This window comes from Massilia sp. GCM10023247 (genome assembly GCF_042653325.1).
GTDB lineage: Bacteria > Pseudomonadota > Gammaproteobacteria > Burkholderiales > Burkholderiaceae_D > Telluria.
The window spans coordinates 113052-169252 of record NZ_JBHSIB010000017.1 but is presented as its reverse complement, the minus strand read 5'-3'; the positions used below and the strand labels follow the sequence as shown (position 1 = coordinate 169252).

The following is a 56201-nucleotide window of genomic DNA, read 5'->3' as shown; positions in this document are numbered from 1 at the left end:
TCAACGACTGCATCGAGATCAAGGCCAAGGACAAGATCGTGCTGCAGGCGGGGCAGTCGGCGATCACGCTGGAGGGGGGAGATATTACGTTTGCTTGTCCGGGGAAGTTTTCGGTGAAGGGGGGGATGCACATCTGGGATCAACGGGCGAACGCGTCTGCTCAGCTCGAAACGCTGCCATCGAGCCGGGTAACGGTACCGAGCGCGAACCCGGAGGAGGCCGCGGCTCCTCAATACGACGAGCAGATTGTCTACAAAGACAGTCATGGCGAGGCAATTGCGGACATTCCCTTTCTTGTGACGAATAAGGCAGACGAGGCCCAGCATCTGAAGAACCAAACCCCGGCAGATGGCGAGCTGGAACGCTTGAGGACCCCGGGAGAACAGCCCATTGAATACGCGTTGCGTTACGCACAGTTCAAGATCAAAAAATAGCTTGCACACTTTTGTAGGGTGAACGATGGCCAAGACCGACGAAAAAGGCGTGTCAATCGAGGTGCTGGGTTCCTGTACCACCAACACCAAAAAAGATTCTCAGCATGACGCGGAGGTGGAGTATCGGCACTTGTGGTCGTATGCGCAGCAGGCGGCACTGATCGCTTTGAGCGACAAGAACGAACAGGATGGCTGTTATCACCTGATCACCGATCCTGAGCGAAGGGCAAAGCGGATCGCAGGACATTATGCATATCTCTACTTCGAAAGTTCGAAGAAGTCGAAGAGGCGGCTGCAATTTTATTGGCCTGCACTTGCCGCTTTTGTCGTTAAGGACATTGTTGAAGCCTATCGGTTCACGCGCGAGGAGGTCCTCCATCGGGAGTGGAAGGACTTGGCCAGTCTCTTCAGAAATTCGAGTGTGGCTGACTTAGGTAGCTTAGTCATGACAAGGGACTCCCCATATATACATGCTCTGAGGACTTATAGTGCACTCGCAAAGGGTAACCTCTGGCTGTTCATGGATATATATCCCTGGTTCTGGTTCTACTTGGAATATGGCCTCAATCCGGACGGAAGCCTTAACCAAAAAAGATTGGCAGCCGGGCCACAGCAGCGAAACTGGGACGACTTTCAAAAAGCGACCAAAGAAGCAATAGAGGAGCTGCCTTTCGGGCCTAACTGGATGGGGCGCTTAAAAACTCGGTTGCAGAGCGATCCGGTATATAAGACAGCGAGTGCTTATTTCGACGTTCCGCCGCAATGGACCCCCGAGATGGGTTATGGGCAGCGTAGCCTGATGGAGTATCGAGCACATGTTTACTGCAGGGCACATGTGAAGGATTACGATAACGGCTACCGTGCACCTCAGAGCACGTACTGGGGGAAGTTCAAAGAAGCATATTACGTGATGGAAGCTGAACATTCTGAGCTATTTCGTTTAGCAAGCGACGCTGCGTCCCAAGCTGCACTCCTGAGCTTGCGCTCGTTCAAGGCCACTCCGCAAATTCATACGAGCTACCGCCACCTTACTGCCGAGTACCTTGCAACTGAGATTTCGAAGAAGACCGAACTTCAGAGATTCGAATTGGCCGCTATCGCTCACCAAGAACAAGTCAATGTTCTTCAGCCGCTCATCTACAACGATCCCTTGCTGAAGGAGACAATGGACGTCAATCATCGATTTAGCCGCATCACGAATGGATGGCTGTCCCCTAAGTTTAAAGTTATTTATAGCGCTTCTGCGACGAACGCTCGCCCAGAGTTAGAAACAGTGTTCGACGCACCACGCAACTTTAAAGACCGGCTGACGGGAAAGCGACAGAGCTTGCCCGATGTCGATGATCGTATGCAGTTCGTGGAAAAAATTGCGCAACAATTCAACTATTTAATGATTGATCGGCGAAAGTATATGGAGTCGGAGCTCAAGAAGATAATGTCATGGGTTTCGGCATGACTAGATTTACGTACGCAATAGGTATTGCCGTTGTGTTTGCAATTGCATGGGTTTTCACTCTAAAGGAACGCGATATGCAAGAGATAACGTTTGACATCGGGAAGAACATCCAGAAAACAGCGCAATCAAGCGTCTCTCATCAGTATTCTGCTCAAGAGGTAGATGGGCTGTTGCTCTATGATATTGACGGAATTCCTCCCGATGTACTCGTTCGGTATGCGCGAGCTGATTTTGACATTGTAGTCTCACCGATCTTTTCTTTAACACTGTATGCGGACCGAAGAAATAATAATGACCTGGCGGTTCAGACCGCTGCCTTGCAGGCATCTACAAGAAAAATTACATCACATGCAGCTGCGCAGGAGTTCGTGGCGAGTATCATCGACCAGTTTCAAAAAGGAAAATGGAGGCGCCATATTGATGATATGTGTCCGGCCGTGACTGGGCGATCATCTATATTGGATGAAAATGGGCGCGTCGCGCAGATTGGTGCTTGTCCTCTGGATCCGGAATACAGGTTATCTAACACGGAGTGGGAACACCTCATGAGCTCTGTACAAAATTACCAGTGGATCGGTGGCGACGTTATGGCGAAGCTGACCATCGGCTACAGTGATTTTGGGCGAGGTTTAAAGTATTCGATTGACCTCGAGTTTGATGACTATCAGCTGAAACGCCGAAGGGATAATGCCAGCCTTTTGCAGCGGCTGGAAGAAGGGGACGCCATGGGGTGGAATAGTAGCAAAGAAGAGCAGGAAAACGTTATCGCTCGAAAGAAAGAAATATTGACCCTCGAGAGAAACGCGATACAACGTGGCGATAAGGTTCTTTCTCGCAACTAATTCAATAGAAATCAGATATGAACTTAACCCAATGGCAGAAAGAACAGGTGGCTTTGCTTTACCACTTTTCGTCCTTGAGTTACCTCGAAGGCCTGAGGGATCGCCTCCGTGCGCTCCGGGTTTTTGCGGAAGGTCTCCTCGACGATAATAAAGTCAAAGGCCGGGATAAATTCCTTAAGAGTAAGCAGTGGGGAAGCCGCAATACGGGCGAGAACTGGGAGAATAATGCGTGGCCCTTCCTCAGCGATTTTCAGCGTTCCGTTGCGCAACATATCGTTGATCGAAGATCGAATACGTACCACCGAACCGGCGCATATCAGTGCAGCAGAGGTATAGCCGAATCCTCAGTGCAGTGGATGACTCCTCAGGAGCAAGACCAATTCGACAGGATGTTCGAAGAGTTGTCGGGATATGCACTGTACATCGATGAAACCATGGACCGGACGGTGCCCGCCGCCAAATGGGACGATTTCGGAATGGCGATGGCGTGGCAGAACCATGCGGATCAATTCCCGGTGCTCCCGAAGCTGAGGGCTGTGACCGATATCTCCGCGGCAAGCGGTCGGTTGCCACCGAAAACAGGGGTGTACGTCTCAATGGACGATCCTCATGCGACGCCGCAGTTTGCGTGGACCGGCTCCCCTGATGGACGTTTGTTAGACGCTACCAGCTTCAACGAAACCGGCAAAGCCGCGTTAGCGGCGGTGGGTAGGGAAAAATTGTGGGTTGATGGCGATGCCATGCTCCGTTTCGTGCTTCAAAACTTGTCAAATCCAGACCTGACGAGCGATCCGTTTTTTGATGAGTCCAAAACGCCAGAACTTGCGCCGAGCTTGGTAGCTCGGAATGCTTTTACGGGGCGCCCATCGCACTGGTGCTATGTCGAGCTGGTATCGCATGAGGTCGAACAGATCGAGACGAAAACGCCAGTCGCAAAATTAGAAGCATTCCGCTGCGCCTCAGGCGAATATTGCCAGCGCGAAGGTTTCTACTTTGCCCCAGCGGATATGCACTCACGTCGGTACTTCCGCGTCGGCGAACGCTTCCCCGAACTGACATCGGCATACGGGCAGACCATCTGGCAGTCGGACGGGAGCTAGAGGCGCAACGCCTGACAATCCAACTGGCAGAGCGTGCAATTGACGCCGGGAGATGGGGTAGAAGCGACCGCTGTATAACTGTACATCCTCCAAAAGGAGCATCTTGTGAGAAATTTAATTTTTGTACTTTTGTTTGCAGCAGCTAATGTTGCGAGCGCCAACTCCGAAAAGTTAGCGGGGCAGTTCACGCATGACTTCACGAACCCTGCAAATGAGCCGGTCTGGACTGTCACGAAGTCCGGCTCCCGATGGAAAGTATTTTCGCATGGCGCCAATAAAGTGCTGCGTGCCAAAGAAGCGAGCGAATCGGAACGTCGAGACTTTTACGAACAAATGTGGTGGCCTGCTGAGAAAGCGCTGGGTGCGAAATGTCTTCGCATTAGCGGAGACTGGCCAGGAATGATGTGCTATATACCGGTCAGCGAGCGTACCGGGATCGCGGGTTTGGCGAACAATAAGAGCGATTATTTTTATTTCGATTCGATGGGTGGCCTCAGGGAAATCCGGTTGAAGAGGCGGTGAGATGTTTCATGTGCAGTCTGATTAGCTGCTCGTGCTCTCTTCGTAGTGTAAAGACGAGAAAGGCAACTGTTGACAGGCCTGATGATTGCACAGCTAACGCCACGCCGGCGGTAATATTTCTAAACGCTAAGGTGCGTCGGCGCGCATCAATTTCCGGGCAGCGCTAGAATCGTTTGCTCTATCTCAAAGGAGGTCATCATGCTACAAGCAAATGAAATCCAGCAACGCTACACCCATCTGCAGCAAACCGTCGGCGAAGCCGAGCAGGCTTGCAAGGCCTCGCAGGATACGCCGCCGGAGATGCGCGAGTGCATCGAGCGTATTTCGCGCGAGGTGCAGCAGGCGCGCGATGTGATGCAGTCGAACGACGAGGCGCGCATCGTGCAGTGCGTGGACAGGATGGAAGACATGGGCGACGAGGCCAAGCGCATGAGCCGCTCGATGCCGCAGATGCCGGCGCACCTGGAGGCGGTCGTCACCCGCGTGCACGCCGAGCTGTCGGACTTCAAGCACAAGCTGCACTGACAAGCCGCCGGCCCTGCCGCAGGACGCGGCGGGCCAGTGCGGTTCACACAACGCGGGCCTTCAAGGCCCGCGTACCAAACGGCAGGGCCGTTTACACGACCCCGCGCGCGCGCAGCGCCGCAATCTCCTCGCCGCTTCGGCCCAGCACCTCGCGCAGCACCTCGTCGGTGTGCTGGCCGAGCAGGGGCGGCGCCATGCCGCTCGTCGCGGGCGTGGCCGACATCTTCATCGGGCTGCGCACCAGCTTGACCTTGCCGGCGCTCGGGTGCGGCAGCTCGATCGCCATCGCGCGCGCCTGCACCTGTTCGTTGGCGAAGACTTCGCCGACGTCGTTGATCGGGCCGCAGGGCACGCCGACCGCTTCCAGCGCGGCGATCCATTCGTCGCGCGGGCGCGTCGCCACCATCTCGGCCAGCAGCGGCACCAGCACCTCGCGGTTCTGCACGCGCAGCGGGTTGGTGGCGAAGCGCGGGTCGGATGCCAGCTCCGGCCGGCCGCCGGTTTCCACGAACTTCTGGTACTGGCCGTCGTTGCCGGTGGCGACGATGATGTGCCCATCCGAACAGGCGAAGGTCTGGTAGGGCACGATGTTGGCGTGGGCGTTGCCCCAGCGCTTGGGCGGCTTGCCGCTGTTGAGGTAATTGCTGCCGACGTTGGCCAGCATGGCAACCTGCGTGTCGAGCAGGGCCATGTCGATGTACTGGCCTTGTCCCGTCCTGTCGCGGTGGGTGAGGGCGGCCAGCACGGCGATCGTCGCGTACATCCCGGTCATCAGGTCGGTCAGCGCCACGCCCGCCTTCTGCGGGCCGCCGCCCGGCAGTTCGTCGCGCTCGCCGGTGACCGACATCAGGCCGCCCATGCCCTGGATCAGGAAGTCGTAGCCGGCGCGGTGGGCGTACGGACCATCCTGGCCGAAGCCGGTGATCGAGCAGTAGACCAGGTCCGGCTTGATCGCCTGGAGCGATTCGTAATCGAGACCGTAGCGTTTCAAATGGCCGACCTTGAAGTTTTCCAGCACCACGTCCGCGTGGCGCGCCAGGTCGCGCACCAGGGCCTGTCCCTCGGGGCTGGCGATGTCGACCGTCACCGAGCGCTTGCCGCGGTTGGCGGACAGGTAATAGGCCGCTTCGCTGGTGTCCTTGCCCTCTGCGTCCCTGGCGTAGGGCGGGCCCCAGGCGCGCGTGTCGTCGCCGCTGCCGGGGCGCTCGATCTTGATCACGTCGGCGCCGAGGTCGGCCAGGTTTTGCGAGCACCAAGGCCCGGCGAGGACGCGCGAGAGGTCGAGTACGCGGATATGCCCGAGCGCCTTGGAGGCGCCGGCGGTGGAACCGGATGGGGTCATGCTGATCTCTTTGCCAAGTTCGGACGAGGGCGATTATAGCTGGCGGCGTTCACGCGCCGTCCAGATTCAGGTACGGGGCGTGCCCGCCTCGCGCAGGCCGGCTTCCTCGAGCTGGGCGGCGAACAGGTCGCGCTCGTTGTCGACGATGCCGTCCACCGTGCGCTCGTCGAGCCCCATCGATTCGAGCACGAAGGCAGACAACTGCAGGCTCGCCTCGAGCGTCTCCGGCACGACGACCGTGGCGCCGGCGCGTTTCAGCGAGCGCGCATGCTTTTCGTCGCGCGAGCGCACGAACACCGGCACGTCGGGAAAATCGCGCCGGATCGCGTGCACGCTCTGCAGGGCGGAGTGCGGATTGTCCATCGTCAGCACGATCGCCGGGGCTTCCTCGGCATGCAGCAGGTGCAGCAGTTCCGGGCGCGAGGCGTTGCCGAAGAAAACGGGAATGCCCAGCGCGTGCATCTTCGACACCAGTGTCGCGTTGTTTTCGAAGGCGATGAAGGGGATGCCCTGGGCGCTGAGGAGCTTGGCCAGTTGCTGCCCGACGCGCCCGAAACCGGCGATGATGATGCGTCCGCGGGCGCCGCCCAGAATGTCGGGGTCGTGCTGCGCGGCGAGTTCGCGGGCGGCGCGCTCGCCGCCTTCGCCGATGGCCCGTCCCAGGCGCGCCAGCAGCGGCGTGATGAACATCGACAGGCCGACCACCAGCATGATGCGGGCGCCGAGGGCGTGGTCGAGCAGGCGCGCGCTGATGGCATAGCCGAGCACGACGAAGACGAATTCGCCGCCCTGGGCGAGCAACAGGCCGCCCTCGACCGCGCGGCCCCAGGCCATGCCGCCGACCCGGAACAGCAGCGTGACGACCCCGGCCTTGACCAGCACCAGGCCGAGCACCGCGCCCAGCAGCCAGAGCGGCGCCTCGACGATCTGGCGCACATCCATGTTCATGCCGACCGACATGAAGAACAGGCCCATGAGCAGGCCCTTGAAGGGCTCGACCATCAGTTCGACCTCGTGCTTGAACTCGGTCTCGGCCAGCAGCAGGCCCGCAATCAGCGCCCCGAGCGCCATCGACAGCCCGGCCGCGCCCGACAGGCCGGCGATGCCGAAGGTGCTGAGCAGGATCAGCGCCATGAACACGTCGGGCTGGCGATGGCGGGCAAACGCCTGGAACAGCGGCGGGATGATGCGCCGCCCGACCAGGTAGATGAGGGCGATCGCGCCGCCGGCCTTGGCCACCGACACCAGCGCCAGCGTGGCGGCGCCGTCGTCGCCACCGCCGCGCGACAGGGTGCCGATCAGGACCAGGATCGGGACCACGGCCAGGTCCTGCAACATCAGCACGGCGAACACCGACTGGCCCAGGCGGGTGCCGGTGCTGTTCTGGCCGCTCATCAGCTGCATGACGATCGCGGTCGAGGACAGCGACAGCACCAGGCCGAGGATCGCCGCCGTGACCGGCGGCTGGCCGAGCAGGTAGACGGTGCCGCCGATCAGCGCCGCGCTGGCCAGCACCTGCGCCGTGCCGGCGCCGAACACCCAGGCGCGCATCGCCCACAGGCGCGCGACCGAGAGCTCCAGGCCGATCATGAACATCAGGAACAGCACGCCGATTTCGGCCAGCATCGAGACGCCCTGGCCGGTCGGGAAGGTGAGCCAGGTCAGCTCGGGAAAGCGCGCGGCGAGCAGGCCCAGGCCGAAGGGGCCGAGCAGGGTGCCTGCGGCGAGGAAGCCGAGCACCTGGTTGATGCGCAGGCGCTGCAGCGTGGGAATCAGGATGCCGGCAAGGATCAGGAACAGGATGATTTCCCGAAGAAACGGGAAGGCGTGTTGCTCTTGCACGAGGGAATGCCTTTTGCGGTTGTGGGCGGCGTTGGCATTTTATAACGGCGCAGAGGAGGTGGCGATGTCGGCCGAAGCCGGTAGGGTGGGCGGCTCTACCCTGCCCATGTGAACAGGCGCGGCAGACGCGCCGCCCACGCGTTCAACCGGCCCTTGAACAGCCGCGCGGCTACACACCGGCTGCTTGAACGCGTGGGCGGCGCTCAAGCAGCGTGAACGCTCGCGTTCGGGTGGAGCAGGCCACCCGCCAGTCTTTCAGAAATGCCCGGCCAGTGCCTCCGGCGCGGTTTCCTCCTGCTGGCGATGGCCGCTGGCCAGCGGCTGGCGCGATTCGGCGGTCTTGACCAGTTCTTCGTACTCCGGGTCGTCCACGCCGCGCAGCTCGATGAAGCGATCCAGGGCGTTTTCCAGCCGCGGCAGCAGGACCGCGCGTTCGCTGTGCAGCACGCTGTAGGCCGGGCGCGCGGCCGCCATGCCCATCTCAAGGGTGGCGCGGCCCACCAGGGTGCGGGCATCGATGCCGGCACGCTCGGCCGCCATGCGCGCCAGGTCGAACCAGGTGACTTCGCCGCCGTTGTTCAGGTGCCAGATACCGCACTCGCGGTCGATCGCCAGGTCGAGGCAGGTGTGCACCAGGTCGGGCACGTAGGTCGGCGATACCGTCATGTCCGTGGCGGCCGCGAACTCGTCGCCGCGCTCGAGGGCGTCGAGCGCCAGCTTGACGAAATTGTGCTGGTCCCAGGGCCCGAAGAAGGCGCTGGTGCGTACCACCAGGGCGCCCGGATGCTTGTCGAGTACCGCGGTTTCGGACTCGGCCTTGCTACGGCCGTAGACGTTCAGCGGCGTGACCGGATCGCTCTCGACATACGGGCTGCCCTTGCTGCCGTCGAACACGAGGTCGCTCGAGAAGGTGGTCAGGTGCACGCCGTGGCGGGCGCAGGCCTCGGCCAGGATGGCCGGGCCGGCCGTGTTGTCGCGCAGGCAGCGCTCGATGTCGCCCTCGGCGTCGTCCACGCGCACATAGCCGCAGGTATTGATCACGGCCCATGGCTTGTACTGGGCCAGGGCGCGCTCGACCGAGGCGGCGTCGGCGATGTCCATGTCGCGCCGCGACAGCAGCTTGTAGTGCAGGTGGCGCTTCTGGCAGACGCGGGCGAAGGCGCGGCCCAGGGTGCCGGTGGCGCCGGTAATCAGGATCGGCGCCGCATGGGTGCCGACCAGCCGGTGGCCGTCGGCCGTGATCGAGGTGAGGGCGGCGGGCGTGGCGACCGGCGGCGAGCACAGGAAACGGCCCGGGCGGCGCCACCAGCCCTGGCCGCGCAGCACCGGATGCGACAGCGGCTGGCCGCTGGCCAGTTCGCGCATCATCGCGGCCAGCGCGGTCGGACGCGGCATCGGCGAGCGCACGTCGAACGGCCCCGGTTCGTAATAACCGCGGTTCTGCGTCACCAGGCTGTTCCAGTCGAAGGAACCCAGCAGCGACCAGACGGTGACGGCGCGGATGTCGACGCCGTTGCCGCGCGCCGTCTGCGCCGCTTCCCAGATCTCGAGCAGCCAGCGCAGCTGGTCTTCGCGGTTGGCGTCGATGTGGGCTTCGGTGATGGCCAGCGGCAGCCGGTAGCGGTCCCAGATTTCCGCCAGCAGCGGCCCGATCCCGGCGGTCGGGGTCGCCAGCACGCGCGAGGCTTCGATGTCGGCGCAGGGAATGCCGTCGGCCATGCCGCGGTGGTGCTCCGGGAAACGCTCGGGACGGTGGTCGAGCCAGCGCTCGCTCGTCACATAATAATTCACGCCGATCAGGTCCGGCGGGCAGGTGTTGTCGCGGAACCAGAGCAGGTCGGCTAGCTCGACGCCGGTGCCGACCAGGTAGTTCCAGAGCTTGTGTTCGGGACCGACCATGCCGCACAGCAGATCCCAGGCCAGCCAGCGGCGTTCGTTGTAGAACTCGGCGACGTGCGCCATTTCCGGGGTGCCGTAGGTCTTGCCGAGATCGTCGGTCTGGACCAGTTTCGCGGCCGGGTTGATTCTCCGGATTTCGCGCATCGACAGCACCACGGCGCGGCACTGGATCAAGAGGGCCTGGATAAAGCTTTTATCGTCGCGCGCATGCGGGTACCAGACGCCGTAGAGGCCGGCAAAACGCGCGGTGGTGCAAGGTTCGTTGACGGGGGTGTAGTACTCGAGCCACGGGTAGCGTGCGGCGACGGCGCCGGCGTATTCGGCCAGGCGCTCCGGGAAGGCGGGGTCGAGCAGGCTGGTGTCGCGCGGGCCGCTGCCGTGGTGGATCAGGCCGGCAATCGGGGTGACGCCTGCTTCGCGCAGGGCGGGCAGGCGCTCGTCGGGCCAGGTCCAATCGGCCTTGGCGATGCCTTCGGGGGCGGTGCGCTCCCACAGGATCGGGTAGCGGATGGCGCGGATGCCGGTGTCGGCGAAGCGCTGGATATCGCAGTTGCGCAGCGCGTGGCCGTTACGGTCGAGCTGGCTGAAGTATTCGTCCTGCACACGGTTGACGGTACATTCGAGGCCGCCCCACAGTTCGAGTGGGCGGGGTTGGCTGTTCGGGCTCGTGTTATTCATTATTTCACCACTTGTTAAAATTCTTGCAACAAAAACTTTTTAGACGGCCACCGAAAAGATTAAGTTCGGATAAATGACCGTGTTGGGTATCGCTTGGGCAAATCCTTGCCCTCCCGGTGGACGGGTGCCACCGTTGGCACGACCACGACCGCTCCCCCCGGCGCAGCGTGGCTTTGCGTAGCGGTTGACAGCCGGGCGTCAACCTGCAACCATGCCATCCATGAACTATTTCAACGCACACTTCCCGTTTTGCACCTGGTGGCGCCGCTGACAGCGCGCGGCCTTAACGAGAAGATGTGACTCAATGAACGCCGCCTCGATTCAGGTGGCGTTTTGTTTTTGCGCGGCGGGATCGGGGCAAACCAAGGAAAAACCCGATGACCCAAGACCCGAGCACGACAGCCGCAGCCCAAGCCGCACCCGCACCCGCACCTGTGATCCTCACCGGCGACCGTCCGACCGGCCCGCTGCACCTGGGCCACTTCGTGGGTAGCCTGCGCAACCGCGTTACCTACCAGGATCAATACCGCCAGTTCATCATGCTCGCTGACGCCCAGGCGCTCACCGACAACATGGATGACATCGAAAAGGTACACCGGAACGTTGTCGAAGTGGCGCTCGATTACCTCGCGGTCGGCATCGATCCGGCGCGCTCGACGATCTTCATCCAGTCCCAGGTCCCGGAGCTGGCGGAGTTGACATTCTATTATTTAAATCTCGTCACTGTCGCCCGTTTGGAGCGCAACCCGACCGTCAAGACGGAGATCGCGCTGCGTAACTTCGAGCGCGACATCCCGGCCGGCTTCCTGACCTACCCGGTCAGCCAGGCCTCCGACATCAGCGCCTTCAAGGCGACCCTGGTGCCGGTGGGCGAAGACCAGATCCCGATGATCGAGCAGTGCAACGAGATCGTGCGCCGCTTCAACCGCATCGCCAAGCGCGACGTCCTGGTCGAGTGCAAGGCCCTGGTGCCGGAAATCGGCCGCCTGCCCGGCATCGACGGCAAGGCCAAGATGAGCAAGTCGCTCGGCAATACCATCAACCTGGGCGACAGTGCCGACCAGATCCGCGCCGCCGTCAAGCAGGTCTATACCGACCCGCTGCACCTGAAAGTGTCGGACCCGGGCCACGTGGAAGGCAACGTTGCCTTCCTCTACCTGGACGCTTTCGACACCGACAAGGCGGCGCTGGAAGAGATGAAGGCCCATTACACGCGCGGCGGCCTGGGCGACAGCGTCGTCAAGAAGCGCCTCGACGCCGTGCTGCAGGAGATGCTCGAGCCGATCCGTACCCGCCGCGAAGAGTTTGCGAAGGACAAGGGGCAGGTGATCCAGATGCTCAAGGAAGGCACGATGAAGGCGCGCGAAGTGGCGGCCGGCACCGTCGACGAAGTGCGCCGCGCACTGGGCCTGTCCTACTTCTGATGTCGTTCCGGCGGCCTGCCGCAAAGGCGTGAGGGTGGGCGGCCATACCCGGGCAGCGGACGTTCGCGACCGGTGTGCCGCCCACCCTGCGCGCCACCGCATCGCGTCGCGATACGCACGGTATCGCCCCACGCTCCCTCCGCATCTCGCACTCGCTTCCCGCCTTGAGCGATGACAAGCTTCATCCATCTCATGTCGTAGATGATCGTGGTTTGTCTTGATCGGAGGAAATTATGAGCAAGGGATTGCGGCTGACCGAAAAGTGGTTGCATCGTGCACTGTGGCTGGTGGCGCTGGTATTTGCCGGTTTCCTGATTGGCCTGGGCGGGAAACTGGTCGAGAACCTGGCCGACGTGGAAGAGCCTCCCAGCGTCGAACAGTTCATTGAACCTGCCCAGCTCGCGGCTGTCCGCGCCGAGGAGGGCGAGGCGGAGAAGCTGCAGACACTGGCCCGCGAGCGGCACGACCAGGCCGTGGAGAAGCACGGGGTCGCGCAGTCGAACACGCGCTCCGCGCGTGCCACCTTCGACGATTGGCTGGCGACGCGCAGCGTGACGGCGCGGGCGGACCAGGATTACGAACTGATCAGCCGGACGAAATCGATCGAAGCGCTCGAAGCGGAGGAGCGGCGCGCCCTCGGCGCGGTGGAAGCGCAGCGTCAGGCCTTGCTCGATGCGACCCAGCAGGCCGAGCGCGCAACGCGGCGCCGGGCCGAGCTCGAGCTGCCGGCGTTGATGAAGCGCGATGCCGCTGCCGAAGCATTGACCCTGCGCGTGTTCGCCTACCGGCTGGCACTGACGCTGCCGCTGTTGATCGCCGCCGGCTGGCTGTTCAAGCACAAGCGCAAGACCCCGTCGTGGCCCTTCGCCTGGGGATTCATCTTCTTCGCGCTGTTCGTTTTCTTCTTCGAACTCGTTCCTTACCTGCCCAGCTATGGCGGCTACGTGCGCTACGTCGTGGGGATCATCGTGACGGTGGTGGCGGGACGCCATGCGATCACCGCCTTGCAGCGCTATCTCGCGCGCCAGAAGGAAACCGAAGCGCTGCCCGACGTCCAGCGCCGCCAGACACTGCGCTACGACATGGTCCTGACCCGCCTGGACAAGGGCGTCTGCCCGGGATGCGAACGGCAAGTCGACCTGAAGGACGCGACGACGGACTTCTGCCCGCACTGCGGCATCGGCCTGTTCGACCGCTGCGGCGGCTGCGCCACGAGAAAAAACGCCTTCGGGCGCTTCTGCTTTGCGTGCGGGACGGCGGCGAATACGAGCCTGGCCGACTGAACGGCCAGCTCGTTACGCTTCGCTTAGTCCTGCAGGTCGGCTGGTACCTTGCCGCCGTTTTCGGCCAGCTTCTTCATGACCTGCTTGTGCAGCCAGATGTTCATCGAGGCCGAATCGCTGGTGTCGCCCTTGTAGTTCAGTTCGGCCGCCAGTTCCTTGCGCGCCTGCAGGCTGCTGTCGATGTCGAGCAGCTTGAGCAGGTCGACGATCGAGGTGCGCCAGTTCAGGTTCTGCCCCGACGCTTGCAGCTTCTGGTTCAGGATGGCTTCGACATCGACCTGTTCCATCGCGGCTGGGGCAGGGGCTGCCGCGGGGGCGGCAGGCGCAGGCGCTGGTGCCGTTGGCCGTGGTGCCGCTTGCGCCTGGGCTTGCGCCTGGGCTTGCGCCTGTGCCTGGGCCTGGGCTTTCTTGGCCGAGTCCGAGTTCGGGAAGATTTTGTTGAAGATATTGCTCAGCATGCCCATGAGATGCTCCTTTGTTGTTGGTGGATGATGTTGCGAATTAGCGGCGCTGGATATTCGACGCCATGTGAGCGAGGGCAATGGCGAGTGCCGCGCCGCCGAGGCCCTTGACCACGTTCGGATGCTGGGCATAAAAATCGCCCATACGCTCGACCACGCCCGGGTTTTCCTGTTCCGCCTTCTCGGCGATCTGTTGAACCTGCTCAGGTGTCAGCTGCGAAGCCTGTTCCGGCGTGATCTGGGGCTGGGCATTGCCGCCATTGCCGCCGCCCAGCAGGTTGCCGAGCACGCCGCCGAGGCCACCCAGTCCGCCCATGCCGCCCATGCCGCCGAGGCCGCCCATGCCACCGCCGCCGCTGCTGCGTCCGGCCAGCGCACCGAGCAGCGCCGGGCCGGCGGCTGCGATCAACTGGTTGAGCATGCTTGCCTGCTGGTTCGGATTGCTCTGGCCGAACATCTGCCCGACCATCTGCGGGAAGGGCGGGGTCTGGTCCGAGCGCAAGGCTTGCGTGACGCCCTGCGCGAGCTGTTCGCGCGGCACTTCCTGCGCCGCGCGTTCAAAATCCTGGGTTGCGCGCGTGTTGTCGGCGCCGGATGCGCCGGCCATGTACTGCTGCAATAGATTGCCCAAATCAAAAGCCATGACGTTCTCCTGCTCGAATGACAAGGTGAAGGTCGAGGGTAGGGCGCACGATTCGGCGCTTCGGTACGGTATCGAACGCAGGAGAACGTAAACAGCGATATCCGTGCCGACTAGCAATTGCTCGCCCTCCGCGCTAAGCTGGCGGGATGATCTACCTGCCGCTTGTCCTGTTCGTCCTGGTCTATATTGCCGCCACCTTCGCCTGGCAGTTGCCCTTGCTCGTCGGCGGCGCCTACCTGATCATCAGCCTGAGCTGTTTCGTGGCCTATGCGATCGACAAGGCGGCCGCCCGCAACGGCGCCTGGCGCACGCCGGAGCGCACCTTGCTGCTGCTCGGCCTGGCCTGCGGCTGGCCCGGCGCCCTGCTGGCCCAGCAATGGCTGCGCCACAAGACGGCGAAGCGCCCGTTCCAGCAGATGTTCTGGTGCACGGTCGTGGCCAACATCGCCGGCTTCCTCTACCTGTCGTCGCGGCTGGCGGCGCGCTGAGATGAGCGGCCAGCCGGCGTCCTGGCCTTATGCGCGCGTGCTGGCCCACCGCGGCGGCGGCACGCTGGCGCCGGAGAACACGTTGGCCGGCCTGCGCGAAGGGATGCGGCGCGGGTTTGCCGCCATCGAATACGACATCATGCTGGCGCGCGACGGCGTGCCGGTGGTGATGCACGATCCTTATCTCGGCCGCACCGTGCTCGGGACCGGCAACGTATTCGACTACGATGCCGCGGAACTGGCGGCCATGGACGCCGGCAGCTGGTTCGCGCAGGAGTACGAGGGTGAGCCGGTGCCGCTGTTCGTCGAATTTGCCGGCTTCTGCAAGGCGCACGGCATCTGGATGAACATGGAGATCAAGCCGGCGCCGGGCTACGACATCGAAACCGGCGGCGCCGTCGCCCGCATCGCCGCCGCGCTCTACGCGGACGAGATCGCGGCCGGCGACCTGGCCGCGGCGCCGCTGCTGTCCTCGTTCAGCCACCTGGCGCTCGAGGCGGCGCGCGAGGTGGCGCCCCAGGTGCCGCGCGCCTGCCTGATGAGCGAGCTGCCGCCCGACTGGGAGCGCCGCGCGCAATCGGTCGAGGCCATCGCCATCCACACCAACCACAAGCACCTGACGCGCGAACTGGCCGCCAGCGTGCGCGCCGCCGGCTTCGGCCTGTTCTGCTACACGGTGAACGAGCCGCGCCGCGCGCGCGAACTGCTGTCCTGGGGCGTGGAGGCCTTCTGTACCGACCGGATCGACCTGTTCAAGCCGGATTTCGCGTGACGATGGCGCCGGCTCGCGCCGCAGGGACGTAGGGTGGGCGGCTCCGCCCTGGAATACGAATCGACGCGACGCTGACGCCGCCCACGCGTTCAACCGCATCCTGCTTGGCCGCGCCATTGTTCCGCCGTGCGTTGAACGCGTGGGCGGCGCAAGCGCAGCGTCTACCCCGATTTTCGGGTGGAGCCGCCCACCCTACGGTTGCACCATCGATGCGTATAAATAAGTTACAACTGACTGATATAATCGTTGCCTTATCTACGTACTGCGCTACCGTACTGCGCTCTTTCCGCTCCCGCCAACATGAAATCTTCCGAAATTCGCGAAAAGTTCCTCAAGTTTTTTGAGTCCAAGGGCCATACGATCGTACGGTCCAGCCCCCTCGTGCCGGGCAACGATCCGACCATGTTGTTGACCAACAGCGGAATGGTGCAGTTCAAGGACGTCTTCCTCGGCCTGGATACGCGCCCCTACAAGCGCGCGACCTCCGTGCAGCGCTGCGTGCGCGCCGGCGGCAAGCACAACGACCTGGAAAACGTCGGCTACACCGCACGTCACCACACCTTCTTCGAAATGCTGGGTAACTTCAGCTTCGGCGACTATTTCAAGCGCGATGCGATCAACTATTGCTGGGAGCTGCTGACCAAGGTCTACATGCTGCCCGCGGAAAAGCTGACCGTCACCGTCTATTTCGAGGACGACGAGGCCTATGACATCTGGGCCAACGAAATCGGCGTGCCGAAAGAGCGCATCATCCGTATCGGCGACAACAAGGGCGCGCGCTACGCGTCGGACAACTTCTGGCAGATGGCCGACACCGGCCCGTGCGGCCCGTGCACCGAGGTGTTCTACGACCACGGTGCCGACATCTTCGGCGGTCCTCCGGGCTCGCCCGACGAAGACGGCGACCGCTTCATCGAGATCTGGAACCTCGTGTTCATGCAGTTCAACCGCGACGAATCCGGCGTGCTGACCCCGCTGCCGAAGCCGTCGATCGACACCGGCATGGGCATGGAGCGCCTGGCCGCCGTGCTGCAGGGCGTGCACAGCAACTACGAGATCGACCTGTTCCAGGCACTGATCAAGGCTGCCGCGCGCGAGACCGGCGCGAGCGACCTGGAAAACAATTCGCTGAAGGTGATCGCGGACCACATTCGCGCCGCCTCCTTCATGATCGTCGACGGCATCATCCCGAGCAGCGAAGGCCACGGCTACGTCCTGCGCCGCATCATCCGCCGCGCGCTGCGCCACGGCCACAAGCTGGGCCAGACCCGTCCGTTCTTCTACAAGCTGGTCGAGGACCTGGACGCCGAAATGGGCAGCGCCTATCCGGAACTGACGGAAGCCAAGGACCGCGTCGCGCAAGTGCTGAAAGCCGAGGAAGAGCGTTTCGGCGAGACGCTGGAAAACGGCATGAAGATCCTGGAAGCGCAGCTGGCGAAAGACGCGAAGAACCTGGACGGCGCCACCGCCTTCACCCTGTACGACACCTACGGCTTCCCGCTCGACCTCACCGCGGACATCTGCCGCGAGCGTGGCGTGACCCTCGATGAAGCGGGCTTCACGGCCGCCATGGAGCAGCAGAAGAAGACGGCGCGCGCCGCCGGCAAGTTCAAGATGGCGGCCAAGGTGGAGTACGCCGGCGAGAAGACCAAGTTCGTCGGCTACGAATCGCTGGTGCACAACACCCACGTGCTGGCGCTGTACTCGGAGGGCGTCTCGGTGCAGGAACTGAAGGCGGGCCAGGAAGGCATCGTCGTGCTCGACACGACCCCGTTCTACGCCGAATCCGGCGGCCAGGTGGGCGACCACGGCCTGATCAGGGCAAGCGCTGGCGAGTTCGAAGTCGAAGACACGCTCAAGATCCAGGCCGAGGTGTTCGGCCACCACGGCGTGCTGCGTTCGGGTTCGCTGAAGGTCGGCGACACCGTCGACGCCCAGGTCGACCAGGCCAAGCGCGCGCGCACCATCCGCAACCACTCGGCCACGCACCTGATGCACAAGGCGCTGCGCGAAGTGCTGGGCGGCCACGTGCAGCAGAAGGGTTCGCTGGTCGATCCGGACAAGACCCGTTTCGACTTCAGCCATAACGCGCCGATGACCCAGGAGCAGATCGCCCAGGTCGAGATGATCGTCAACCGCGAGATCCTGGAAAACCATCCGACCCAGGCCCAGCACATGTCCTTCGACGACGCCGTCAAGCATGGCGCGATGGCCCTGTTCGGCGAAAAATACGCCGATGAAGTGCGCGTGCTCGACATCGGCTCCTCGAAAGAGCTGTGCGGCGGCGTGCACGTGACCCGCACCGGCGACATCGGCCTGTTCAAGATCGTCTCGGAAGGCGGCGTCGCCGCCGGCATCCGCCGCGTCGAGGCGGTGACGGGCGAGGGCGCGCTGGCCTGGGTCCAGCAGACCAACGCGAAGCTGCTGGCCGCGGCCGGCGCCCTGAAAACCGGCCCGGACGAACTGCCGTCGCGCATCGCCCAGGTGCAGGATCAGGTCAAGGTGCTGGAAAAGGAAGTGGCGGCGCTGAAATCGAAGCTGGCTTCCGGCCAGGGCGACGAGCTGCTCAACCAGGCGGTCGACGTGAACGGCATCAAGGTGCTGGCCGCGACGATGGACGGCGCCGACGTGGGGACCCTGCGCGAGGCGATGGACAAGCTCAAGGACAAGCTGCAGACGGCCGCCATCGTGCTGGCCAGCGTCGCTGACGGCAAGGTCAGCCTGATCGCGGGCGTGACCAAGGATGCGACCGGGAAAGTCAAGGCCGGCGAGCTGGTCAATTTTGTTGCGCAGCAGGTGGGCGGCAAGGGCGGCGGGCGTCCGGACATGGCGCAGGCCGGCGGTACCGATCCGTCGGGCCTGCCGCAAGCGCTGGCCGGCGTCGCAGCCTGGGTCGGCGAGCGGGCGTAAGACAGTGGTAGGGTGGACGGCTCTGCCGTCCACCCTACGAAACCTTGTCTACGCGGTGGGGTGCGTGCAACATTTCGTGACTATTTTTGTGCGGCGCGTCATAATCCGGAAATTGGAGTAGACTCCAATCCAGTATCACCACCTTAGCAGGCATGCGATGAGCGACACCATTCTCGACACCGATACAATTCACTTCCAGAAGGACCTGGACGCGCGCGGCTTGAACTGCCCGCTGCCTATCCTGAAAGCCAAGAAAGCGCTGGCCGAAATGGCCACCGGCGAGGTGCTGCGCATCACGGCCACCGACACCGGCTCCGTGCGCGACTTCCAGGCGTTTGCCAAGCAGACCGGCAACGCCCTGGTGTCGCACTCGCAGAACAACGGCGAGTTCGTCTTCCTGATGCGCCGCAAATAAGCACCACTCCCGGGCCACCGCCCGATCCCGGCGGGGAGCACGCTTCCCCGCCCATCCCCTCACTCCAGCGCCCATGACGATTTCGAAGCTTCCTTCTAACCGAAAATCGCACGATCGTGCTTTAATTCAGTCTTGACGCTGTTTATCTCTTATAATCAAGGCCAATTTTAGCCCGTCTACCTCTTCAATTTTTCAAAGGCACACCTATGAAAGTCCTGGTACCCGTCAAACGCGTGGTCGACTATAACGTCAAGGTCCGCGTCAAGTCCGACGGCAGCGGCGTGGATATCGCCAACGTCAAAATGTCGATGAACCCATTCGACGAAATCGCACTCGAAGAAGCGACCCGTTTGAAGGAGGCCGGCAAGGTCACCGAGGTGGTGGCGGTGTCGGTCGGCGTGCCGCAGTGCCAGGAAACCCTGCGCACCGGCATGGCGATCGGCGCGGACCGCGGCATCCTGGTCGAAACGGCAGGCGACACCGAGCCCCTGGCCGTGGCCAAGATCATGAAGGCGCTGGCCGACAAGGAGCAGCCGCAGCTGATCATCCTGGGCAAGCAGGCGATCGACGACGACTCGAACCAGACCGGCCAGATGCTGGCAGCCCTGCTGGGCTGGCCACAGGCGACCTTTGCCTCGAAAGTGGTGCTGGAAGACGGCAAGGTGACCGTGACCCGCGAAGTCGACGGCGGCCTGGAGACCGTTGCCCTGACGCTTCCTGCGATCGTCACCACCGACCTGCGCCTGAACGAGCCGCGCTACGTCACGCTGCCGAACATCATGAAGGCCAAGAAAAAGCCGCTGGAAACGATCAAGCCGGAAGACCTGGGCGTCGACGTCACCCCGCGCCTGAAGACCCTGAAGGTCGTCGAGCCGGCCAAGCGCTCGGCAGGCATCAAGGTGCCGGACGTCGCCACGCTGGTGCAGAAGCTGCGCACCGAAGCCAAAGTCATCTAACGGCCTGCGCCGTCACCATACAATATAGGACACATCATGGTCGCATTAGTAATCGCTGAACACGACAATGGCTCCCTCAAGGGCGCAACCCACCACACCGTGACCGCGGCCGCCCAGTGCGGAGGCGAGGTGCACGTGCTGGTCGCCGGCTCGAATTGCGGCGCCGCCGCCGAGGCCGCTGCGCAGATCGCCGGCGTTTCGAAAGTGCTGGTCGCCGACGCGCCGTACTTCGCCGACGGCCTGGCCGAAAACGTGGCCGAGCAGATCCTGGCCGTCGCCGGCAACTACTCGCACATCCTGGCCCCGGCCACCGCCTACGGCAAGAACATCCTGCCGCGCGTCGCCGCCAAGCTGGACGTGGCCCAGATCTCGGAAATCACCAAGGTCGATTCGCCCGACACCTTCGAGCGCCCGATCTACGCCGGCAACGCCATCGCGACCGTGCAGTCGGCCGATTCGGTCAAGGTCATCACCGTGCGCGGCACCGGCTTCGACGCGGCGCCCGCCACCGGCGGCTCGGCTGCCGTCGAGCAGATTCCTGCCGCCGCCGACTTCGGCAAGTCGGCCTTCGTCGGCCGCGAGCTGGCGAAATCGGACCGTCCGGAACTGACCGCCGCCAAGATCATCGTCTCCGGTGGCCGCGGCATGGGCTCGGGCGACAACTTCAAGCTGCTGGAACCCCTGGCCGACAAGCTGGGCGCCGCCATGGGCGCCTCGCGCGCCGCCGTCGACGCCGGCTACGTGCCGAACGACTGGCAGGTGGGCCAGACCGGCAAGATCGTCGCGCCGTCGCTGTACATCGCCGTCGGTATTTCGGGCGCGATCCAGCACCTGGCCGGCATGAAGGATTCGAAGACCATCGTCGCCATCAACAAGGATCCGGAAGCGCCGATCTTCTCGGTAGCCGATTATGGCCTGGTGGGCGACCTGTTCGAAGTCGTTCCGGAGCTGGTCAAGGAACTCGGCTAAAAACGTATGGTGGGCAGCAGGGCTGGCTAAATGCCAGCACTGCACATGCCCGCCATACGAAACACAGGCCACGCTGGTCCGGCATATGCCAGGCTGACGTGGCCTGTTTTACGTTAAAAATTCTGAGGAGATATCGTGAGCTACCAAGCCCCGATCAAAGACATGCTGTTCGTCCTGAACGAACTGGCGAACCTGCAGCAGGTGAGCCAGCTGCCGGGTTGCGAAGACGCGACCGCCGACACCGTCGAAGCGGTGCTGGAAGAGAACGCGAAGTTCTGCGGCGAAGTGGTCGCGCCGCTGAACCATCCGAGCGACAAGGAGCCGAGCTTCTGGCACGACGGCCAGGTGACCACGTCCGCCGGTTTCAAGGTCGCGTTCCAGGCCTTCGGCGAGTCCGGCTGGCAGGGCGTGCAGCACCCGGCCGAATTCGGCGGCCAGGGCCTGCCCAAGCTGGTGGCCACGCCGTGCACCGAAATGCTCAACGCCGCCTCGATCTCGTTCGCGCTGGTGGCCCTGCTGACCGACGGCGCCATCGAAGCGCTGCTGACCGCCGGATCCGACGAGCAAAAGGCGCTCTACCTCGAGCCGCTCATCTCCGGCAAGTGGACCGGCACCATGAACCTGACCGAGCCGCAAGCCGGTTCGGACCTGGCCGCGGTGCGCACGCGCGCCGTGCCGCAGGGCGACGGCACCTATAAAATCTTCGGCACCAAGATCTTCATCACCTACGGCGAGCACGACATGGCCGAGAACATCATCCACCTGGTGCTGGCCCGTACGCCGGACGCGCCGCCGGGCGTGAAGGGGATCTCGCTGTTCATCGTGCCGAAGTTCCTGATCAACGAAGACGGCACCCCTGGCGCGCGCAACGATGCGCACTGCGTCTCGATCGAGCACAAGCTGGGCATCAAGGCCAGCCCGACTGCCGTGCTGCAGTTCGGCGACAACGGCGGCGCCATCGGCACCCTGGTCGGCGAAGAGAACCGCGGCCTGGAATACATGTTCATCATGATGAACGCGGCCCGCTTCGGCGTCGGCATGCAGGGCATCGGCTTGGCCGAGCGCGCCTACCAGCAGGCCGTCGCGTTTGCGAAGGACCGCATCCAGTCGCGCGACCTGGCCGGGTCGAGCGGGCCGGTGGCGATCATCCACCACCCGGACGTGCGCCGCATGCTGATGTCGATGCGCGCCCAGACCGAGGCCGCGCGCGCGCTGGCCTATGTCGGCGCGGGCATCTCCGATGTCGCCCACTATCACGCCGACGAAGCGGTGCGCAAGGCGAACCTCTCGGTGTACGAGTACCTGGTCCCGATCATCAAGGGCTGGTCGACCGAGATGAGCGAAAACGTCGCGCGCGACGGCGTGCAGGTCCATGGCGGCATGGGCTTCATCGAGGAGACCGGCGCGGCGCAGCACTACCGCGACGCCAAGATCCTGACCATCTACGAAGGCACGACCGCGATCCAGGCGAACGACCTGGTCGGCCGCAAGACCGTGCGCGACGGCGGCGCGGTGGCCAAGTCCATCCTGGAGCAGGTGCGTGCCACCGAAGCGGCGCTGGGCGAAGTGCAGGGCGCTGACTTTGCCGCCATCCGCGAACAGCTGGCGCTTGGCTCGGCGGCCCTCGAGGAAGTCGTCGACTTCGTCGTCGCCAACGTCAAGTCGGACATCAAGGGCGTGTTCGCCGGTTCCGTGCTGTACCTGAAGCTGGCCGGCATCGTGCTGGGCGGCTGGCAGATGGCGCGCGCGGCCCTGGTCGCGCAGCGCAAACTGGACGCAGGGGAGGGCGACGCTGCCTTCCTGCGTGCGAAGATCGCCACGGCGCGCTTCTTCGCCGACCACATCCTGTCGGGCGCGGGCGGCTTGCGCACTGCGATCGTGGAAGGCAGTGCCGGTGTGCTGGCACTGGACGTCGAGCAGTTCTGATCAGTTGCCAGAATCCGAGTCCGGGGCGGAGTACCAGTCCCGCCCTCGATGGACGAAAAAGCGGCCTGCGGGCCGCTTTTTTTATTGCCTGCACCGATCATCGTGTTCTCTGCCATTAACTCAATAACGTCGAACAACATTCCGTCGACGAAGTTTTTCACGGTCAAAAGTTTGTAATAAATAATACGGGGTCGAATTTAGTTTGGCTCAAGGCGAGCTCATGTTGAGTGAACTAACTTGTACTCAAGCCGCGCATGAGCCGGCGGCCCCCATCTCAGCGGCTCGACGAGGAGATACACCATGGCTAGCAAGAAAGCGTACGACGACAAGCACGACCACGAGCACGACCACGATCGCGACAAGGATTGCCGCGAGCACGACGACGGCAAGGACCGGGACAAGTGCGAGTACCGCGAGCACTACAAATACCGCGAGTACTGGAAGGTGCGTGACTGCGAGGAGGACAAGCACCACGGCAAGAAGGATCACGAATACCACTCGCACCACATCCACGAGCTGGAAAAGACGATCAAGTCGCTGTCCGACAAACTGGCCGAACTGGGCCGCGGGGCGCACCTGCTCGAGCTGCAGCGCATCATCCACTGGCCCGGCTGGACCTCTCCGGCGGAGCTGGCGTTCGTGAACGCCATCCTCGACCACATCAGCGTCGAGGTGCGCACCATCGAGCGCCTGCAGGCCGACCTGGTCGAGGCCAGCCGCAAGGTCAAGAAGGATCGTCATTGAAACGGCCGGCGTCTCGCACGCAGCGGCCTGCGGGCCGCTTTTTTCATGGCGCGCCCTGATTTGGCTGAGTTTGATCCTGGATAAACGGAACGCCACGGCCGCGTTCGTAAGCTGGGTCCATCCACTGATCAATACCAGGAGACCCCATGCCCTCGCTGTTTTCCCGTGCCACCCGTTTTTCAGCCCTGGCCCTCTCTTCGCTGCTGTTGCTGGCCGCCTGTGGCGGCGGCGATTCCGCCCCTGAGGTGGTGGCCGCCGATCCGCCGGTTGCGCCAAGTCCACCGCAACAACCGACCCAGCCGGCGCCGCCGCCTCAGCCGAGCCCGCCGCCAACCGAACCAAGCCCGCCGCCGCCGCCGCCACCGCCGAGCCCGCCGCCAAGCGAGCCGAACCCGCCACCAGCGCCGCCGGAGCCGAGCCCGCCTCCGCCCGAGCTGGTGCTGGCCGACACCTATACCGAACTGGTCCCCGCCACCATCGGCAGCCGCCCGGCCTGGCCGGCCTGGGTGGCGCCCCCGAATCGCGCTCCCGTCGGTGGCGTCGGCTGCCTCATCAACGAGAACTACCACATCCATACCCTGGTCTCGATCTACCGGGACGGGGTGCGCCAGGGCCTGCCGGACAACGTCGGGCGCAGCGGTTGTGCGTATGAATTGCACACCCATGACGTGACGGGCGTGGTGCATATCGAAACCGACGTGCGCAAGACCTTCACCCTGGGCCAGTTTTTCGCGCTATGGAGCCAGCCGCTCGGAGCGGGCGGTACGGCCGGGCTGGCGGGACCGGTCCGGTTCTATCTGATCGATAACGAAAAGCTCACGCCATTCATGGGCGACCCGGCGCAGATCGAGCTGACGGCGCATCGGGAGATCGTCATCATCAGCGGTAGCGCGCCTGCCGTGCTTCCGAAGTACCGTTGGCCGCCGGGCATCTAAGGGCGGACGCGCGAGGTGCGAAGGCGAGATGGCCGCAAGGGCGGCGAAGGCTGGGCGGCCTGAACGGGGCGCGCGGGCAGGGAGCGCGCGGAGCGTCGCGAAGGGCGGGAGGGGCTGGAACGGCTGGAATCGGTGCAATCGCCGAGGATGGCCGCAGAGCGCCGGAGCGTTCTCCGCCAGCGCCCTACGCCTGGTGCCGGCCGCCGGCCGGGTCTCAGCCGTAGGCGCCGCCCGTGTACATCAGGTCGAACAGGCGCGAGATCGTGCCGATCAGGACAGTCGTGCCGATCATCAGGGTCAGCACGAGCAGGATCGCCAGCGGCCAGGTCGAGCGCGACTGCTTGCCCGAGCCGGCGTTGAAGCGCGCGTCCCATTTTTCGTCTGGGGTCAGGCCGATGACCAGCGCGCTGATGAAGGCGGCGACGCACGACACCAGCAGCGGGAGCAGCGCGTAGAAGGGTTGGATGCCTTGCACCTGGCTATAGAGGAGGGCGGAGACGGGCATGCTGCCTGCGTGGAGCAGGCCGAACCGGTCGACGGGGCCGTGCAGGTAGAAACGGTGTGCCCCAAGCGTGCCCAGGACGAGTGCCAGCCCCGTCGCGAGCGTCTTGTTTTTATGTGCCATGCGATAACTTATGTGTTACACGGAAACAGCGAGTATCGTTCAAAAACGTAGCAAAAGCACCATCTTTTATGTAAATTCAATGTATCAACAATCGCTTGCGTAGGGCCGGGCCGCCAGGGCGGTAGCGGGCACGCAAAAAATCGGCCATAATGCTCAATTCGGCCGGGACCGCGCGCTCTGTTGTCCGACTTTTGCCATTATCGCTTGCTGCTCCGCGTCATTGCGCGCTATAATCGTCGGCTTTCTCCGTCCAGTACAACTTTTTGGAATTATTATGGTCGTTATCCGTTTGGCTCGTGGCGGCGCAAAAAAGCGCCCGTTCTTCAACATCGTTGCAACCGACTCGCGTAACCGTCGCGATGGCCGTTTCATCGAGCGCATCGGTTTCTACAACCCGATGGCGTCGGGCGCCGAAGTGGGCCTGCGCATCACCGCTGATCGTCTGGCCTACTGGCAAGGCGTTGGCGCACAACTGTCGCCAACCGTTGCTCGCCTGGTCGCTCAGCAGACCCCAGCAGCCTAAAGCAAGGTTCCAGGTTTGACCGATTCAGTTGCCGCAGTTGCGAATGGGGCGCAAGCCCCCGAAGACCTGACCCAGGTCGGGTATGTGTCCGGCGCCTACGGGATCGCCGGCGCCATCCGCGTCACGCCGTTCTCGACGGATGCGGATGCGCTGATGAACGTGAAAACCTGGTGGCTCGACAAGCCGAGCCTGCGTTCCGTCACCGTGCGGACCGCAAAGATGCATGGTGGCGACGTGGTCGCCACCCTGGTCGGGATGCCCGGCCGCGATGCTGCCGAGGCGCTCAAGGGCACCGGCGTGCACATTTCGCGTGCCCAGTTTCCCGCACTTGAGGAAGACGAGTATTACTGGTCCGACCTGATCGGCATGGATGCCGTGAACCTCGAGGGCGCAGCCCTCGGCAAGGTGACCGACATGATGAGCAACGGTCCGCAGTCCATCCTGCGCATCGAGCCCGTAGCCGATCCGGAGAGCAGCGACAAGGCGCCCGAGCGCCTCGTCCCGTTTGTGGATCAGTTCGTGAAGCACGTCGACCTGCAAGGCAAGAAGATTACTTTGGATTGGGGTCTGGATTATTAAGCGGCGAACTCCTTGGGCGCTCTTGATCCTGTTATTCCTACCCCGTTCTGCTTGACACGAGGTCTCCATGCAATTTGACGTCGTGAGCTTGTTTCCCGAAATGTTTGCTGCGTTGACGCAGTCGGGTGTGACCCGCCGCGCCTTCGAGCAGGACCGCTGGGGCCTGACGCTGTGGAATCCGCGCGATTTCACGACGGATCGCCATCGCACCGTGGATGACCGCCCGTACGGTGGCGGCCCGGGCATGGTGATGCTGGCAAAGCCGCTCGAGGCGACGATCAATGCGGCCAAGGCACGCCAGGTCGAACTTGGCCTGCCGCCGCCGCGCGTGGTATTCATGTCGCCGCAGGGCAAGCCACTGACGCATGAGCGCGTCATGGCGCTGAAGGATGAGCCTGGCCTGGTCGTCCTGTGCGGCCGCTACGAAGCGGTCGACCAGCGCCTGCTGGACCGTGTAGTCGATGAGGAAATTTCCCTCGGCGACTTCGTGCTGTCCGGTGGTGAATTGCCGGCGATGGCCTTGATGGACGCAGTGGTGCGGCAATTGCCCGGGGTGCTGGGCGACGACGCCTCGGCGGTCGAAGACAGTTTCGTCAACGGCCTGCTCGATTCGCCGCATTACACGCGTCCTGAAGTGTACGAAGGGCTTGCGGTGCCGCCGGTATTAATGGGTGGTAACCACGCCGAGATTACCAAGTGGCGTCGCCAGCGCATGCTGGAGGCGACCGCGAAGAAGCGGCCGGAACTGTTAGGCAAGGCCCGCGAAGCGGGCCAGCTGACGGCGGCCGACGAAAAGTTCCTGGCGACGCTCCCCGCGTGGGACTAGCCGGAAATGCACCATCTGGTGCGAGACGCGGGAGCATGTTGCCCCTGTGTTCAACCCCATCCTATACTGGGCGATGCATGTGATTCACACGCGCCAGCAAGATGGTTTTTGGAGTCATAAAAAATGAATCTGATTCAACAACTCGAACAGGAAGAAATCGCGCGCCTCGGCCGTACCATTCCTGATTTCGCACCTGGCGACACCGTCATCGTCAGCGTCAACGTCGTCGAAGGCAACCGCAAGCGCGCCCAGGCATACGAAGGCGTCGTCATTTCGCGTCGTAACCGCGGCCTGAACTCGAACTTCATCGTTCGCAAGATCTCGTCGGGTGAAGGTGTTGAGCGTACGTTCCAGCTGTACTCGCCGCTGATCGCTTCGATCGAAGTGAAACGCCGCGGTGACGTCCGTCGCGCCAAGCTGTACTACCTGCGTGAGCGTTCGGGCAAGTCGGCACGTATCAAAGAAAAGCTGCCGCAGCGTAAAGTTGCAGCCGCCCCAGCCGCTCAGTAATCGCGTCTGTGGAGTGAAAAAGGCATCCCTCGGGATGCCTTTTTTTGTTACCGGCCCCATCCATGTTGGAGAATGCTTTTGGTTAAGGTTCCTTTCGATCCATCGCGCCTGCCTGTGGAACGCATCGCAGGCGAAGCCGCCGTCGATCCAGACTTGCTCCTTCCCGCGCACCTGCGCGCCCGCTTTGCCGAGTCGCGCCGCGCCTGGGAGCCCGAGGCGACCGACGAGTGGGTAATGGACCCGGAAAAACGGCTGCGCCGTGCCGCGGTGCTGATCCCGCTGGTCGAGCGCCCCGAGGGCGTGACGGTGCTGCTGACCCAGCGCACCGACCACCTGACGAGCCACGCCGGCCAGGTCAGCTTTCCGGGCGGACGCACCGAGGAGTTCGACTCATCCGCGATCGAAACCGCGCTGCGCGAGTCCGAGGAAGAAATCGGGCTGCACCGGCGCCACGTCGCGATCCTCGGCGTGTTGCCGGATTATGTGACCGGCACCGGCTACCGCGTCGCCCCGGTGGTGGCCCTGGTCCAGCCTCCCTTCGAACTGATGGCCGACCCGAACGAGGTCGCCGAGATCTTCGAGGTGCCGCTTGCCTTCCTGATGAACGGCATGCACCACCAGCGCCGCAGCTTCGAACCGCCGCCAGCCGCAGGCGGAGCCGCCGCGCGCCGCAGTTTTTACACGATGCCCTACGATCGCTTCTTCATCTGGGGGGCGACCGCTGGTATGCTGCGCAACCTGTTCCATTTCCTGCGTGCCTAGCAGCGCTTGAGCCGATTGCCGCCCGCGGGCGGCATCGCAAACGTGGCACGCCGCATGCCGCGAGCGGCGCCGCCGCGTACGACGGCGAACCGGGGTACCGCGCGCTTGCCGTGCCGGTCGGCAGCATCCATTGCCTGCCGGGATGGCTTTTCGCGATTTGATTATGACGGTGACCTGCGCTATCGTAGCGGGCAGTGTGGTATTGCCATAACAAAAGAAGGACTTGCATGACATTTTTTTCCATCCTGTGCGCCTTGCTCATCGAGCAATTGAAACCCCTGCGTGCGGACAACCAGGTCTACGTCGGCATCAAGAACCTGGCGATGCGGATCGAGGGCTGGTTCAACGCAGGCGAGCCGAAAAATGGCCGCATGGGCTGGTTCCTGATGATGGCGGTGCTGGTGCTGCCGGTGGCGCTCGTCTATTGGGTACTGCAATACTTCGGCCTCGTGTTCCTGGCCTTCGCCTGGAACGTTGCCATCGTCTACCTGACGCTCGGCTTTCGCCATTACAGCCATTATTTCACCTCGATCCAGCTGGCGCTCAACAGCGGCGACGAAGCGACCGCGCGCACGCTGCTGGCCGAGTGGGCGCGGATCGACACGGTCGGCATGGACGCCACCGAGATCGCCCGCATCGCCGTCGAAAAATCGCTCATCACGACGCACCGCAGCGTGTTCGGCGTGTTCTTCTGGTTCCTGATGCCCGCCGGCCCCGCCTGCGCCGTGCTCTATCGCGTGTCCGAATACCTGGCACGCGCCTGGAACGAACCCGAACACATGCGTAATGAAGCCTTCGGCCAGTTCGCCGCGAAAGCCTTCTACTGGATCGACTGGATTCCGGTGCGCCTGACCGCCATCGCCTTTGCCGTGGTCGGCAATTTCGAAGACGCAATCTATGCCTGGCGCAACTTCGCGAATCGCTGGGCCGACGAGTCGCGCGGCATCATCCTGGCCGCTGGTGGCGGGGCGATGGGCGTACGGCTGGGCACCCCGAACGAGAACGCTCCCCAGGTGCTGCCGGTCGACGCTGCCCTGGTCGACCTGAGCGAGACCGAAAACGACGTCCTGCCGGGCGAGGAGCCCAGCCTGCGCGCGCTGCAAAGTACCGTGGGACTTGTGTGGCGCGCGCTGATACTATGGATGATTCTCTTGCTACTCCTGTCCAGCATGGTCTGGCTCGGCTAGTGGGGGGACCTCGATAAACCTACTGCGCGTCGGATCTTTGGCCTGCGATGCTCGCTGTACCGGAGTACAGCCGCGTCGCCTTGGCGGCTCGGCCAAACCTCCTTCCGCTCGCTACGGTTTCTCGAGGCCCCGATACGGCGCGTCGTCTCAAAGTAAAAGACGGTAATTCGCCGCTAATGAACGCGGGATGTGTGGTTGTTCCTCTAACTCGTCGAGACAAGTCTCGTCCTCAGGTCTTCTATAAGATATAATACCGGCGTAGTTTTCCTCCACGCAGTATTCTTGTATCAGCAAGCAGCACTATGGCCGAGTTACCGCAAACCAGGAAGGAAGACGCCAACGGCGAGTTCTTTATCCTGGGCCTTACCTCTGCAGGCAAGCAGTTCCGCCCGAGCGACTGGGCGGAGCGCCTGTGCGGGGCGATGACGTGCTTCCGTCCCGAAGGCAGTGGCGGCCGCAACGCCCACCTGCAGTTTTCCCCCTACGTCCATCCGACCGTCGTGAACGGCACCAAGGCCGTTGTCGTCAATAACGCCCTGAAAAAAGTCGAACCGCTGGCGTATCACTTCGTGATCAATTTCGCCAAGGACAACGATTTGCAAGTGGTCGACGCCTGCTTCGTCGAGTTGCCGGGCGATAAGAAGGGGTGAGTTGTTCGGCACGTTTGAGCCAGATCAAACGTGCTGACAGTCCCTGCACTAATTTCATCCCTGTCAGAGTTGCGTACAGGCGATCCTTGCCGCCTGCAGACTCAGAATCGGGAGGCCAACCATGAACATCAGCGACATCTGTACCCTCGATGCGATCAGCTGCGTGCGCGACGAAACCGTCCAGGGCGCGGCGCTCATGATGCGCAAGCATCATGTCGGCGACCTGGTCGTCATCGACCGCGTCGACGATGATGCCATTCCGGTCGGCATCGTCACCGACCGCGACATCGTCGTCTCCGTCATTGCGCTCGGGCTCGATCCGGCCAGCTTGCTGGTCGGCGACATCATGACCGACGACCTGCTGACCTGCCGCGAAGACGACGACGTCTACCAGACCATCGAGCACATGCGCCTGCGCGGCATCCGCCGGGTGCCGGTCGTCAATCACAATGGCGCGCTGGTGGGCATCGTCAGTGCCGACGACCTGCTCGAATTCCTGGCCGAGGAAATGGGGGACCTGTCGCGCATCAGCGGCAGCCAGCAGGCACACGAGAAGCGCGCGCGGCACTGACAAGGCGCTCTGAACTTCGCAGACCGGCTTCGCAAAGGCCGCCGGTTCCCCGGCCCGCACCACACTAGTGCGCGGCGGCATCTCTCGTAGCGACCATCTGTTACCATCGCCGTTCGCGCGCCGCACCGGCGGCGCACGCGCGTCCACGCGCGCACAATCTGACGGGATGACATGATTTTCACAGCTTTCCAGCGCGGCCTGCCCGCGCACCTGATCGCGGGCGCGTTCGCCTTCCTGCTCGCGGGCCCCGCCGCGCTGGCCGAGGCCGCACCGCTGCCGAAGGGCGTCACCCTCGGCGCCTCGGTCGAGGGCATCACCGAATACCGGCTCGCGAATGGCTTGAAGGTGCTGTTGTTTCCCGACGCTTCGCGTCCGACCGTCACCGTGAACGTCACTTACCTGGTCGGTTCGCGCCACGAGAACTACGGCGAAACCGGCATGGCGCATTTGCTCGAGCACCTGCTGTTCAAGGGCTCGAAGAAGCATCCCGACATCACGCGCCAGTTCGCCGACCGCGGCATGGACTTCAACGGCACCACCTCGCTCGACCGCACCAATTATTACGAGGTGTTCCAGGCGACCCCCGCCAACCTCGACTGGGCCTTGCAGATGGAGGCCGACCGCATGACCAATTCGTTCATCGCGCAGAAAGACCTCGATTCGGAGATGACGGTCGTGCGCAACGAGTTCGAGAGCGGCGAGAACTCGCCGTCGAGCGTGCTGGTCAAGCGCATGCAGAGCGTCGCCTACGACTGGCACAGCTATGGCCGCGCGACCATCGGCAACCGCAGCGACATCGAGAACGTCAAGCTGGCCAACCTGCGCGCCTTCTACCGCACCTACTATCAACCCGACAATGCCGTGCTGCTGGTGGCCGGCAAGTTCGACCTCGACTCGACGCTGGCGAAGATCACCCGCCTGTTCGGGGCGATCCCGAAACCGACCCGCAAGCTGCCCCAGTTCTGGACTGTCGAACCGACCCAGGACGGCGAGCGTACGTTCGCCGTGCGGCGCCAGGGCGACGTCCAGATCGTCATGCTCGGCTACAAGGTGCCGTCGAGCCTGCACGACGACAGCGACGTGATGGCCTTTGCCTCGGCCATCCTGGGCGACGTGCCGACCGGCCGCCTGCACAAAAGCCTGGTCGAAACCGGCAAGGCCAGCCAGGTGTTTACCTTCGGCGAAACCGGTTATGCGCCGGGCCTGCAATACGTGGGCGCGATCGTCAAGAAGGGAGAGCCGATCGAGCCGGTGCGGGCTGCCCTGACCGCAGCGGTCGAAGGTTTCGGAGACAACCCGCCGACGCCCGACGAAATGGCGCGCGTGCGCCGCATCTACGAAAACGAGATGGAGCGCAGCCTGAACGACCCGCAGCGCGTCGGCGTGGCCTTGTCGGAAACCATTGCGCTGGGCGACTGGCGCCTGTACTTCACCGGCCGCGAGCGGATCAAGACGATCACCGCGCAGGAGGTGGCCGCCGCCTCGAAGCGTTACTTCAAGCGCGACAACCGCGTCACCGGCATGTTCCTGCCGGAAGACGCGCCGCAGCGCGCCGTGATTCCGCCGGCCCCGAGCGTCGAGAGCATCCTCAAGGATTTCAAGCCGAGCGCGTCGACCATGGTCGCCGAAGACTTCGCGCCGACCCAGGAAAACATCCTCAAGCGCACCCAGCTCAGCCGGGCGGGCGGCGTCAAGCTGGCGCTGTTGCCGAAGAAGAACCGCGGCGAGGCGGTGACGGTGGACCTGCGCCAGCACATGGGCGACGAAAAGAACCTGTTCGGCAAAGGCGCCATCCCCGGGCTGACGGGCGCGATGCTGGTGCGCGGCACCTCGCGTTACACGCGCGAACAGCTGGCCGACGAGTTCGACCGCCTCAAGATCGCCGGCGGCCTGACCCATTTCCAGACCACGCGCGAGCACCTGGCCGACGCCTTGCGCCTGGTCGCGCACGTGCTCAAGGAGCCAGGCTTCCCCGAGGCCGAATTCGAGCAGCTGCGGCGCCAGTCGCTGGTGGCCCTGGAAGCGGGCCGCGCCGAGCCGCAGACGCTGGCCGCACGCGCGCTGGCCCGGCATTTCGACATCTATCCGCCAGGCGACGTGCGCCACGCGAATACCCTCGACGAGGACATCGCCGAGCTGCGCGCCGCGCGCCTGGACGACCTGCGCGCCTTCCACCGCGATTTCTACGGCACGGTGCCGGCCGAGATGGCGATCGTCGGCGACTTCGATGCGGCCGCCATCGCGCCGCTGGTCGAGCAGCTGTTCGGTTCCTGGCGGGCGCCGGCGAACGTGGCTCCGGTGCTGCGCCGCCATGCCGACATCGCGCCCATCAAGAAGGCGCTCGACACGCCGGACAAGGAAAACGGTTTTTACCTGGCGCGCCTGAACCTCGACCTGAACATCGACGATCCCGACTACCCGGCGCTGATGCTGGCCAATTACATCTTCGGAGAAGGCGGCTTGCGCTCGCGCCTGATGGACCGCATCCGCCAGAAGGATGGCCTGTCATATGGCGGCGGCTCGCAGCTCGACGCGGGCGACCTCGACCGGGCAGGGGCCTTCGCCATCAGCGCCATCGCCGCGCCCCAGAACCTGCAGCGCCTCGACGCCGCGGTGCGCGAGGAGCTGGCGCGGGCGGTCAAGGACGGCTTCACTGCCGCCGAGCTGGCCGGCGCCAAATCGGGCCTGATGCAGCAGCGCCAGCAGACCCGCACCGAGGACGGGGCGGTCGCCGCCGGCTGGACCTCCTACCTGTACCGCGACCGCACCTATGCCTGGTCGCGCCAGTTCGAGGACAAGCTGGTGGCCGTGACGCTGCCCCAGTTGAATGCCGCCTTCCGCCGCGCGATCGACCCCGCCAAATTGTCGGTGGTGGTGGCGGGCGACCAGGACAAGGCGAAACAGGCGCCGGTCAAGGTGCAGGCAAGCCAACAGCGCTGATGCGAAGCCGGCACGCCGGGCGCCCCCAGGGCCCCGCAAGGGGCAAGCCCATTTGGTGATTGCGCGCCGGCCCGTTATCATGTTGCCTTTGAGCATCACAGAGCGTCATCGCGGGAGCAGCAGCACATGAAGGGAAGTATCAAGCAGGACCCGGTATCGACCGCCTTTGCCGGCAAGGTGGTACTGGTTACGGGCGCGGCGGGCGGGATCGGCCGCGCCGTGGCGCTGGCATTCGGACGCGCGGGCGCCTCGGTGGTCGTGGCCGACATCTCGGTCGACGGCGGCCACGCGACGGCGGCGACGATCGTCCAGCAGGGCGGCAAGGCACTGTTCGTGCAGGCCAACGTGACGCGCGCGCAAGAGGTCGAAGCCCTGGTCGACAAGACGGTGCACCATTACGGCCGGCTCGACTGCGCCGTCAATTGCGCGGGCGTGCAGGACGACAGCCTGCGCCTGGCCGAGATCGAGGAAGACAGTTTCGACCGCATCATGGACGTCAACGTGAAGGGCGTCTGGCTGTCGATGAAGTACCAGATCCGCCAGATGGTCAAGAGCGGCGGCGCCATCGTCAACCTGTCGTCGGCCTACGGCCAGGTCGGCGCGCCCGCCCAGTCGGTCTACGCGGCCAGCAAGCATGCGCTGGCCGGCCTGACGAAAAGCGCGGCGATCGACTATGCGAAAGACGGCATCCGCGTGAATGCGGTCTGTCCCGGCGCGGTGCGCACGCCGATGCTGGCGCGCGCGGTCGGGCGCGAACCCGGCGTCGACAAGAAACTGCGCGCGGCGCACCCGATGGGACGTTTCGCCGAACCGGGCGAGGTCGCCGACGCGGTGCTGTGGCTGTGCTCGGGCAGCTCCTCTTTCGTCACCGGCCACGAGCTGGCGGTGGACGGCGGATTCACCGCGCTCTGACTGCGCCGGGATGTAGGGTGGAGTCCCCGACTCCACGCGGAACGATGCGTCAACGCGGCGCACGCGTCAACGCGGCGCATGCTTCACGCGTGGAGTCGGGAGCGGTACGCCGCCCGCTCCACCCTACGTTCACTTCGGCCGCGGATCGCGCAGCCGCGCCGCCGGCGGCACCAGGCGCCCCGCGCGCAGTTCCTGCACGGTCAGCGCCACGGCGCGCGCCACGTTGCGCACCTCTTCCTGGAAAGCGCTGTCGCGGTCGAGCGCCTGGTGGCTTTCGGCATAGGATTCGTAATAGCCGACGAAGCGGTCGAGCTGGCCGAAGCTTCCCGAGTCGACCAGTCCCATCCAGCCCAGCCAGTCCGACAGCGAGCGGCGCGTGCCTTCGATGCCGGCGACGTCGCCATGCACCACCAGGCCGAATGCGCGCCCGGCCAGGTGTTTCGGGTAGTCCCAGCCGCCCAGTTCGATTTCCTTGGCCCTGGCCGCGTCCTTGCCCTGGGTCGAGGTCGGGTCGGGATTGCCGCCGTCGGCGCACACCAGGCGGTCGATCATGAGCTTCAGGGTCGACGGCGCCTGGTACCAGTACACCGGCGTCAGGATCACGACGCCGTGCGCCGCGACCCAGCGCTCGTAGATCTCGTTCATCCAGTCGCCGGTCTGGCGCTCGGCATGGTTCGGGTAGCAGCTGCACGGCCAGTGGCACAAGGGCATGGCGGTCGACACACAGGCCTTGCAGGGGTGGATGTGGCGGTCGTAGTCGGAGGTGAGGCGGGACAGGTCGAGCAGGTCGACCTCGACTCCCTGCGCCTCGAGCGCCTGGCGCGCCATGCTGGTCAGGCGCCAGGTCTTCGACATCTCGCCGGGGCAGGTGCCGTCGTTGCGCGCGGAGGCGTTGACGAGCAGGACGCGGCTCGGCGTGGCCGCCTCCTTTTGCCGGGCCTCGGCCGCCAGCAGGCGGTCGCGGGTGTCCTTCCATTCGATCGACAGGTCGTAATCGGGGTCGGCGAAGCCCGGGCCGGCTTTCACGGTGCGCGGCGCCTTGCGCTTGTCGCGGTAGGCCTGCCAGGCGATTTCCTCGATGCGCTCCAGTTCTCCGGCCACGGCCTCGAAGGCGGGATCGAAAAAGCCCTCCATGAATTTCTTGCGGAACGCTGCGCGATCCAGCTTGTCGGGCGCCTGCCCCTTGCGAACGGTCGTCATGCGCCCTCCAGCAGACAAAAGGACGATTATCGGCAAGGCCGGCGGGCAGGAATGTACGCTCGCGCACGCATGGCGCATAAAAAAAGCGGGCGGCGCCGATGGCGCTCGCCCGCTTCGGGTGCGGCAGGATCGTTTACTGGCCTGCGGCCGGCGCTGCAGGCGCGGCTGCGGCAGGCTGGCGCAGCGACAGGGCCCAGATGCGCGCGACGTCGGACAGGCCGCCGCCGGCTTTCACGCTCTCGAAGGTCTTGATCGCTTCGTCCTTGCGGCCGGCCTTGGCCTGGGCCGCGGCGAGTCGGATCTTCGCTTCGTCAGGCTGCTTCAGGCCGCCCTTGGCGATACCCTGCTGGATGAAGCCGATGCCCTTGTCGTACTGCCCCATCGTGACATATGCCCAGCCCAGGTTGACCAGGCCGGCGCCGTTCTTCGACTTGCTGGCCGAGGCTTCGCCGGTGGCGATGTTCTTCGCGTCGTCGGCTGCGCCCTTGTTGGCGCGGCTGCGCAGGCTGTCGTGGGCCTTGGCATTGGCGCCCTTGCCCAGCACGCCGGCGGCGTAGCCTGCATCGAGCACGTTCTTCGCTTCGGTCGGGAAGCCGTCGCGCAGCGCGGTTTCGGCCAGGTCGACGTAGTCGTCCTCGCGCATCTTCTTGGTGACGGCGTGCTGCAGGCGCAGCACCGGCAGGTAGTTGTTCTGGTCGAAGCCCGGCTTGCGGATCACGCCGACGCGGATCATCTCGCTCCACATCTCGTCGCTCGGATAGTAGGCGATCATCTTCTGGACCGCGGTTTCGTAGGCGGCATTGTCCTTGGTCTCGTTCGCGGCGCTCAGCAGCAGCTTGAGGTCTTCCTGGCTCGGGACCTTGCCGGCCTTTTCGGTGTCGGCGACGGTCTGCAGCAGCTGGGTCTTGGCGCTTGCATAGTCCTTGTTCAGGTACTGGGCGCGCACCAGCAGCGGACGCGCGGTCGTCATGTCGCCGCCCATCGATTCATAGCGCTTGAGCTGCTCGACCGCCGCCGCGTAATTCTTGGCCTTGTACGAGACGTCGGCCATCGCCAGCACCAGCTTCGGCTGCATCTCTTTCGCCTCGAAGCCCGATTGCAGCACCTGCTGGGCGGTCTTCATGAATTCCGCGTCGTTGCCGCTGGCCGAAGCGTGCACCATCTTCATGCGCGTGACGACGTAGGTTTCGTAGGGCGTCTTGTTCGGCAGGGCGTCGGCCTGGGCGATGCGGTTCTGCAGTTCGGTGAAGTTCTTGGCGCTGACCAGCGGCTGGACCTGGGCCGGATCGAACAGCTTGGCCAGCTCAGGGCGCACCGTGTTCTGCTGGGCCGCGGCAGGGGCAGCGTCTTTCTGCGCGTGGGCACTCGTCATCAGGACAGGCGCGGTGTTCAGGCCAACGGCAGCCAGCAGCAGGCAAAGGCGAGCGAGGCGGAAATGGGACATGAATGATCCTTCTTAAAAAGATGAGCGGTTGGAAATCCGCGGCATGCTGGCAGTTTTGCCAAGCTTGTGCAAACGCGCAATTCTCCCATAAATGCCGGAGAGGCAGCGGCGCAATTGTGCCGCAGGCGGCGACCGGCGGGGGCTCCGGTTACATTGCGTTACTCCAGGTAGCTGCGCTGCCGGTCCCGCATTCAGAAGCCCGGCACCGGGCAGCGGCCTTCGGCCTCGATCTCGCCCGCCAGCCAGGCGTTGACGGCGGCCAGCGCCGGCGCGGCAAAACCATAGGTCATCAGGGCAGGAGCCCCGAAATCGAGCGCCTGGTAGGGGTTCCACAGGGCCAGGTGCAGGTCCGGACGCCAGGTCGCGCGCGCCTGCGGGCCATAGCGGCGGCGCGAGGTCGAGGCCAGGATCGTGAAGCGCCCGTCCTGCGGCAGCGCGCTCCAGTCGAAAGCTTCGGGATCGGCAAAGGTCACCAGTTCCACCTCGTAGAGCTGGGCGAGCGAGGCGGCGATGCTGGCGGCCGGCACGCCGGCCTCGGAGACGCCGTCGCTGACCACATCCTGGCGCGCCACCAGGCGCACGCGCGCCCCGGCCGGCGGCCGCGTTACCGGTCCGCGCGCGCTCAGGGCGCGCCGCCATGCCTGCGCCATCAGCTCGCGGTCCTCGCGGTCGGTGCTGTAGATCGGGGCTTCGTCGGCGCCGGGAGCGTCGCCGGTCATCACGGCGGGGCTGCCCGAGGCGATGGCGGCGGCCGGGCGCGAGGGCGACGCCGCGCCGGCCGGGTAGGCCTGCGCCAGCGCGTCGAGGCGCGCCAGGCGTGCCTCGACTTGCGCCATCGGCAGCTCGCCCGAGGCGATTGCGGCGGCGATCGCGTCTATCGTCTCGGCTTGCGTCTCGCGCGAACCGATCGCCATCACCATGTCGGCGCCGGCGACCAGCGCGCGCACCGCGGCCTGGCCGGCGCCGTAGCGGTGCGCGATCGCGTGCATGTCCATGCCGTCGGTGATGATCACGCCCTGGTAGTTCCAGCCTTCGCGCAGGATGCCGGTCAGGATGGCGCGCGACATCGTGGCCGGGTATTCGGCGTCCAGCGCCGGGTAGACGATGTGCGCGGTCATCATGGCCGGCGCCGGCCGCTCGCCCTGGGCCGCCATGCGGAAGGGCGCGAACTCGAAGCGTTCCAGTTCCTCGAGCGGCTTGTCGACGGTCGGCAGGTCGCGGTGCGAGTCGACGTGGGTGTCGCCGTGGCCGGGGAAGTGCTTGACGCAGCAGGCCACGCCTTCAGGCTCGCTGCCTTCCATCCAGGCCAGCGCGATGCGCGTGGCGGTGCCGGGGTCGGCGCCGAACGAACGCTCGGCGATCACGGGATTGTCCGGGTTGTTGTTCAGGTCGAGCACCGGCGCGAAATTCCAGTTGAAGCCGAGCGAACGCACCGCGCGCGCCACCGCCGCGCCGACGGCGCGCGCGAGCAGCGGATCGTTGGCCGCGCCCAGCGCCATCGCCGACGGCGGTGCCGGCACCCAGGTCGAGCGCACCACGGCGCCGCCTTCCTGGTCGAGGGCGATCAGGGCATGCTCTCCCATCGCGGCGCGCAGGGCGCCGGTCAAGCGGGTCAGCTGGGCCGCGTCCGTCATGTTCTGGCGGAACAGGCAGGCGCCGCGCACCCGGTTGTCAACCAGGAAGGCGGTCGTGTCCTCGTCCAGTTCGGTGCCGAACAGGCGCACCATGATCAGCTGGCCGGCGATTTTTTTCAGGTCGTCATGCGGTTCGTTCATGTTGCGCTTTTCAGTACTCGGTTAATTGGTCTTCGTGACTTTGCTCAGGTGGCGCGGGCGGTCCGGGTCGAGCCCGCGCGCTTTCGACAGCTGCGCGGCCATGACATAGAAGGCCTGGATCGCGACGATCGGATCGAGGTCCGGCGTGGCCGCCACCGGCAGCGTCAGGTCGCGCTCGGCGATGTCCTCGGGCGCTGCCAGCAGCACCCGCGCGCCGCGCCCGCGCATCTCCGTCGCCAGCGCCACCAGGCTGGCCTGGGCCGGGCCGCGGGTCGCGAAGATCAGGAGCGGATAGCCGTCCTCGATCAGCGCCATCGGGCCGTGCTTGATCTCGGCGCCGGAGAAGGCCTCGGCCTGCAGGGCCGAGGTTTCCTTGAATTTTAACGCAGCCTCGAGCGCGACCGGGAAACTGATGCCGCGGCCGACGACCATGATGTTGCGGGCCGGGGCCAGCACCTCGATGGCGGCCGACCAGTCTACCTGGCTTGCTGCGCGCAGGTCGTCCGGCAGGGCGGCCAGGCCGGCCTTCAGTTCGGCGTCGTTCTGCCATTCGGCGACCAGGCGCGCGCCGGCCACCAGGCTGGTGATGAAGCTCTTGGTCGCGGCCACGCTCTGCTCTTTGCCGGCGTGCAGCGGCATGGCCCAGTTGGCCGTTTGCGCCAGCGGCGATTCGGTATCGTTCACCAGCGCCACGGTGGTGGCGCCGCCGTCGCGGAAGTAGCGGATCGGCTCGACCACGTCCGGGCTCTGGCCCGATTGCGAGATCGAGATCGCCAGCGTGTCGCGCGTCGCCAGCGGCGATTTGTAGAGCGTGATGAGCGACATCGGCAGCGAGGTGACGAGGCGTCCCATGCGCGACATGATCAGGTAGGCGACATAGCTCGACGCGTGGTCGGAGCTGCCGCGCGCGACGGTGACGGCGCTGTTGAAGTTGGTCGACCGCAGCGCGCGCCCGAGTTCGGCGTAGCGCTCCACGTCCCGGGACAGTTGCAGGGCGACGCAGTCCCCGGCAGACATGGCTTCCTGCATCATGAGCGAGGTCGCAGCCTGGCTCGCAGTCGGGGTCACATTCACATTCACAGCGCTTCTCCTTCGATATAGACAGCTTTGATATTCAGTTCGCGGTCGAGGACCACGATGTCGGCGTGACAGCCTGGCGCCAGGCGCCCGCGCCGGGTTTCGCCGAGGTAGTCGGCGGCGTTGGTCGAGACGCGGCGCGAGGCATCGGCCAGCGGCAGGCCGATCTTGACCAGGTTGCGCAGTGCGCCGTCCATGGTCAGCGTCGAGCCGGCCAGGGTGCCATCAAGCAGGCGCACGCCGCCCATGCATTTGTGGACGGTCTGGCGCCCCAGCATGTACTCGCCGTCGGGCATGCCGGCGGCGGCGGTCGAGTCGGTCACGCAGAACAGGTGCGGAATCGAACGCAGCGCCACCTTGATCGCGCCCGGATGCACGTGCAGCAGGTCGGGGATGATCTCGGCGTACTGCGCATGCGCCAGCGCCGCGCCGACCATGCCCGGCTCGCGGTGGTGCAGGCCCGGCATCGCGTTGAACAGGTGGGTGAAGCCGGCCGCGCCGTGCTCCAGCGCGGCCAGGCCGTCCTCGTAGGAGCCGCTGGTGTGGCCGACCTGGACCCGGATGCCGGCGTCCGACAGGGCGCGCACCAGTTCCAGGTGGCCGTGGATCTCCGGCGCCACCGTGATCACGCGCATCGGCGCCAGGCGGCCGTAGGCTTCCACCTCGGCGAGCGTCGCTTCCTTCGCGAAGGGCGGCTGGGCGCCCAGCTTGGCCGAGTTGATGTACGGGCCTTCCAGGTGCACGCCGAGGATGCGCGCCTCGTGCTTGCCGCGCGACTGGCAGGCCGCGCCGATGGCGCCGAGCGCGCGCTCGATGTCCTGCGGCGGCGCGGTCATGGTGGTGGCCAGCAGGCTGGTGGTGCCGTGTTTGGCGTGCAGGGCGGCGATGACGTGCGGCGCGTCGCCGCCTTCCATCATGTCGCGGCCGGCGCCGCCGTGCACGTGCACGTCGATGAAGCCGGGCAGGATGTAATCGTCGCCGTTGGCGTCCGGGTCGGACGGGCTGCCGTCGATGGCGTCGATGGTCGCATTGAAGTGCAGCTCGCCGCGGATCCAGCCGTCGGGCGTGAGGATGTTGCCTTTCATCGGGCCATTCCTTGCAGGTGTCGTTCGATCATGAGGAGGGCGCCGCGCGCCGAGTCGCCCTGCGGCGCCAGGCAGCGGGCCCGCGTTGCCGGCGGCAGCCAGGCCAGCAGCACTTCGCCGAGCCCGCCGCACAAGGCGAGGGGCAGGGTGTGGCTGCGGTCGAGGGCGTCGGCAATCGCCGCCACTTCCTGTCCGGCGTGTTCGAGGATGGCGCGCGCGACCGGGTCGGTGCCGGCATGCAGCACGGCGAAGCGCGCCAGGCCTGCGTAGGCGGTCTGGTTGGCGCGCCCGAGCCAGATCTGGACGGCGTCGCGGTTGCCGCCGCATTCGGCGATGACCTCGCGCGCAAAGGCGCCGCCTTCGACGCGGCCGTCGAGCACCTGCTCGATGTGGTTCAGCGCGCGCAGTCCCATCCAGGCGCCGCTCGCTTCGTCGCCGGCCGGGAAGCCCCAGCCGCCGACTTCCACCTTGCTGCCGTCGGCCAGCATCGCCTCGCCGACGCTGCCGGTGCCGATGGCGACGATGGCGCCCGGCTTGCCGCCGTGCGCGCCCATCAGGGTGGTGAAGCCGTCCGTGTCGAGCACGAGCGCCGCGAAACCGGGATCGGCGGCCACGAATTGCGCCGCCCAGTCCTTGTTGTGGACGCCGGCCAGGCCGAGGCCGATCGCCATCGAGGACAGGGGAGGGGAGCCGATGTCGGCGAGCGCGCAGGCTTCGCCGATGGCGCCGAGGATGGTGGTCCAGGCATTTGCGATGCCATGGGAGAGGCCGGAAGGACCGGCGCTGGCCTGGGCCAGTTCTTCGCCGCTGGGACGCGCCAGGCGCACACGGGTGCCGGTGCCGCCGCCGTCGACGCCGATGAGGTATTCGATCATGGGATGAAATGGGTGCCGGAAGGGGTCAGGGCACTATAGGGAGGCGGTCCCGGCTTGTCAACAGGTATTTAAGTGGTATTGTAGATTATGGAAATTGGTATTGCTGGAATCGGCGTTAGCAAGCCCATCTCAACTTGACCGACTTGCTAACGCCGTACCGCGTGGGCAGTGGGGATGGCTACATGCCGTCACCACAAAAGCCCCCCCGACAAGCAAGGTCAGTTCGCCTGGCGCCGGCCGCCGCGCTCGACCAGCACCAGCTCGTCGCGGCCTGCGCCCTCGCGCACCAGGTTCACCGTCGCGCTGCCGGGGCCGCGCACGTTGATGTCGCTCTGGCGCACGGTCAGGCCGCGCGCCTGCAGGGTGCCGGAGCCGGCCAGCTCGGCGTCGATGCGGTCGGCGCGGCCTTCCAGGCGGGCGTTGCCGGGGCCGCGCATCTTGAGCATGACGCGCTTGCCGTCGACCGCGGCCGACAGGTCGCCCGAGCCGTGCAGCGAGGCGTCGAGCGTGTCCGTGACCTTTTCCAGCGCCACGTCGCCCGGGCCGGTGCTGTTGATCAGGGCGCGCTTCACGGTCAGGCGTTCGGCCTCGAGCTCGCCAGATCCCCTGAGTTCGGCGCGCAGTTCGTCGGCGCTGCCGGACAGCGTCGCATTGCCGGGGCCGCTCATGCGCAGGACGGCACGGCCTGTTTGCAGGCCGCGTGCGTCGAGGTCGCCCGAGCCGTGCACTTCCGCTTCGAACTGGCCGATGGCGCCGGCGACGCAGAGGTTGCCGGGCCCGCGCTGCAGGCCCCCGAATTTGTCGACATTCAGGCCGCAGCCGTCGAAGTCGCCCGAACCGGTGACTTCGGCGCGCAGTTCGCGGGCGCTGCCGCGCAGGCGCGCGTTGCCCGGGCCGCTCATCTGGACCACGGCGCGCGCGACGCGCAGTTCGTCGACCTCGACGTCGCCCGAGCCGGAGATGCGGGCCGCCAGGTCGTTCCCGATCGAACCCATGCGCACGTCGCCGGGGCCCGACATCGCCAGCTCGACATTCGCCGCCTTCACGCCACGCAGTTCGAGGTCGCCGCTGCCGCTGCTGCTCACGCGCAGCTCGCGCACGGCGCCGCGGGCGCGGATGTCGCCGGGGCCTTGCGAGGCCAGCACGAAGCGTTCCCCGCCGACCGACTCGAGCTCGACATCGCCGCTGCCGCTGCTCGACAGGCGCGTCAGGCCGCTGGCGGCGATGCGCACGACCACCGGACGCTCGTCGCGCTTGCCGAAGTGGAAGGAAAAGCCGGAACGCGAACGCTGGCGCACGATCAGCGTGCCGCCGCGCACTTCGCTTTCGATCTCGGCCAATTGCTTCGGCTCACCCGACAGTTCCAGGCGCGGCGCGCCTTCGCTGACGACCACGCGGAAAGGGCCGGCCAGTTCGATGGCGTTGAAGGCAGCCACCTTGCGCTGGTCGACGGTGATCCCCTGGCGCGTTTCCGGGGCGCGCTCCTCGGCGGTCACACCTTGCATGCTAGCGACGCCTACGCAGACCAGGAGGGCGCCGATGGCGGTGTGCTTGATTCGGGTATTCATGAGTGTCCTCGTTGTTGTTGTGTAATCGGGAAACTGCACGATAAGGCAAAGGACAAGGCCGTGGAGCCGGCAAACGATGGACGTGCAAAATCGCGGTATCAACAGTCGCAGAAGGGGACTGAACGGCGGCCGGGTTCATTCCTGGGCCAGGCTGCGACGATGCGCGAGGCGTCGCTTCGGAGCAACAGTCGCGCTTGGCCATCGCCACGTCCGGCGGCATCCCGCCACGCCGCCACGCTGCCGGCCGCGGCTGCAAGTGTCATAATGCGCAGGTCAAGTGAGGAGGATTCAGTGATTCGTTACATGGGCACGCGCAAGAATGGCGACGGCGCCACCGTCTACGTGTTTATCGTGAACGGCCTCGAAAAGGAGGTCCGCGAGCACGCGCTCAAGCAGCATCCCGGCTGCTATGAAGCCTTGCCGGCCTCCGCCAAGGCGAAGATCGCCGCCAACCGCGACTGGCTGTCGAAGCTGTGATCGCGCGCGCCGCGGCGGTCAGCCTGCTGGCGCTGGCCTGCGCCGGTGCCAGCGTGCAAGCCTACGCTGCGCCCTCGACCTTCGCGCCCGTCGTCGGCAGTGCGCTGCTGTGCCGCAGCCAGCTGGACAAGTCCTATTTCCATTCCTTTCTCGCGACCGCCTTCGGCCCCGCCTACAAGCGGGAGGGCGGGGCGCACTGGTTCAAGACCGAGGCCACGCTGTGGGGCAAACCCGTGCGCGAGGTGCTGGTCAGCGACGATAGCAATCCGATCGTGTTCATCGCCGCCGTGGTCGACGCGCAGCCGGAAGAACTCGAGGAAGCAGTGCGCGCCGGCGCCGGCCTGCGCCACCTGCCCGCCGACGGGTCGCGCTTTCCTTTGAGGGTATCGAACCCGGGCAGCGTCATCGCTTATCACAATGGCAAATCCAAAATATACTGCGCGAGGTACAAACCCTTGCCGCCCTCCCGCTAGCTTTTCATGTACACCAATTACTTCAGCCTGAAACAGGCCCCGTTCTCGATCGCGCCCGATCCGCGCTACCTGTTCATGAGCGAGCGCCACCGCGAGGCGCTGGCGCACCTGCTGTACGGCATCAATAGCGGCGGTGGCTTTGTGCTCCTGACGGGCGAGATCGGCGCCGGCAAGACCACGGTCTGCCGTTGCTTCATCGAGCAAATCCCCGACAATTGCCGGCTCGCCTATATCTTCAATCCGAAGCTGACCGTCGGCGAGCTGCTGCAATCGGTGTGCGAGGAATTCCGCATCGCGGCGCCTGGCGGGCAGGGCGGGGTGAAGGGCTATGTCGACGCCATCAATGCGTATTTGCTGGCATCTCACGCCCAGGGCAACAACAACGTGCTCGTCATCGACGAGGCGCAGAACCTGTCGGCGGACGTGCTCGAACAGCTGCGCCTGCTGACCAACCTGGAGACCAGCGAGCGCAAGCTCTTGCAGATCATCCTGATCGGCCAGCCCGAACTGCGCACGATGCTGGCGCGCCCCGAGCTCGAGCAACTGGCCCAGCGGGTGATCGCGCGCTACCACCTGGGACCCTTGTCGGAGGCGGAAACGGGCGCCTATATCGCGCACCGGATGGCGGTCGCGGGCGCCCAGGGCGCGCCGGTATTTCCGGATGCGGTGGTGCCGCTGGTGCACCGCATCAGCGGCGGCGTGCCGCGCCGCATCAACCTGTTGTGCGACCGCGCGCTGCTGGGCGCCTATGTGGAAAACAGGCGCGAGGCGACGCCGAAGATCGTACGCACTGCCGCAGCCGAAGTGTTCGCGGGCGAACGCCTGCCGGCGCGCGCGGCGCGCTGGCCGCTGGTGGCCGGCGGCGTCCTCGCCGGAGCAGCCTTGAGCGCGGCGGCCGCCTGGCAGGTGCTGCCGCATGGCGCGGCGCCTGCCGCCAAGCTGCAGGCGCCGCCGCCGGCAGCCGCACCGGCCGCCAAGGGTGTGCCGGTTGCCGCAGCCAAGCCGGCGTCGGCTACGCAGGCGGTGCTGCCGCTGGGACGGACCGATGAGGCGGCGGCGCTGCGCACGCTGGCCACGCATTGGGGCCGCGCGCTCCCCGCGGGCGAGCCTTGCCGGATCGCCTACCGGATCGACCTGCGCTGCCACCAGGGCCGCGGCGGCATCTACGAATTGCGCCAGCTCGACCGCCCGGCCGTGATCACGCTGCGCGAAGGCGCGGCCACGCGCTACGCGGTGCTGGTCGGCATGGACGAGCAGGGCGTGACGATCGACACCGGCAGCCGGCGCGAGCGGGTCGAACTGGCCGTGCTGGCGCCGCGTTTCACAGGCGAGTACACGACTTACTGGAAGATGCCGCGCAGCTTCCGCGAGCAGCTGGCGCTGGGCGACCAGGGGCCGGACGTGGACTGGATCGCCGCCAGCCTGGCCAGTCTCGGCGGAACGCCGGCGCCGGCATCGCGCCAGATCTTCGACGCGCGCACCCAGGGCCTGCTGCGCAGTTTCCAGCAGCGGCAAGGCTTGACCGCGGACGGCGTGGCCGGCCCGCGTACCTATATCCGCCTCAACCAGCTGACCGGCGTCGAGGAGCCGCGCCTGCTCGCCGCCGCCGGGACGGGACAATAAGATGTCGTACATTCTCGAAGCACTGAAAAAGGCGCAAGCCGAACGCCAACTGGGCCACGCGCCGGACATCCATACGCCGGCGCCGGCCGCGCTGCCGGCGAGCGCGGCGCGCACCAGGCGCCTGCCGCTGTGGATAGGGCTCGGGACCGGCCTGCTGGTGGCCGCAGTCGCCGGCGTGCTGGCCTGGCGCAGCAATGCACCGGCGCCTGCCGGCACAGCGCCTGCCGTGCCGGCCCAGGCAGATCGCGGCAGCCCCGTTGCGCCGCCGGCGCCGCCGCTTGCGGCAGCGCCGACTGCGCCGGCAGTGGTGCCGGACCAGCCCGAGGCTGCGCCAGCCGCGCCGCCGCTTGCCCGCAAGAAGGAGCCGGCTGCCGAGCCGGCACCGGCGGTGGCCAAGGCTGCGCCGCCGCCAAGGCCCGCGCAGCCGCCAAGGCCCGCGCCGCCGCCAAGGCGCGCGCCCGCGCCCGCCGTGGCCGTGGCGGAGACGCCGCCACAAGCGGTTTATTTGCCGGCTCCGGCGCCGGCTCCGGCCCGCGCCGCCGAGCCTGCGCCCGCGGCCCGCGCGCCCGATCCGCTGGCCGAGGAAAGCCTGCGCACGCTGCAGCAGTTGCCCGAATCGGTCCAGCGCGAGGTGCCGAAGGTGGCCGTCGGCGGCTATATCTATTCGCCGAATCCGGCCGATCGGCTGCTGCTGGTCGACAAGATGCTGCGCCGCGAGGGCGAGGAACTGGCGCCGGGCCTGGTCCTGGAGCGCCTGATGCCGAAGTATGCGGTGATGAACTACCGGGGCACCCGTTACCGTGTCGCTTACTGATTCCCGCATAGGCTGGGCCGGTCCGGTGCTGGCCGTGGTCGGCTGGTCGGGCAGCGGCAAGACGACGCTGCTCGAATTCCTGGTGGGCCAGCTGGCCGCGCGCGGGCTGCGCGTCAACGTCGTCAAGCACAGCCACCACGACATCGAACTCGAGCCGCCGCACAAGGACAGCGCGCGCCTGCGCACGGCCGGGGCGGCCGAGGTGCTGATCGCCTCGCCCTACCGCTACGCCATCCTGCGCGAGCTGCGCGGGGAGCGCGAGCCGCCGCTGGCCGAGCAGCTCGCGCGCCTGGCGCCAGCCGACCTGACGCTGGTCGAGGGCTATAAATGGGAGCCCTTGCCCAAGCTCGAGGTGTTCCGCCCGGCGCTCGGGCGCGCGCCGCTCTACCCGGAGGATCCGCTGGTGGTGGCGGTCGCGTCGGACGCGCCCCTGTCCATGCCGGCCGCGGGAAACCCGCTGCGGCTGGACCTGAATAGGCCCGAGGAGGTGTTGACCTGGCTCATCGAATGGGTGGAACGGAAAGCTCAAGTTCCTGGAAATCCTGCCGATAACGGAGGATAACCCTCATCAGGAGACCGAAATGGATGTCGCCGGTATCGCCAAGTTGTCCACCACGATTGCCGAAACGGGCAACAAGCAGGAAGTGGCACTGACCATGCTCAAGAAACAGCAGGACATGCAGAAATCGATGGCGACCCAGCTGCTCGACGCCGTGCCGGCGCCGCAGCCGGTGCAGAACCTGCCTGCCCACCTCGGCAACACGATCAATACCACCGCCTGAGCCTTGCCCCGAACGCCGTTCGGTAGGGTGGACTCCCGAGTCCACGCGTTTGCGGCCCATCGACATGTCTGGACGTAAACGAAGCGCGGCGCCTCACGGCGCCGCGGAACGCTACCCTGCAGAACTCAATGGAAAGCGCGCAAGACGCGTTCTTCGCCGCTCAGGTCGGCATACCGCTCGTTGGCCAGGCGTGTCGCTTCCATCATGCGATTGAGCTGGGCGTCTTCGAAGCGTTCGAGTTCTTCGTTGGCCGCGTTGAGCGCCATGGCGAGCTTGGCGCGCGCGTTCTGGTACAGGACGCTGGTGTACTGATCGGTGTTCTTCAGCAGTTCTTCCGCGTTCTCGATCACGAGGCGCAGATCGCCGATCAGCCGTTCCTGGGTTTGCGGGTTATCTTGCGGGGTTTCCATTGCCGTCACCTCGAGCCGGTTGGTCACGTCTTAAAATGTAAACAAGGACCACCGGTCGCGTTTGTCTGCGCGCAAACGTGTGCCGTAGAGGCCGGCAGTCCCGCCTACTGCACGGAGATCCGCACGTCGCCCACGCTGACAGTCTGTCCGCTGCGAATCTTTGCGGTCTTGCGCAGTTCCTGCTTGCCATCGACCGACACCGCGCCGCTGGCCACCATGATCTTGCCGGCGCCGCCGCTGTCGCACAAGCCGACCAGTTTCAACAGCTGGTTGAGCTCGACGAACTCGGATGTCAGTTCGAAAGTTGTCTTTTGCATACTATCCTCGGGAAAAATTATAGGGCGCACGGTTGGCCTCGCATGGCGCCGAAGGGAGGCCGGCCGTGGGGCGCATCCCTGCGGCTCAGGCCGGGTCCGGCCGCGTCATGTCGATCGGAACGATCCATTGATCGAACTGTTCGGCGCTGACCTGGCCCGATTGCAGGGCCGCTTCACGCAGCGTGATGCCTTCGTGCTGCGCATGCTTGGCAATCTGCGCGGCGCGATCATACCCGATGTGGGGCGCCAGCGCGGTCACCAGCATCAGCGAGCGTTCCATCAGCTCGGCGATGCGCGCATGGTTCGGCTCGATGCCCCTGGCGCAGTGCTCCTCGAAGGAGCGCATGCCGTCGGCCAGCAGGCGCGCGCTTTGCAGGAAGTTGTGGGCGATCATCGGCTTGAACACGTTCAGCTCGAAGTTGCCCTGCGAAGCGCCCACGCTCAGGGCAACGTCGTTGCCGAACACCTGGCAGCACAGCATCGTCAGCGCTTCGCACTGGGTCGGATTGACCTTGCCCGGCATGATCGAGCTGCCCGGCTCGTTTTCCGGGATCGTGATTTCGCCCAGGCCCGAACGGGGGCCGGAAGCCATCCAGCGCACGTCGTTGGCGATCTTCATGAGCGCCGCCGCCAGCGTCTTGAGGGCGCCATGGCTGGTCACCAGCGCCTCGTGCCCGGCCAGGGCCGCGAATTTGTTGGGCGCCGTCTTGAAGGCCAGGCCGGTGCGCGAGCCGAGTTCGGCGGCGATGCGCGGCGCAAAATCCGGGTGGGCGTTGAGGCCGGTGCCGACCGCCGTGCCGCCTGCCGCCAGCAGCAAGAGGCCAGGCAGGGAAGACTTGATCGCGCTTTCCGCGAACTCGAGCTGGGCGACGTAGCCGGAAAATTCCTGGCCCAGCGTCAGCGGCGTGGCGTCCTGCAGGTGGGTGCGGCCGATCTTGACGATGTCTTCGAAGTCGCGCGACTTGACCAGCAAGGTGCTGCGCAGGCGTGCCAGCGCGGGCAGCAGGTCTTTCGAGACCGCCAGGGCTGCCGCCACGTGCATGGCGGTGGGGAAGATGTCGTTCGACGACTGTCCCATGTTGACGTGGTCGTTCGGGTGCAGCAGGCGCGCCTCGCCCCGTTCTCCGCCGAGCAGCTCGGAGGCGCGGTTGGCCAGCACCTCGTTCATGTTCATGTTGCTCTGGGTGCCAGAGCCGGTCTGCCACACGGCCAGCGGGAACTCGTCCGGATGGCGGCCGTCGAGCACCTCGTCGGCGGCGGCGATGATGGCGTCGGCCTTGTCGCGTGGCAGCTTGCCGAGCGAGCGGTTGACGGCGGCGGCCGCGCGCTTGACCTGGGCCAGCGCGGCCACCAGTTCCGGCGCCATCTTCTCGGTCGAGATGTGGAAGTGGTGCAGGGAACGCTGGGTCTGCGCACCCCACAGGTGCTCGGCCGGCACCTCGATCGGGCCGAAACTGTCTTTCTCTGTCCGCTTATCCATGGGCTTGTCCTGTTTATTTATTTGGGTCCGGAGCTAAAGAGTGTAGCCCAACACCCGTTAATGACGCTTAGGCTACACATTTTCCTTCCATGGCAAACCGCGCTTCCCACATCTGCTCCAGCCTGCTGTTCGCCTGTGCGATGGGGACGGCCGACGCCGCCGAACTGGGCGAGGCCCAGTTGCGCTCCCACATCGGCCAGCCGCTCGCTGCCAGCGTCGAGCTGACCATGCTCGAGGATGCGGCGGCGCCGGTCGGCGTGCGGCTGGCCCACCCCGACGTCTACCGCGGTGCCAACATCGCCATGCCCGCGGTCCTGGCCAACCTGGATGTGGTTGTGACGCGCCAGGGTGGCCGTCAGTTCCTGCATCTGAGGACGCTCAAACCGGTCGAAAGCCCCCACCTGCACGTCTACCTCGAATTGCTCGACGGCGGCCGGCGCACGGTGCGCCTGGTGACGCTGTGGCTGACGCCTGACCCGAACCCGGCGCCGCCGCTGGCCACCGCGCCGGCGCCGGCCGCGGAGGCCCTGCCACCCAAGGCCGTTCCCGCGGCGCGTCCTGCCGCCGCCTTGAACGACGGAGAAGAATACGTGGAGGCGGGCGCACGCCGGGCGCCTGCGCCGCTGCGTCAACCTCCCGTGCTGCCGCGGGCCGCGCCGGCCAGGCCGCTGCACGCCAGGAAAGCGCCAGCAGTGCCGCCCGTGGCACACGCGGCAGCGGTGGCAACTCCCGCAGCGCAACAGGCGCCCGCCGCCTGCGCCGCCCAGCCCGCCGCCGCCCAGCTCGAGGCGTGCAGCGTGCTGGGCGAGAAGAATGCCGCGCTGCGCCAGGAGCTCGGCCAGCTCGAAGCGAAAGTGCAGCATTTACAGATGGCGGCCGGCGCCGCGCCGCAGGCCGCGCCCGCGCCCAGGGGCGCCCCGCGCATCCTGAAGGCCAAGAAAACGCCGCCGCCCGAGCCGGACACGCCCTGGGAATGGATCGTCGCAGCCGTCGCGGCCTGCCTCGCGCTGGCAGGCTTGGCGCTCGCCCTGTTGCGCCGGCGCCGGCGCTCGACCTTCGGCAAGATCCCGAAAGAACACAAGCCGGCCAGGCTGCCGAAAGCAGGGGAGGAGTCCGGTGCTGCGCCGAAACCGAACTTCATGGCGGCCGTGAAGGCGCGCGTGATGCCGGGCAGCCGGAAAGCCGCATCGCCGGAGCCGGTCGAACCCGCCCTGGAAAGCGCCGGCGACTAGCGCCAGGGGCGCGCACGAATCAGTCCACACGAGTTAAAAATTTGATATATACTGGCTTCGTTGGTTGTCAAAACCACAAAACGGAACAGAGGCCGGCGCAGCCACCACCGATAGCGTGGCGCGGGTACCGGAAGTACGTCGCAAGATGCCTGTTTCCGGAAGCGGTCACGTGTGCCAACAGCGGCAACGGACGCCGGATGCAACCGGCAAAGAGGCGACACCAGTTATCTGGTGTTGCTCTCCGAATTCATGTGGCGGGCCTGGGGCCCGTCGCAGCACCAAGGCGCCTGCGGGCGCCTTTTTGTTTGCGCGCCGATGTCGCACGCCATAAAAAAGCGCCCGCAGGCGCTTTTTTCGATTCGGGGCAGGGCAGCTCAGTGCGCACGCATCGCGCGGTCCAGCTGGCCCATCCATGGTTCGGTGGCGTCGCGCACGGCGCGGTCATTGGCCATGATCTGCTTGAGCAGGTCGATCTTGCGCAGGCGGCGGGCGCCCTCGAGCGCCGGCACGCCGGTCGCGGCCGCCGCTGCCTGTGCCGCGCATTGCGCTTGCAGGCTGTCGAAACCGATCCAGTCCTCCGATTGCGCTGCCGCGGCCATCTTGCCGGTCAAGCCAGCAATATTTTCGTACATCGAGAGCACTTCGTTGGAGGTCATGGCAGCACCGCTGTAATTTTTTTTCGGCCGGATTACCGGTTGTCCTCCTTTTACGGCAGCGCTTTCGCGAACTTTAGGGCTTTTCGTAAAAATAATCGAAAATTTTTTCCGGTCCCGGAAAGCCGCTGCGCCGGCGCCATCGCAGCCGTCGCTGCCGCCCTGTCCATGCACCACGCATACTGCCGGGATTCTGCAGTCCAGCGCGATTTTCTGCTGTTCGTCGCATTCCGGCCAGGGCGGCCCGGCGCTTCTCCTACAGTGCGTGCTGGGTCGCTGCGCCGCAGGCGGCGCCAATACAAGAACAGAGAGAGGACACCATGAGAGACCACTGCGCATCGCCGGCAAGGCTGGCGCTGGCCGCCGCCCTGGCGCTGGGCGCCGTGCTGGCGCCGGCGGCGGCCTGGGCCGAAGCCCCGTTTTCCTTCGCCGCCACCCCCGGCAAGCTTCCCAAGGACATCGTTCCCCTGCTGTACGACGCCCACCTGGTGCCGGATATGGCCGACGACAGCTTCAGCGGCCTGCAGCAGGTCGAGATCGAGGTCCTGCGCGCCACGCAGCGCATCGTGCTCAACGCGGCCAACCTGAGCATCGACCAGGCCACGCTGTCGCGCCGCGGCAAGGCGCCGCAAACGCTCACGCCCATCCTCGACGCCCGGCAGGAAACCCTCAGCTTCGAACTCGACGCGCCGCTGGCGCCGGGACGCTACACCCTGGCGCTGCGCTTCCGTGGCCGGATCAACCGCGAGGGGCGCGGCCTGTTCCAGGTGCCCTACAAGGCGGGCGGGGCGGACAAGAAGCTGGTCGCCACCACGATGGAACCGTCGGACGCGCGCCGCATGCTGCCGACCTGGGACGAGCCGGCCTTCCGTGCCCGCTTCAAGCTGACCGTCGACCTGCCCGCCAGCTTCAAGGCCTACTCGAACACGCCGGTCGAGAGGCAGGAAAAGCTGCCCGGCGGCCTGCAGCGCATCGCGTTCGCCCCGACCCCGAAGATGCCGAGCTACCTGGTGGTGCTGGTGGCGGGCGAAATGGAACGCGTCGCGGCGCGCCAGGACGGGGTCGAGATCGGCATCGTCACCACCGCCGGCAAGCTCGGCTCGACCGCCTTTCCGCTGGCGGCCACCCGCGACCTGCTGCGCTACTACAACAATTACTTCGGCCTGCCGTATCCGCTCGCCAAGCTCGACCAGATCGCGATTCCCGGCGGCTTCAACGGCGCGATGGAGAACTGGGGCGCCATCGTCTACAACGAGGCGACCCTCTTGTATGACCCGAAAACGAGCCCGGAAGACGTCAAGAAACTCACCTTCGAGGTGAATGCGCACGAAGTCGCGCACCAGTGGTTCGGCAACCTGGTGACGATGGCCTGGTGGGACAATCTCTGGCTCAACGAGGGCTTTGCTTCCTGGATGGCCGCGAAAGCCACCGAACGCTTCCACCCCGAGTGGCGTCCTCACCTCGATGGCATCGTCGAACGCGAGAGCGTGCTGAACCTCGATGCGCGCAAGACCACCCACCCGATCCAGATGCGCGTCGACAACGAGGAGCAGGCAGCAGCCGCTTTCGACGCCATTACCTATGTCAAGGGGCAGGGCTTCCTGCGCATGCTGGAAAACTATGTTGGCGAATCGAAGTTCCGCAAGGGCATCCGGGCCTACATGGCCAGGCACCAGTACTCGAACACCACCTCGGCCGACCTGTGGGCGGCGCTCGAGGCTGCCTCCGGCAAGCCGGTCGGAAAACTGGCGGCCGACTGGACCACCCAGCCCGGCTTCCCCTTGATCAGCGTGGCGCAGGCCTGCGAGGACGGCAAGCGCAAGGTCACGCTGTCGCAGGAGCAGTACCGCGTGGACGAGCCGGCGGCCGAGGAGCGCCTGTGGAGCGTGCCGCTGCAGGTCGGCACCGTCAACGGCCGCGCCTGGACCACCTTGCTGGCGACCCGCAGCACGACAATCACCCAGGGCAGCTGCGAGGGCACGCTGGTGGTCGACCCGGACAGCGTCGGCTTCTACCGGATCCAGTACGACCGCGCCAGTTTCGATGCGCTGGCAGCCAACGCCGCCCAGCTGCCGGACCCGACCCGCCTGAAGCTCCTGCTCGACGCCTGGAGCCTGGTCGCGGCCGGACGCACGCCGCTGGCCAGCTACCTGGACCTGGTGGCGAAATACGGCGACGAGCCGCGCCTGGCCGTCTGGGAATCGATCCTGTCGAACCTCGGTACGCTGGAGAAGCTGGCGCGCGGCGAGCCGGAAAGCGCGCTGATCCGGCGTTTCGTGACCGGCTTCGTGCAGCCCCGGTTCGACCAGCTCGGCTGGGACGAGCGGCCGGGCGAGACGATCGAGGAGCGCCGCCTGCGCCCCTTGCTGGCCGGCGCGCTGGCAAGTGCCGGCGACGAACGGGCCATCGCCGAGGCGCGCAGGCGCTTTGCGCGCCTCGGTCTTGGCGACAATGCCGGCAAAGCGGGCGAGCCGCCAGCGGGCGGTCCGGAAATGCGCGACTTTGCCCTCAACACGGCCGGCCGCTACGCCGACGCCGCCACCTACGCTGCGCTCGGCCGTGCATTCGCTGCCGCCACGACCGACGAGGAGCGCTACCGGATCGCCGGCGCCATGACGCTCGCGCAAGACCCGGCGCTGGCGGCGCGCACCCTCGAACTGGCCCTGTCGCCGCAGATGCCGGCCAACCTGTCCGGCCACATCGTCGCCGGCGTCGGGCGTCAGCATCCGGACCAGGCCTGGGCCTTTGCCGTGGCCAACCGCGCCGCGCTGGTCGCCAGCAGCGACGCGGTGGCGCGCAACCGCGCGCTGGCCGGCGTGGTCGCCGCCTCCTCGGAGGTGCGCCATGCGGATATGATGGAACACTACGTGGCCCAGAACTTCGGCCCCGATGCGCTGGTCGAAGCCCAGCGCATCGGCAACGGCATCCGCGTACGCGCCGCGCAAAAGGCGCGCCTGCTGCCCCAGGTGCGCGCCGCGCTGGCGCATCCGCGCCCTGATTGATCCGAACACGAGAAAAGGACGAGCATGAAGACCCGTTTGACCTCCCTGAGCGCCGCCGCCGTGCTGGCATTGTTCGGCGCCACCGCCGCCCATGCCCAGGACACCACCAAGGTGGCGCCACCCATCGACAAACCCGCTCCCGGCAAGCCGGCCGCCATGACGGTGCTGCCCGGCGACGATTTCTTCGGTTATGCCAACGGCGAATGGCTGGCCAGGACCGAGATCCCGGCCGACCGCGGCTCCTGGAGCGCAATGGGCGCGCTGGCCGAGGAAACCAATACCCGCATCGCGAAGATGATCGAGGAGCTGGGCGCCGCCAGGGACACGAGCGGGGAAGCACGCAAGGTGGCCGACTTCTACGCCGCCTACATGGACGAGGCGGGTATCGAAAAGCGCGGCCTGGCGCCAATCAAGCCGATGTTGTCGAACATCGCTTCGATCCGCGACAAGGCCGCGCTGGTGCGCGCGCTCGGCGCCTCGCTGCGGGCCGACGTCGACCCGCTCAACGCCACCGATTTCTTTACCGAAAACCTGTTCGGCCTGTGGGTGGCGCAGGGCCTGGCGGAACCTTCGCGCAACCTGCCTTACCTGCTGCAGGGCGGCCTCGGCATGCCGGATCGCGCCTACTACCTCGAGAACAATGCCCGCATGGCCGAGCTGCGCACCAAATACCAGCAGCACATCGCCGCCATGCTCAAGCTGGCCGGCTACGACAAGAGCGAGGAGCGCGCCGCCCGCGTGTTCGAACTCGAGCTGGCGCTGGCGCAAACCCACGCCACGCGCGAGGACTCGGCCAACGTCCAGAAATCGAACCATGTCTGGACCCTGAAGGACTTCGCCGCCAAGGCGCCGGGCGTGGACTGGAAGGCCTTCTTCAAGGCCGCCGGCCTGTCGGACCAGGACCGCTTCCAGGTCTGGCACCCGAGCGCGGTGACGGGCGCGGCCCGGCTGCTGGCCAAGCCCGATGTCGCCATCTGGCGCGACTACCTCGCCTTCCACAAGCTGAACCAGTACGCCAGCCTGCTGCCGAAGGCCTTCGCCGACCAGCGCTTCGAATTCATGGGGCGCGCCCTGACCGGCACGCCGCAGCAGTCGGCCCGCTGGAAGCGCGCGCTGGCCGCCACCAACGAGGGAATGGACGAGGCGGTCGGCAAGCTCTACGTGGCGCGCTACTTCCCGGCCGAGAACAAGGCGCGGGTGCAGGCTATGGTCGCCAACATCGTCGAGGCCTTCAGCCGCCGCATCGAAAAGCTCGACTGGATG

53 protein-coding genes (2 of these 53 cut by a window edge) are annotated in these 56201 nt (G+C 65.6%); 36 read left to right on the top strand and 17 right to left on the bottom strand.

Annotated elements, in window-relative coordinates; translation table 11 throughout:
- The 6 genes from ACFPAH_RS15105 to ACFPAH_RS15080 form a co-directional block, all read left to right on the top strand.
- Positions 1-434, top strand: partial view of a type VI secretion system Vgr family protein gene (locus ACFPAH_RS15105; RefSeq protein ID WP_379746903.1) — the 3' end only. It extends 2365 nt beyond the left edge of the window; only the last 434 of its 2799 coding nucleotides appear in the window; its start codon lies off the left edge, out of view; it ends in the stop codon at positions 432-434.
- 25 nt (positions 435-459) lie between these two features.
- Positions 460-1890, top strand: a complete 1431-nt coding sequence (locus ACFPAH_RS15100; RefSeq protein WP_379746901.1) for a DUF2515 family protein — start codon at positions 460-462, stop codon at positions 1888-1890.
- Complete coding sequence (locus ACFPAH_RS15095) at positions 1875-2732, top strand: hypothetical protein (protein ID WP_379746899.1); 858 nt, start codon at positions 1875-1877, stop codon at positions 2730-2732. Before ACFPAH_RS15100 ends, ACFPAH_RS15095 begins: the two co-directional genes overlap by 16 nt.
- A gap of 17 nt (positions 2733-2749) precedes the next feature.
- Positions 2750-3832, top strand: coding sequence for a hypothetical protein (locus ACFPAH_RS15090; protein ID WP_379746897.1), 1083 nt, complete (start codon positions 2750-2752; stop codon positions 3830-3832).
- Positions 3833-3937: 105 nt separating this feature from the next.
- On the top strand, positions 3938-4354 hold the full coding sequence (locus tag ACFPAH_RS15085) for a hypothetical protein (RefSeq protein WP_379746895.1): 417 nt from the start codon (positions 3938-3940) through the stop codon (positions 4352-4354).
- 198 nt (positions 4355-4552) lie between these two features.
- Positions 4553-4879 carry a hypothetical protein gene (locus ACFPAH_RS15080; protein ID WP_379746893.1) on the top strand — a complete coding sequence of 109 codons (327 nt, stop codon included), beginning with the start codon at positions 4553-4555 and terminating at the stop codon, positions 4877-4879.
- Positions 4880-4970: 91 nt separating this feature from the next.
- On the opposite strand, the gene ACFPAH_RS15075 is transcribed toward ACFPAH_RS15080, so the two are convergent.
- The 3 genes from ACFPAH_RS15075 to ACFPAH_RS15065 form a co-directional block, all read right to left on the bottom strand.
- Positions 4971-6221 (bottom strand): CaiB/BaiF CoA transferase family protein, encoded by a 1251-nt coding sequence (locus tag ACFPAH_RS15075; protein ID WP_379746891.1) that lies wholly within the window; start codon positions 6219-6221, stop codon positions 4971-4973.
- 66 nt (positions 6222-6287) lie between these two features.
- Positions 6288-8063, bottom strand: a complete 1776-nt coding sequence (locus ACFPAH_RS15070; protein WP_379746889.1) for a cation:proton antiporter — start codon at positions 8061-8063, stop codon at positions 6288-6290.
- A gap of 255 nt (positions 8064-8318) precedes the next feature.
- On the bottom strand, positions 8319-10640 hold the full coding sequence (locus ACFPAH_RS15065) for a family 1 glycosylhydrolase (protein WP_379746887.1): 2322 nt from the start codon (positions 10638-10640) through the stop codon (positions 8319-8321).
- A gap of 377 nt (positions 10641-11017) precedes the next feature.
- Between ACFPAH_RS15065 and trpS the strand changes: the two genes are divergently transcribed.
- Positions 11018-12064, top strand: a complete 1047-nt coding sequence (gene trpS / locus ACFPAH_RS15060; RefSeq protein ID WP_379746885.1) for a tryptophan--tRNA ligase — start codon at positions 11018-11020, stop codon at positions 12062-12064.
- A gap of 233 nt (positions 12065-12297) precedes the next feature.
- The gene (locus ACFPAH_RS15055) at positions 12298-13347 is read left to right on the top strand and encodes a serine endopeptidase (protein ID WP_379746883.1); all 1050 of its coding nucleotides are present in this window, start codon (positions 12298-12300) and stop codon (positions 13345-13347) included.
- A 23-nt stretch (positions 13348-13370) separates the two neighbouring features.
- On the opposite strand, the gene ACFPAH_RS15050 is transcribed toward ACFPAH_RS15055, so the two are convergent.
- Complete coding sequence (locus ACFPAH_RS15050; RefSeq protein ID WP_379746881.1) at positions 13371-13811, bottom strand: DUF3597 domain-containing protein; 441 nt, start codon at positions 13809-13811, stop codon at positions 13371-13373.
- A 37-nt stretch (positions 13812-13848) separates the two neighbouring features.
- The gene (locus ACFPAH_RS15045; protein ID WP_379746879.1) at positions 13849-14451 is read right to left on the bottom strand and encodes a hypothetical protein; all 603 of its coding nucleotides are present in this window, start codon (positions 14449-14451) and stop codon (positions 13849-13851) included.
- Positions 14452-14597: 146 nt separating this feature from the next.
- Here ACFPAH_RS15045 and ACFPAH_RS15040 point away from each other — a divergent pair, with 146 nt between their 5' ends.
- The 9 genes from ACFPAH_RS15040 (at position 14598) to ACFPAH_RS15000 (ending at position 24566) form a co-directional block, all read left to right on the top strand.
- Entirely contained in the window at positions 14598-14939 is a 342-nt protein-coding gene (locus ACFPAH_RS15040) for a DUF1294 domain-containing protein (protein ID WP_379746877.1), read from the top strand.
- A 1-nt stretch (position 14940) separates the two neighbouring features.
- On the top strand, positions 14941-15711 hold the full coding sequence (ugpQ, locus tag ACFPAH_RS15035; protein ID WP_379746875.1) for a glycerophosphodiester phosphodiesterase: 771 nt from the start codon (positions 14941-14943) through the stop codon (positions 15709-15711).
- Positions 15712-16011: 300 nt separating this feature from the next.
- Positions 16012-18621 (top strand): alanine--tRNA ligase, encoded by a 2610-nt coding sequence (gene alaS / locus ACFPAH_RS15030; protein WP_379746873.1) that lies wholly within the window; start codon positions 16012-16014, stop codon positions 18619-18621.
- Positions 18622-18778: 157 nt separating this feature from the next.
- Entirely contained in the window at positions 18779-19036 is a 258-nt protein-coding gene (locus tag ACFPAH_RS15025; protein WP_379746871.1) for a sulfurtransferase TusA family protein, read from the top strand.
- Positions 19037-19242: 206 nt separating this feature from the next.
- Positions 19243-19992 (top strand): electron transfer flavoprotein subunit beta/FixA family protein, encoded by a 750-nt coding sequence (locus tag ACFPAH_RS15020; RefSeq protein ID WP_379746869.1) that lies wholly within the window; start codon positions 19243-19245, stop codon positions 19990-19992.
- 36 nt (positions 19993-20028) lie between these two features.
- Complete coding sequence (locus tag ACFPAH_RS15015) at positions 20029-20961, top strand: electron transfer flavoprotein subunit alpha/FixB family protein (RefSeq protein ID WP_379746867.1); 933 nt, start codon at positions 20029-20031, stop codon at positions 20959-20961.
- Positions 20962-21096: 135 nt separating this feature from the next.
- Positions 21097-22887 carry an acyl-CoA dehydrogenase gene (locus tag ACFPAH_RS15010; RefSeq protein WP_379746865.1) on the top strand — a complete coding sequence of 597 codons (1791 nt, stop codon included), beginning with the start codon at positions 21097-21099 and terminating at the stop codon, positions 22885-22887.
- Between the two features lie 300 nt (positions 22888-23187).
- Complete coding sequence (locus tag ACFPAH_RS15005) at positions 23188-23631, top strand: hypothetical protein (protein WP_379746863.1); 444 nt, start codon at positions 23188-23190, stop codon at positions 23629-23631.
- Between the two features lie 146 nt (positions 23632-23777).
- A complete protein-coding gene (locus tag ACFPAH_RS15000; protein ID WP_379746861.1) occupies positions 23778-24566 on the top strand; it encodes a hypothetical protein in 789 nt (262 codons plus the stop codon).
- A gap of 214 nt (positions 24567-24780) precedes the next feature.
- Here the strand turns inward: ACFPAH_RS15000 and ACFPAH_RS14995 are convergent, their stop codons facing one another.
- On the bottom strand, positions 24781-25191 hold the full coding sequence (locus ACFPAH_RS14995; RefSeq protein WP_379746859.1) for an NINE protein: 411 nt from the start codon (positions 25189-25191) through the stop codon (positions 24781-24783).
- Between the two features lie 274 nt (positions 25192-25465).
- On the opposite strand from ACFPAH_RS14995, the gene rpsP reads away from it, so the two are divergent.
- The 10 genes from rpsP (at position 25466) to ACFPAH_RS14945 (ending at position 34651) form a co-directional block, all read left to right on the top strand.
- Positions 25466-25714, top strand: a complete 249-nt coding sequence (gene rpsP / locus ACFPAH_RS14990) for a 30S ribosomal protein S16 (RefSeq protein ID WP_056344626.1) — start codon at positions 25466-25468, stop codon at positions 25712-25714.
- A gap of 15 nt (positions 25715-25729) precedes the next feature.
- Positions 25730-26293, top strand: coding sequence for a ribosome maturation factor RimM (rimM, locus tag ACFPAH_RS14985; protein ID WP_379746857.1), 564 nt, complete (start codon positions 25730-25732; stop codon positions 26291-26293).
- 67 nt (positions 26294-26360) lie between these two features.
- Positions 26361-27119, top strand: a complete 759-nt coding sequence (trmD, locus tag ACFPAH_RS14980) for a tRNA (guanosine(37)-N1)-methyltransferase TrmD (protein ID WP_379746855.1) — start codon at positions 26361-26363, stop codon at positions 27117-27119.
- 123 nt (positions 27120-27242) lie between these two features.
- Positions 27243-27629 carry a 50S ribosomal protein L19 gene (rplS, locus tag ACFPAH_RS14975; protein WP_379746853.1) on the top strand — a complete coding sequence of 129 codons (387 nt, stop codon included), beginning with the start codon at positions 27243-27245 and terminating at the stop codon, positions 27627-27629.
- Positions 27630-27701: 72 nt separating this feature from the next.
- Positions 27702-28391 carry a CoA pyrophosphatase gene (locus tag ACFPAH_RS14970; protein WP_379746851.1) on the top strand — a complete coding sequence of 230 codons (690 nt, stop codon included), beginning with the start codon at positions 27702-27704 and terminating at the stop codon, positions 28389-28391.
- A gap of 227 nt (positions 28392-28618) precedes the next feature.
- The gene (locus ACFPAH_RS14965) at positions 28619-29578 is read left to right on the top strand and encodes a CobD/CbiB family protein (RefSeq protein ID WP_379746849.1); all 960 of its coding nucleotides are present in this window, start codon (positions 28619-28621) and stop codon (positions 29576-29578) included.
- A 302-nt stretch (positions 29579-29880) separates the two neighbouring features.
- A complete protein-coding gene (locus tag ACFPAH_RS14960) occupies positions 29881-30228 on the top strand; it encodes a DUF3579 domain-containing protein (protein ID WP_379746847.1) in 348 nt (115 codons plus the stop codon).
- A gap of 121 nt (positions 30229-30349) precedes the next feature.
- On the top strand, positions 30350-30799 hold the full coding sequence (locus tag ACFPAH_RS14955) for a CBS domain-containing protein (RefSeq protein WP_379746845.1): 450 nt from the start codon (positions 30350-30352) through the stop codon (positions 30797-30799).
- A gap of 171 nt (positions 30800-30970) precedes the next feature.
- The gene (locus ACFPAH_RS14950) at positions 30971-33739 is read left to right on the top strand and encodes a M16 family metallopeptidase (RefSeq protein WP_379746843.1); all 2769 of its coding nucleotides are present in this window, start codon (positions 30971-30973) and stop codon (positions 33737-33739) included.
- A 126-nt stretch (positions 33740-33865) separates the two neighbouring features.
- Positions 33866-34651, top strand: coding sequence for an SDR family oxidoreductase (locus ACFPAH_RS14945; protein ID WP_379746841.1), 786 nt, complete (start codon positions 33866-33868; stop codon positions 34649-34651).
- A gap of 129 nt (positions 34652-34780) precedes the next feature.
- Here ACFPAH_RS14945 and ACFPAH_RS14940 read toward each other — a convergent pair whose 3' ends face one another.
- From ACFPAH_RS14940 to ACFPAH_RS14910, 7 genes are all read right to left on the bottom strand, one after another.
- Positions 34781-35851, bottom strand: coding sequence for a flavodoxin family protein (locus ACFPAH_RS14940; RefSeq protein ID WP_379746839.1), 1071 nt, complete (start codon positions 35849-35851; stop codon positions 34781-34783).
- A gap of 133 nt (positions 35852-35984) precedes the next feature.
- Positions 35985-37295 carry a hypothetical protein gene (locus tag ACFPAH_RS14935; protein WP_379746837.1) on the bottom strand — a complete coding sequence of 437 codons (1311 nt, stop codon included), beginning with the start codon at positions 37293-37295 and terminating at the stop codon, positions 35985-35987.
- A gap of 191 nt (positions 37296-37486) precedes the next feature.
- Positions 37487-39070: a glycoside hydrolase family 3 N-terminal domain-containing protein gene (locus ACFPAH_RS14930; protein WP_379746835.1), complete on the bottom strand. Its 1584-nt coding sequence runs from the start codon at positions 39068-39070 to the stop codon at positions 37487-37489.
- Positions 39071-39091: 21 nt separating this feature from the next.
- On the bottom strand, positions 39092-40087 hold the full coding sequence (locus ACFPAH_RS14925) for an SIS domain-containing protein (RefSeq protein WP_379746833.1): 996 nt from the start codon (positions 40085-40087) through the stop codon (positions 39092-39094).
- A gap of 59 nt (positions 40088-40146) precedes the next feature.
- On the bottom strand, positions 40147-41232 hold the full coding sequence (nagA, locus tag ACFPAH_RS14920) for an N-acetylglucosamine-6-phosphate deacetylase (protein WP_379746831.1): 1086 nt from the start codon (positions 41230-41232) through the stop codon (positions 40147-40149).
- A complete protein-coding gene (locus ACFPAH_RS14915) occupies positions 41229-42107 on the bottom strand; it encodes a BadF/BadG/BcrA/BcrD ATPase family protein (protein ID WP_379746829.1) in 879 nt (292 codons plus the stop codon). Before ACFPAH_RS14915 ends, nagA begins: the two co-directional genes overlap by 4 nt.
- A 218-nt stretch (positions 42108-42325) precedes the next feature.
- The gene (locus ACFPAH_RS14910; RefSeq protein ID WP_379746827.1) at positions 42326-43675 is read right to left on the bottom strand and encodes a head GIN domain-containing protein; all 1350 of its coding nucleotides are present in this window, start codon (positions 43673-43675) and stop codon (positions 42326-42328) included.
- Positions 43676-43966: 291 nt separating this feature from the next.
- On the opposite strand from ACFPAH_RS14910, the gene ACFPAH_RS14905 reads away from it, so the two are divergent.
- The 6 genes from ACFPAH_RS14905 to ACFPAH_RS14880 are packed head-to-tail and all read left to right on the top strand — an operon-like array spanning position 43967 to position 47844.
- Positions 43967-44152, top strand: a complete 186-nt coding sequence (locus ACFPAH_RS14905) for a hypothetical protein (RefSeq protein WP_379746825.1) — start codon at positions 43967-43969, stop codon at positions 44150-44152.
- Positions 44149-44625, top strand: a complete 477-nt coding sequence (locus ACFPAH_RS14900) for a hypothetical protein (RefSeq protein ID WP_379746823.1) — start codon at positions 44149-44151, stop codon at positions 44623-44625. The genes ACFPAH_RS14905 and ACFPAH_RS14900 overlap by 4 nt, the downstream gene beginning before the upstream one ends.
- Before the next feature lie 6 nt (positions 44626-44631).
- Positions 44632-46248 (top strand): ExeA family protein, encoded by a 1617-nt coding sequence (locus ACFPAH_RS14895; protein WP_379746821.1) that lies wholly within the window; start codon positions 44632-44634, stop codon positions 46246-46248.
- 1 nt (position 46249) lies between these two features.
- A complete protein-coding gene (locus ACFPAH_RS14890; RefSeq protein WP_379746819.1) occupies positions 46250-47062 on the top strand; it encodes a general secretion pathway protein GspB in 813 nt (270 codons plus the stop codon).
- Positions 47049-47624 (top strand): molybdopterin-guanine dinucleotide biosynthesis protein B, encoded by a 576-nt coding sequence (gene mobB / locus ACFPAH_RS14885; RefSeq protein ID WP_379746817.1) that lies wholly within the window; start codon positions 47049-47051, stop codon positions 47622-47624. Before ACFPAH_RS14890 ends, mobB begins: the two co-directional genes overlap by 14 nt.
- A gap of 19 nt (positions 47625-47643) precedes the next feature.
- Positions 47644-47844, top strand: a complete 201-nt coding sequence (locus tag ACFPAH_RS14880) for a YjfB family protein (protein ID WP_379746815.1) — start codon at positions 47644-47646, stop codon at positions 47842-47844.
- A gap of 125 nt (positions 47845-47969) precedes the next feature.
- Here the strand turns inward: ACFPAH_RS14880 and ACFPAH_RS14875 are convergent, their stop codons facing one another.
- From ACFPAH_RS14875 to fumC, 3 genes are all read right to left on the bottom strand, one after another.
- Positions 47970-48254, bottom strand: a complete 285-nt coding sequence (locus ACFPAH_RS14875; protein WP_379746813.1) for a DUF883 family protein — start codon at positions 48252-48254, stop codon at positions 47970-47972.
- 104 nt (positions 48255-48358) lie between these two features.
- On the bottom strand, positions 48359-48571 hold the full coding sequence (locus ACFPAH_RS14870) for an RNA-binding S4 domain-containing protein (protein ID WP_379746811.1): 213 nt from the start codon (positions 48569-48571) through the stop codon (positions 48359-48361).
- Between the two features lie 85 nt (positions 48572-48656).
- A complete protein-coding gene (gene fumC, locus ACFPAH_RS14865; protein ID WP_379746808.1) occupies positions 48657-50051 on the bottom strand; it encodes a class II fumarate hydratase in 1395 nt (464 codons plus the stop codon).
- 89 nt (positions 50052-50140) lie between these two features.
- Between fumC and ACFPAH_RS14860 the strand changes: the two genes are divergently transcribed.
- Entirely contained in the window at positions 50141-51283 is a 1143-nt protein-coding gene (locus tag ACFPAH_RS14860; RefSeq protein WP_379746806.1) for a FimV family protein, read from the top strand.
- 374 nt (positions 51284-51657) lie between these two features.
- On the opposite strand, the gene ACFPAH_RS14855 is transcribed toward ACFPAH_RS14860, so the two are convergent.
- Positions 51658-51939 (bottom strand): flagellar protein FliT, encoded by a 282-nt coding sequence (locus tag ACFPAH_RS14855; protein WP_379746804.1) that lies wholly within the window; start codon positions 51937-51939, stop codon positions 51658-51660.
- A 317-nt stretch (positions 51940-52256) separates the two neighbouring features.
- On the opposite strand from ACFPAH_RS14855, the gene ACFPAH_RS14850 reads away from it, so the two are divergent.
- Complete coding sequence (locus ACFPAH_RS14850) at positions 52257-54938, top strand: M1 family metallopeptidase (protein WP_379746802.1); 2682 nt, start codon at positions 52257-52259, stop codon at positions 54936-54938.
- Positions 54939-54962: 24 nt separating this feature from the next.
- Positions 54963-56201: the 5' portion of a M13 family metallopeptidase gene (locus ACFPAH_RS14845; RefSeq protein WP_379746800.1), read on the top strand. Its footprint extends 816 nt past the window's final position; only the first 1239 of its 2055 coding nucleotides appear in the window; it begins with the start codon at positions 54963-54965; its stop codon lies beyond the right edge, outside the window.

What these genes read in the sequence shown, in the direction of transcription:
- ACFPAH_RS14940 (WP_379746839.1), bottom strand. Translation starts at nt 35,851, where the DNA reads ATGACGACCGTTCGCAAGGGGCAGGCGCCCGACAAGCTGGATCGCGCA.
- ACFPAH_RS15050 (WP_379746881.1), bottom strand. Translation starts at nt 13,811, where the DNA reads ATGGGCATGCTGAGCAATATCTTCAACAAAATCTTCCCGAACTCGGAC.
- rpsP (WP_056344626.1), top strand. Translation starts at nt 25,466, where the DNA reads ATGGTCGTTATCCGTTTGGCTCGTGGCGGCGCAAAAAAGCGCCCGTTC.
- ACFPAH_RS14970 (WP_379746851.1), top strand. Translation starts at nt 27,702, where the DNA reads ATGCTTTTGGTTAAGGTTCCTTTCGATCCATCGCGCCTGCCTGTGGAA.
- ACFPAH_RS14950 (WP_379746843.1), top strand. Translation starts at nt 30,971, where the DNA reads ATGATTTTCACAGCTTTCCAGCGCGGCCTGCCCGCGCACCTGATCGCG.
- ACFPAH_RS15000 (WP_379746861.1), top strand. Translation starts at nt 23,778, where the DNA reads ATGCCCTCGCTGTTTTCCCGTGCCACCCGTTTTTCAGCCCTGGCCCTC.
- trmD (WP_379746855.1), top strand. Translation starts at nt 26,361, where the DNA reads ATGCAATTTGACGTCGTGAGCTTGTTTCCCGAAATGTTTGCTGCGTTG.
- ACFPAH_RS14880 (WP_379746815.1), top strand. Translation starts at nt 47,644, where the DNA reads ATGGATGTCGCCGGTATCGCCAAGTTGTCCACCACGATTGCCGAAACG.
- ACFPAH_RS15065 (WP_379746887.1), bottom strand. Translation starts at nt 10,640, where the DNA reads ATGAATAACACGAGCCCGAACAGCCAACCCCGCCCACTCGAACTGTGG.
- ACFPAH_RS15075 (WP_379746891.1), bottom strand. Translation starts at nt 6,221, where the DNA reads ATGACCCCATCCGGTTCCACCGCCGGCGCCTCCAAGGCGCTCGGGCAT.
- ACFPAH_RS15095 (WP_379746899.1), top strand. Translation starts at nt 1,875, where the DNA reads ATGGGTTTCGGCATGACTAGATTTACGTACGCAATAGGTATTGCCGTT.
- ACFPAH_RS14995 (WP_379746859.1), bottom strand. Translation starts at nt 25,191, where the DNA reads ATGGCACATAAAAACAAGACGCTCGCGACGGGGCTGGCACTCGTCCTG.
- ACFPAH_RS15005 (WP_379746863.1), top strand. Translation starts at nt 23,188, where the DNA reads ATGGCTAGCAAGAAAGCGTACGACGACAAGCACGACCACGAGCACGAC.
- nagA (WP_379746831.1), bottom strand. Translation starts at nt 41,232, where the DNA reads ATGAAAGGCAACATCCTCACGCCCGACGGCTGGATCCGCGGCGAGCTG.
- ACFPAH_RS14945 (WP_379746841.1), top strand. Translation starts at nt 33,866, where the DNA reads ATGAAGGGAAGTATCAAGCAGGACCCGGTATCGACCGCCTTTGCCGGC.
- ACFPAH_RS15090 (WP_379746897.1), top strand. Translation starts at nt 2,750, where the DNA reads ATGAACTTAACCCAATGGCAGAAAGAACAGGTGGCTTTGCTTTACCAC.
- ACFPAH_RS14960 (WP_379746847.1), top strand. Translation starts at nt 29,881, where the DNA reads ATGGCCGAGTTACCGCAAACCAGGAAGGAAGACGCCAACGGCGAGTTC.
- ACFPAH_RS14850 (WP_379746802.1), top strand. Translation starts at nt 52,257, where the DNA reads ATGAGAGACCACTGCGCATCGCCGGCAAGGCTGGCGCTGGCCGCCGCC.
- ACFPAH_RS15055 (WP_379746883.1), top strand. Translation starts at nt 12,298, where the DNA reads ATGAGCAAGGGATTGCGGCTGACCGAAAAGTGGTTGCATCGTGCACTG.
- ugpQ (WP_379746875.1), top strand. Translation starts at nt 14,941, where the DNA reads ATGAGCGGCCAGCCGGCGTCCTGGCCTTATGCGCGCGTGCTGGCCCAC.
- ACFPAH_RS15100 (WP_379746901.1), top strand. Translation starts at nt 460, where the DNA reads ATGGCCAAGACCGACGAAAAAGGCGTGTCAATCGAGGTGCTGGGTTCC.
- trpS (WP_379746885.1), top strand. Translation starts at nt 11,018, where the DNA reads ATGACCCAAGACCCGAGCACGACAGCCGCAGCCCAAGCCGCACCCGCA.
- ACFPAH_RS14935 (WP_379746837.1), bottom strand. Translation starts at nt 37,295, where the DNA reads ATGTCCCATTTCCGCCTCGCTCGCCTTTGCCTGCTGCTGGCTGCCGTT.
- ACFPAH_RS15020 (WP_379746869.1), top strand. Translation starts at nt 19,243, where the DNA reads ATGAAAGTCCTGGTACCCGTCAAACGCGTGGTCGACTATAACGTCAAG.
- fumC (WP_379746808.1), bottom strand. Translation starts at nt 50,051, where the DNA reads ATGGATAAGCGGACAGAGAAAGACAGTTTCGGCCCGATCGAGGTGCCG.
- ACFPAH_RS14915 (WP_379746829.1), bottom strand. Translation starts at nt 42,107, where the DNA reads ATGATCGAATACCTCATCGGCGTCGACGGCGGCGGCACCGGCACCCGT.
- alaS (WP_379746873.1), top strand. Translation starts at nt 16,012, where the DNA reads ATGAAATCTTCCGAAATTCGCGAAAAGTTCCTCAAGTTTTTTGAGTCC.
- ACFPAH_RS14910 (WP_379746827.1), bottom strand. Translation starts at nt 43,675, where the DNA reads ATGAATACCCGAATCAAGCACACCGCCATCGGCGCCCTCCTGGTCTGC.
- ACFPAH_RS15015 (WP_379746867.1), top strand. Translation starts at nt 20,029, where the DNA reads ATGGTCGCATTAGTAATCGCTGAACACGACAATGGCTCCCTCAAGGGC.
- ACFPAH_RS14930 (WP_379746835.1), bottom strand. Translation starts at nt 39,070, where the DNA reads ATGAACGAACCGCATGACGACCTGAAAAAAATCGCCGGCCAGCTGATC.
- ACFPAH_RS14890 (WP_379746819.1), top strand. Translation starts at nt 46,250, where the DNA reads ATGTCGTACATTCTCGAAGCACTGAAAAAGGCGCAAGCCGAACGCCAA.
- ACFPAH_RS15080 (WP_379746893.1), top strand. Translation starts at nt 4,553, where the DNA reads ATGCTACAAGCAAATGAAATCCAGCAACGCTACACCCATCTGCAGCAA.
- ACFPAH_RS15025 (WP_379746871.1), top strand. Translation starts at nt 18,779, where the DNA reads ATGAGCGACACCATTCTCGACACCGATACAATTCACTTCCAGAAGGAC.
- ACFPAH_RS14860 (WP_379746806.1), top strand. Translation starts at nt 50,141, where the DNA reads ATGGCAAACCGCGCTTCCCACATCTGCTCCAGCCTGCTGTTCGCCTGT.
- ACFPAH_RS14855 (WP_379746804.1), bottom strand. Translation starts at nt 51,939, where the DNA reads ATGACCTCCAACGAAGTGCTCTCGATGTACGAAAATATTGCTGGCTTG.
- ACFPAH_RS15040 (WP_379746877.1), top strand. Translation starts at nt 14,598, where the DNA reads ATGATCTACCTGCCGCTTGTCCTGTTCGTCCTGGTCTATATTGCCGCC.
- ACFPAH_RS14895 (WP_379746821.1), top strand. Translation starts at nt 44,632, where the DNA reads ATGTACACCAATTACTTCAGCCTGAAACAGGCCCCGTTCTCGATCGCG.
- ACFPAH_RS14965 (WP_379746849.1), top strand. Translation starts at nt 28,619, where the DNA reads ATGACATTTTTTTCCATCCTGTGCGCCTTGCTCATCGAGCAATTGAAA.
- ACFPAH_RS14925 (WP_379746833.1), bottom strand. Translation starts at nt 40,087, where the DNA reads ATGTCTGCCGGGGACTGCGTCGCCCTGCAACTGTCCCGGGACGTGGAG.
- rplS (WP_379746853.1), top strand. Translation starts at nt 27,243, where the DNA reads ATGAATCTGATTCAACAACTCGAACAGGAAGAAATCGCGCGCCTCGGC.
- ACFPAH_RS15045 (WP_379746879.1), bottom strand. Translation starts at nt 14,451, where the DNA reads ATGGCTTTTGATTTGGGCAATCTATTGCAGCAGTACATGGCCGGCGCA.
- ACFPAH_RS14870 (WP_379746811.1), bottom strand. Translation starts at nt 48,571, where the DNA reads ATGCAAAAGACAACTTTCGAACTGACATCCGAGTTCGTCGAGCTCAAC.
- ACFPAH_RS14955 (WP_379746845.1), top strand. Translation starts at nt 30,350, where the DNA reads ATGAACATCAGCGACATCTGTACCCTCGATGCGATCAGCTGCGTGCGC.
- ACFPAH_RS14875 (WP_379746813.1), bottom strand. Translation starts at nt 48,254, where the DNA reads ATGGAAACCCCGCAAGATAACCCGCAAACCCAGGAACGGCTGATCGGC.